The organism is Burkholderia sp. Bp9031 (assembly GCF_003857965.1).
Taxonomy (GTDB): Bacteria; Pseudomonadota; Gammaproteobacteria; order Burkholderiales; family Burkholderiaceae; genus Burkholderia; species Burkholderia ambifaria_A.
In genome coordinates, this window is the sequence record NZ_QTPW01000003.1 from 284,938 (window position 1) to 342,291 (window position 57,354).

The window sequence follows — 57,354 nt, forward strand, 5'->3', positions numbered from 1 at the left end:
TGAAGAACCGCCGCAAGAACGGCGATCACTACTGGGTGCGCTCGAATACGGTGCCGGTGATGCGCAACGGGCAGCCGACGGGCTACATGTCGGTACGCACGAAGGCATCGCGCGACGAGATCGCGGCCGCCGATGCGCTGTACTGCGCGTTCCGCGAAGGCAAGGCGGGTAACCGCCGTTTCCACAAGGGGTTGATTGTCAGGACCGGGCTGCTGCGCGTCGTGTCGCTGTTCCAGACGATGTCGGTGCGCGCGCGGCTGCATTCGACGCTGTGCGTGCTGGCGCCGGCCGTCGTCGGCGCGGGCTGGGCGTGCGGGCTGGCCGGCGGCGGGTTTGCGGCGTTCGCTGCCGCGACGGCCGGCGTGTCGGTGGCGGCCGGGCTGTGGCTCGATGCGCAGATCGCGCGTCCGCTGACGCAATTGCGCGACCAGGCGTTGCGCGTCGCGACCGGCGAAAGCCGCACCGGCGTCGCGATGAACCGGGTGGACGAGATCGGCATGACGTTGCGCACGATCAACCAGCTCGGGTTGATGTTCCGCTGGCTCGTCGATGACGTCAGCGAGCAGGTGCACAACGTGCAGCGCGCGAGCAACGAGATCGCGCAAGGCAACAACGACCTGAGCGCGCGCACCGAACAGGCATCGACCAGCGTGCAGCAGACGGCCGCGTCGATGGCCGAGATGACGGCCACGGTGTCGAGCAATGCGGAGACGGCGCTGCAGGCGAACCAGTTGTCGGTGTCCGCGAGCGACGCGGCCGAGCGCGGCGGGCAGGCGGTGAGCGAGGTTGTCACGACGATGAACGACATCACGGCGAGTTCGCGCAAGATTGCCGACATCATCGGCGTGATCGACGGGATCGCGTTCCAGACCAACATCCTCGCGTTGAATGCGGCGGTCGAAGCGGCGCGCGCGGGCGATCAGGGGCGCGGTTTCGCGGTGGTCGCGGGCGAGGTGCGGGCGCTCGCGCAGCGCAGCGCGAACGCGGCGAAGGAGATCAAGACGCTGATCGGCGCGAGCGTCGAACGGGTCGAATCGGGCGCACGGATCGTCGACGGTGCCGGCAAGACGATGGAGGACATCGTCACGCAGGTAAAGCGCGTGTCGGACCTGATCGCGGAGATCAGCTCGTCGACGGCGGAGCAGAGCACCGGTGTCGCACAAGTCGATCAGGCGGTCGTGCACCTGGACAACATCACGCAGCAGAACGCGGCGCTGGTCGAGCAGAGTGCGGCGGCATCGGAAAGCCTGAAGCAGCAGGCGACGCGGTTGGTGGATGCGGTGAACGTGTTTCGGTGAAGGGCGGGAACGGGTGAGGTAGAGGAGGGCGGCCCGCATTGTGCGGGCCGGCGAGGGGATGGCTGCTACGTCATTGCGCCTTGGGTATGGGATTCAGGTTCGGGCAACAGTGGTCCGGGCATCCCGGACTGACGTTCACTTCGACGCGTCGCCCCGATTGGCCGAATTCGTCCGGCTTGAAGATCTTCCCCGCCAAGGCATTTTTCTCGCCACGGATCGAATACTGATTCAGGACCGCCATCACGTTTTCCGCTCGTTGCGTTGCAAGCTGTTGCGCGCCGCGTTCGGCTTGTTCGGCCAGTCCGATAAGCCACACCGTATCAATGATCGGAAAGCGCTTGTGCATATCGTTCGACCATGCCGACAGCCGCGACAGTTCGGTCGAAGAAATCGCGCTTGAATTTGCGTCGAAAACAATAGCGATGTAATGGGCCGGCATGTTCGACGCGCCGTCGCATGCGAATGCCACGCGTGCGCAGCTCAATGCGAGCGCGGCGGCTGTTAGGAGCTTGGTCACCGTTGACAACGTACTCCGCGTTACGTCACTGCGCCTTCGGCACCGGGTTTAGGTTCGGGCAACAGTGATTAGGGCACCCTGGGCCGAACGTGATTTCGACACGCCGCCCTGTATCGTCAAATTCGCTCGCGGGAAACGGTAACTTGTAGATGCGCGCGATCATGGAGTTGCGTTCGCCTCGAATCGCAAATTGATCTAACGCGGCCTTAACATTCGCAGCACGTTGGTGCGCAAGAGCTGCCGGCTTTCTCTCTGTTGGTTCCGCTAGTCCAACGATCGACACCACATCGACAATGGGGAAGCGATCGCGCATGTCGTTTGACCATACGGAGAGCTTCGCCAATTCGGCGGTAGATATGTCGCTTGAGTTGTTGTCGAATCGAACATCAAAATCCCAACCGGGCATGTTCGACGGACCATCACATGCGGACGCCGTATGTGCGCAGCTCAATGCGAGCGTGATGGCAGTTATGAACTTAGTCAATGTCAATGACGTACCCCGCGATGCTGTCGGCGTTGTTGATTGCCAAGTCAGGGTTTGATCGGCCCCAACCGGGGAGCAACGGTGTAATCGTGTATTGGTCATCGGTTGACGACATCGTGTCGTGAAAATGAGTGGCTTCGTGAATGATAGTTGACACGTGCGAATCAGCGTTCGCCGTCCATGGGCGCATCGTGCAGAATCGTTCACTGATGGCGATGGTATGTGTTGCCGTGTCCGGCGCGCATACGTGGGCGGCTTCGTTTGTCGTTCCTCGTGGGTGAGGGGTGCAACCCGTCGCAAGATCGCCAGCGCTGCCGCTTCGAACTACGTTGTTTTCGTCGAATGCGCGAACCACGGTAAGCACTTTCGTCAGGCCGGTGAGTAGGTGCATACGCGTGCGCTCGTCGTTTCGACCGAACCACTTGAATACCCGATCCTTATCAACCTTCGACCACTTTTGCAAATCAGCAATGCGGGTCGTCAATCGGTCAACCGCTCGTCCTTGCGCCACTGCAAAAACCTTGCGGAATTCCGAGTTGGTCATGTTTTCGCAGATCGGTCGCAAGTCAACATCCGCGAATGTCTGCGATCCTGCGACGGTATTTGTTGTCGTCTCGGCGACAGTCGTTTGGTTTGCCATCGTTTCAGTCCTCGACTACAAGCGTCAATGTCTGTGCGCAGTCGGTCCGCACGCGCACGGTACAGCCGCGCCGATCACTAACGCCAGATGCAAGCACGTTACCGGATCGATCCTTGATCCAATAGCGCACGTTGCTTAACGGCTGTTTTGTCCTCACGTCGCGGATCACAAATTGATCGTCATGAATGTCCGACGCCGGCGCGTATCGCGTCGGTGCGAGGCCCGAATATCTGGGGAAGGGATTCGCCGAGCAATGGCCGCCGCCCCCTCCGATGAAAAACGTACAGTCGCTTCCCGCGACTAAATGGTTTTGCCCGCATGGACAAAGTACCGCGTCACCTTCCACCGCTACGGCACGTCCGCGTCCGACGACGGATGTTGCGCTTCCTGCTATCGGAAACGTGCCCTCGCAATTTCCACATGTCGCTTTGTCACCGTCCAAGGCAATGTGCTTGTTGTTCACGAATATGCTTGCGGTGCCCGCGATGACGATTCCACCTGTTGTCGTTGCGTCGCCGTTCCTGATCGCTCGTCGGCTCATGATCATGTTCTCGATCGAAGTTGGAAAGTACCCAAGCGACTGACTCCGGGTCATAAACCGCGCATTGATCGATCACGGCATCTTCAATGGCGATGGTCGGCGGCCTGCACGCCAATGACTCGACTCAGATATCTTGTGCATGGATGAGTCATAGACAGTGGCCGGCAAGATTAACTTTGTATATAGGATGATTATGATTTTTAATTCGGATTCCAACTTAAGAAGAAGCTTTGATGCGATCAGCGAGATCGAGGAGAGGAGGCGAGCGGAGGGTAGTGGCGTCGGAGACACCCGGAGCAATAGGTGATGTGGCGGTGGAGGCGACGAACGTGTTTTTCGCTGAATATGCAAGGAGACGGCACATGCGCGACCGGGAGGTCGTCGGCTCATGCGTCGTGGCGGTGACCGATGACGGGCGTCGAGTCAGTACCGGCTGCATCGGCGCCGGTGCGCGCAGGGTCTTCGCGTACCGGGCCGTGCGGTGAAGTGCTCATGTGCGGGCAAACCGGATCGAGGCGGAACGAGAAATGAGACTTGAACGACGTTCGCGTGCGCGATGTCGTTCGGCAGAAGGGAGCATCGCAGTTACGCACTCGGAATGTGCCGACGTCGGCTCGGATGCGTAGAGATGACGCGGGCACGGCGGAGAGGGGCACCGGCCCGCGTCGTGACCGCCCGGTTCCGGCCGGGCGGTCAGGGCCTGTCACCAAAGCGGCGCCAGGCTCCGAACCGTCAGACGGCCAGGCAGAGGTACTTGATCACGACGTAATCGTCGATGCCGTAGTGCGAGCCTTCGCGGCCGAGGCCCGACTGCTTGACGCCACCGAACGGCGCGACTTCGTTCGAGATCAGGCCCGTGTTCACGCCGACCATCCCGTATTCGAGCGCTTCGGCCACCTTCCACACGCGGCCGATGTCGCGGCTGTAAAAGTATGCGGCGAGACCGAACTCGGTGTCGTTCGCGAGACGGATCACTTCGTCGTCGCTGCCGAACTTGAACAGCGGCGCGAGCGGCCCAAACGTCTCTTCCTTCGCGACCTTCATCGCCGGCGTGACGCCCGTCAGCACGGTCGGCTCGAAGAAGCCGTGGCCGAGCGCATGGCGCTTGCCGCCCGTCACGACGGTCGCACCCTTCGCGAGCGCGTCCTCGATGTGCGCCTCGACTTTCAGCACGGCCGCTTCGTTGATCAGCGGACCCTGCGTCACGCCCGGCTCCGTGCCGCGGCCGACCTTCAGCTGGCCGACGGCTGCCGCGAGCTTCTGCGCGAACTGGTCGTACACGGCTTCGTGCACGTAGAAGCGGTTCGTGCACACGCACGTCTGGCCGCTGTTGCGGTACTTCGACGCGATCGCGCCCTGCACGGCCGCATCGAGATCGGCATCGTCGAACACGATGAACGGTGCGTTGCCGCCGAGTTCCAGCGACACCTTCTTGACCGTCGCCGCGCATTGCGACATCAGCAAGCGGCCGATCGGCGTCGAGCCGGTAAACGACAGCTTGCGCACGATCGGGTTTGACGTCAGTTCGCCGCCGATCGCCTTCGGGTCGCCCGTGACGACGCTGAACACGCCGGCCGGCACGCCCGCGCGCTCGGCCAGCACGGCCATCGCGAGTGCCGAGAACGGCGTCGCTTCGGCCGGCTTCACGACGATCGGGCAGCCTGCGGCGAGCGCCGGGCCGACCTTGCGCGTGATCATCGCCGCCGGGAAGTTCCACGGCGTGATCGCCGCACACACGCCGATCGCTTCCTTCGTCACGACGATGCGCTTGTCGCTCGCCGGCGTCGGGATCGTGTCGCCGTACACGCGCTTGCCTTCCTCGGCGAACCACTCGAGGAACGACGCCGCGTAGCCGATCTCGCCCTTTGCTTCGGCCAGCGACTTGCCCTGCTCGGTCGTGAGGATCAGCGCGAGGTCGTCGGCGTTTTCCATCATCAGGTCGTGCCACTTGCGCAGGATGACCGCGCGTTCCTTCGCGGTCTTCTTGCGCCATGCCGGCCATGCGGCGTTCGCGGCTTCGATCGCATGACGCGTCTCGGCCGTGCCCATCGCCGGCACGGTGCCGAGCAGGCCGCCGGTTGCCGGGTTGCGGACGTCGAACGACTCGCCGTTCGCCGCGCCTTGCCATTCGCCGTTGACGTACGCCTGCTGGCGGAACAGCGACGGATCTTTCAGTGCCAGGGTTTCCTGAACAGTGCTCATGTGAATCACCTGCTTTGAAAAGGACGGATGAAACGGCCGCCGCCGTCATGAAGACGGCGGCGGCGCATTCAGTGGAAGGTGACGGGAACTCAGGCCGGCACGCCGACCGTTTCCTTCAGCACTTCCTCGAGGATCACGAGCGCTTCGTCGAATACGGCTTGCGGGATCGTCAGCGGGAACAGGAAGCGCACGACGTTCGAGTACACGCCGCACACGAGCAGCAGCAGCCCGCGCTCGAGCGCACGCGCCTGCACGCGCTTCGTGAAGTCAGCATCCGGTTCGCCCGAACCCGGCTTCAGGAATTCGACCGCGATCATCGCCCCCGGGCCGCGCACGTCGGCGATCTGCGGCACGTCGGCCTGCAGCGAGTTCAGCTTCGCCTTCAGCACGTCGCCGAGTTGCGTCGCGCGCTCGCACAGCTTCTCTTCGTCGATGATCTCGAGCACCGCGTGTGCCGACGCGACGGCCAGCGGGTTGCCCGCGTAGGTGCCGCCGAGGCCGCCGGGGGCTGCTGCGTCCATCACGTCCGCGCGGCCGACGACGCCCGACAGCGGCATGCCGCCTGCCAGGCTCTTCGCCATCGTGATCAGGTCGGCCAGCACGTCGTAGTGCTGCATCGCGAACAGCTTGCCGGTACGCGCGAAGCCCGTCTGCACTTCGTCGGCGATCAGCAGGATGCCGTGCTCGTTACAGATCTTGCGCAGCGCGCGCACGAATTCCGCCGGCGCCGGGTTGAAGCCGCCTTCGCCCTGGACCGGTTCGAAGATGATCGCAGCGACGCGCTTCGGATCGATGTCGGCCTTGAACAGCATCTCGATCGCCTTGATCGAGTCGGCCGTCGTCACGCCGTGCAGCGCGTTCGGGTACGGCGCATGGAACACGTCGCCCGGGAACGGGCCGAAGTTCAGCTTGTACGGGGCGACCTTGCCGGTCAGCGCCATGCCCATCATCGTGCGGCCGTGGAAGCCGCCCGAGAACGCGATGACGCCCGGACGGCCGGTCGCGGCACGCGCGATCTTGATCGCGTTTTCGACGGCTTCGGCGCCGGTCGTGAAGAACGCGGTCTTCTTCGGGAAGTCGCCCGGCGCGCGCGCGTTGATCTTTTCCGCCAGCTCGACGTACGACGCGTACGGGACGATCTGGTAAGCGGTGTGCGTGAAGCTGTTCAGTTGGTCCGCGATCGCCTTGACGATCTTCGGGTGACGGTGGCCCGTGTTCAGCACCGCGATGCCGGCGGCGAAATCGATGAAGCGGCGGCCTTCGACATCCCACAGCTCCGCGTTCTCGGCGCGGGCTGCGTAGAAATCGCACATCACGCCGACGCCGCGCGGGGTGGCGGCGTTCTTGCGGGCCTGCAGGTCGGCATTCTTCACGGTCATCTCCTTGATGTTCTGTCCGGTGGGATAAAAATCGGCCGCATTGGCAGCCCATGGAGGCGACTATAATCACATTTGGCTCTGGCAATCAGAGCCATTTCAATAAATATTCAGGAGCCAATCATGCGCGCAAGCGTGTTGTCGGACTGGCTGGCGCAGCGCCTCGTGCGCGGCGGCGAACAGCCGATCTACCGGCAGCTGCACCGGCTGCTGCAGCAGGCGATCCTGTCGCGCGAACTGCCGGCCGGCACGCGCGTACCGTCGTCGCGGCTGCTCGCGGCCGAGCTCGGGATCGCCCGCAACACGGTCACGCAGGTTTACGAACAGCTTGCGCTAGAGGGCTATGTGAACTCGGCGACGGGGCGCGGCACGTTCGTCGCCGACAGCGCACCGGACGAGATCGTCGGCGCGCCGACCGACCCGGCGGCCGGCCCGGCGGTCGTGCCGTCGCCCGCGCGGCGGCTGTCCGCGCGCGGCACGCGGCTCGTCGAAGGCGCGGGCGTGTCGAAGCGTCAGGGCGGCGCGTTCATGCCCGGCGTGCCCGATGTGTCGCGCTTTCCGGCGCGCGTGTGGACGCGGCTGCACAACAAGTACTGGCGGCGCCTGCGCCCGGACCTGCTGACCTACGCGCCGGGCGGCGGGCTCGCGCTGTTGCGCGAGGCGCTGGCCGACTACCTGCGCACGTCGCGCTCGGTGCGCTGCACGCCCGAGCAGATCGTGATCACGACCGGGATCCACCAGTCGATCGACCTTGCGGTGCGGCTCCTGACCGATCCGGGCGACGCGATCTGGACCGAGGATCCGTGCTACTGGGGCGTGCGCAGCGTGCTGAACGTGTCGGGGCTGACCACGCGGCCGATTCCGGTCGACGACGAAGGGATCGCGCCGTCGGCCGCCGATCTCGCCGAGCCGCCGAAGCTGATGCTCGTCACACCGTCGCACCAGTATCCGCTCGGGATGGTGATGAGCCTCGCGCGGCGCCGGATGCTGCTCGAATATGCGCGCCAGCACGGCTGCTGGATCATCGAGGACGACTACGACAGCGAATTCCGCTACGGCAGCCGGCCGCTCGCGTCGCTGCAGGGGCTCGACACGGCCGGGCAGGTGATCTACGTCGGCAGCTTCGGCAAGACGCTGTTTCCGGGGCTGCGGGTCGGGTATCTGGTCGCGCCGGAACCGCTCGCGGAGAGTTTCGCGACCGCGAGCGCCGAGCTGTATCGCGAAGGGCAGTTGCTGCAGCAGGCCGTGCTCGCCGAATTCATCGCGGAAGGGCACTTCGTGTCGCATATCCGCAAGATGCGCACGCTGTACGGGCAGCGCCGCGAGGTCCTGCTCGATGCGGTTGCGCGCCGCTATGGTGACACGCTGCAGGCGCTCGGCAGCGATGCGGGGCTGCATCTCGTCACGCGGCTGCCGGACGGTGTCGACGATCGCGCGGTCGCGCAGGCCGCGCTCGAACGCAACATCGTCGTGCGCCCGCTGTCCGGCTATTACGCGGAGCGCGAACGCGCGGCATCGGGCTTGCTGCTCGGCTATGCGTGCGTGCCGGAGGACGAGATCGCGACGGCGTTCGCGACGCTCGCGGAAGCGATCGACGAGCGCGCGTTCGACAAGGTCGTGGCGACGGTTTGACGGGAAGGGGGCGACGGCGTGACCGCGATGCGATGCGCGCGGTCGACAGGGGAAAGGATGATCGGCTCCCTCCGCGATGCGGAGCCAGGCATTCGCGTGCGTTACAGCCGGATCAACGCCGCACCCGCGACCACCAGCGCGCACGCGACGAGCCGCTGCGCGCCGGGCCGCTCGCGCATCACGAACCAGCCGATCGCGACCGCGAAGATCGAGCTCGTCTCGCGCAGCGCCGACACGGTCGCGACCGGCAGGTGCCGGTACGCGAGGATCACGATCCCGTATGCGGCGAGCGAGATCGTGCCGGCGATCGCACCCTGCGTGAGCGCCGCGCGCGATCCGAGCACCGCGCGCGGGCCGCCGCGCACCGCGCAGACGAGCACGAGCTGTGGCGCGCTCCACAGCAGGTACACCCACGCGATGTAGCCGAGCGCGCTGCCGGACACGCGCGAGCCGATCCCGTCGCAGATCGAATACGCGGCAATGAACACGCCGGTGAGCAGCGCATACGGCACGCCTTCCGCGGAGAACCGGAAGCCGCGCCGCAGCGCGAGCGACATGATCCCGAACGACACCAGCGCGATGCCCGCGAAGCCGAACGGCGTCGGCTGCTCGTGCAGCATCGCCAGCGCGAGCACCGATACGAGCAGCGGCGATATCCCGCGCGCGATCGGATAGATCTGTCCGAACTCGCCGCTGCGGTATGCGCGCGCGAGCGTGAAGCAGTATGCGACCTCGAGCACGGCCGACGCGGCGATGTACGGCCACGCGGCGGGCACCGGCGCGGGCAGCAGCGCGGCGCCCGCCGCGCCGAACGCGAGATACGGCAGCGACATCGTGCCGAGCTGGACGAGCCGGTCCTCGCTGACATGCAGGAACGCGTTCCAGATCGCGTGCAGCAGGGCGGAGCACAGCACGAGGCCGATGAAGAGATGGTCCATCAATGAAGGTGCGGGCGAAGGCGGGAGCGGGCAAGCGCCGTCAATTATGTGGGTATCGGGCAGATTCGCGCGGAATTGTCGATAATGGAACGTTGTTATTCACCGGATGCCGACGATGACCGAAGCCACCCCCACCCCGCCCGCCGTTCCGCGCCTCACGAGCCTGTCGCACGGGGGCGGCTGCGGCTGCAAGATCGCGCCGGGCGTGCTGTCCGAGCTGCTGAAGCGGGCGACGCCGCCGGCGCTGTTCCCGGATCTGCTGGTCGGCACCGAGACCTCCGATGACGCGGCCGTCTATCGGCTCAACGATGAGCAGGCGATCGTCGCGACGACGGACTTCTTCATGCCGATCGTCGACGATCCGTTCGACTTCGGCCGCATCGCGGCAACCAATGCGCTGTCGGACGTCTACGCGATGGGCGGCAAGCCGATTCTCGCGCTCGCGCTGGTCGGGATGCCGATCAACGTGTTGCCGCACGAGACGATCGCGGCCGTGCTGCGCGGCGGCGAATCGGTGTGCGCGGATGCGGGCATTCCGGTTGCGGGCGGCCATTCGATCGATTCGGTCGAGCCGATCTACGGGCTCGCGGCGATCGGCGTCGTGCATCCGTCGCGCGTGAAGCGCAACGCAGCCGCGCGTGCGGGCGACGTGCTGGTGCTCGGCAAGCCGCTCGGCGTGGGCGTGCTGTCGGCCGCGCTGAAGAAGAACCAGCTCGACGATGCGGGCTACGCGCAGATGATCGCGACGACCACCAAGCTGAACCGGCCGGGCGCCGAGCTTGCCGCGCTGCCGGGCGTGCATGCGCTGACCGACGTCACGGGCTTCGGGCTGCTTGGCCATACGCTCGAGCTCGCACGCGGCGCGAACCTCACCGCACGCGTGCATTACGCATCGCTGCCGTGGCTCGCGGGCGTCGAGGCGTTCGTCGCCGACGGCGTGTTTACCGGCGCATCGGGGCGCAACTGGGCCGCGTACGGCACCGACGTGCGGCTCGCCGATAACCTGCCACCTGTCGCGCAGGCGCTGCTGACCGATCCGCAGACGTCCGGCGGCCTGCTGGTCGCGTGCGCGCCGGAAGCGGTCGACGAAGTCCTCGCGTGCTTCCGCGCCGACGGTTTCGACCGCGCGGCCGTGATCGGCGAGATGGTGGACGGGCCTTCGCGCGTCGACGTCGCCTGACGCGGCTTTCTCACGCCGGATCGCTGTCGGTGGCCAAAGTCGATGCCTTTCCCCGAAGGCATCGACGACCGATGAACGATTGCCTGTTCGTGCCGCTGATCGCGAACCAGGCGATGCGCGTCGTGTCCATATCGAGTCATTCACGTCGACGGTGCGTGTGCCGACATCGGCGTGTATGTCGGTCGATCCAATAGTATTCCTGATGTTATTGCGCGACGCGCATGTCGATGCCGTCGTGCATTCATGCGTGCCACAGGCACACTCGAACACCGCTCCGGCCGTTTCGTAGTCGGGTTCCGCATCCAGTACGTGCGTTCTATACTCCCTCGCGCAGTCTCCGAGAGCCGTTCTCACCCAACATCACCGAAACAAGGAACGCCGATGCTGACTCGCTCCATTCTTTCCGCAGCCGCATTCTCGCTTGCCGCCTGTGCGACCGCGCCGTCGATCGCGCAGGACAACCAGGGCAGCAATGCGGGCAATGCGGCATTTGCCGAGACCGGTGCACCGGGCCGCCCGGTCAAGGTCATGATCGTCACGATGTTCGGTCCGGAAGGCCAGGCGTGGCTCGACCGGCTCGGCCCGTGGCGCGACATCACCGTGCCCGGCCTGTCGCCCGACTATCCGGCCGTTCACTGCAACAAGCAGGACGTGTGCGTGGTGACGACCGGCATGGGCTACGCGAACGCGTCGGCGACGATCATGGCACTCACGTTCTCGCAGCGCTTCGACCTGCGCCGCACGTACTTCCTCGTGTCCGGCATCGCGGGCGTCGACCCCGCGCAAGGCACGGTCGGTTCCGCCGCATGGTCGAAATACCTGGTCGACTTCAGCCTGCAGTGGGAGCTCGATGCGCGCGAGATTCCGGCCGGCTGGAACACCGGCTATCTCGGCATCAATACGAAGAGCCCGAACGACAAGCCGCCGCTCGACTATCGCACCGAAGTGTTCCAGCTCAATCCGCAACTGACCGATGCCGCATATGCGCTGTCGCGCAACGTCGTGCTTGCCGACAGTGCGCAGGCCCAGGCCGCACGCGCGAAGTTCACGTATGCGCCGGCGAACCGGCCGCCGACGGTGATCCAGTGCGACACGTCGTCGGGCAATACATGGTTCTCGGGTACGCTGATCGGCGAGCGTGCGCGCCAGTGGACCAAGATCCTGACTGACGGCAAGGGCACCTACTGCATGACCGCGCAGGAAGACAACGCGACGTATGAAGCGCTCAAGCGCGCGGCGAGCGTGAAGCGGGTCGACCTGTCGCGCGTCGCGGTGCTGCGCACGGGTTCCGATTTCGATCGGCCGTATGCGGGGCAGACGAGTGCCGACAACCTGCTGAACTACGCGGATCAGGGTGGCTTCGCCCCGGCAACCGAAAACCTCTATCGCGCAGGCAACCCGCTGGTGCAGGACATCGTGACGCACTGGGGGGAATGGCGCGACGGGGTGCCGCGCCGGTAACGGTGTGGCGACGCGCCGAAGTTATTCCGTCATCCACGCATAGCGGGGCTCCGGGCGCGTCGATATTGCCCGGAGCGATCGGATTGAGGCTTGTGGGAACCGTGCTGAGGATCACCGCCCGGGTTGGGCCAGCTTGAGTTCGATGCGCGTGTATTCGGGGCCCAATAACTGCATGGTCGCCGTTTCGCCGTGCTCGTCCGTCATACCGATGTATTGCGTTGCACTGGTGCTGACCCGGTAGCAGGTGTGCATCAACGGCTTCCGGTCTCGATCACGAAAAAGCAATGTCTGATTGCGTGTGCGTGCAGTCCAGCGTTCCATCGTCACAAAACGTGCCGGTGCGGGCTCTCGGATGTCGCCGCACGAAAAGTGGATCGAGTCGGGCTCAGGCCCGGGCGTTGCTGGTGTCAGTGCATGACTCGCGACACCCGGTGTACCTGCCGAGCTGCAGAGATATTGACAGCCTGCTGGCGGGCATTTCGGGACGAACTGGATCCAAAGCTGCTTTTTGTCGTCGGAATCGAGCCTGCCGTTCCTGCCCGATACGATTCGCTCGTCGACATAAATGTCATCGGGCGACATACCGAGTTGCACGAGAAAGGATTTCATCTGCGCACCGCGTTGTCGCGCGAGCTCCTTGGGCCGGTTTTCCCAATCGTAGGCGGCCGCGTCGATCGAGGCCGTCGCCCCTTCGCGAGTCCATTCTCGGGCGGTCAGGTAGTGCCTGGCGACGGCGAGCCTGTCGCTATTGGCGATCTCGGCCGAATTCAGTGGCAGTTCCATGCTGTCGGTCAACAAGACCTTGCACGCATCGGCCTGGATCGGAAGTGACAGGAAGGCGCCGAGTATGACGGCGAGGGCATGTTTCATCGGTCGCTCCAGTTCACCGCGCCAGAATGAACCACGCGATGTTGTCTGCGTTGCCGATCGCCATGCCCGGATAGCGTTTGGCGAACTGGGCGCAGGCCCGGCGACCGTATGCCGCCGGGTGATCCCCGGCGTCGAAGGTGTCCGCAAAATGGGCGCATTCATGAACAATCGTTAGTTGCTGCGAGGAGAGGTTTCCAGCCGATCGCTCTGGTAGCGAGCAGAACGGGAGACTGATGGCGATCGTATGAGTTGCCGTGTCGGGGCGACAGACATGCGCAACCTCGATGTCGACATTTTCCATGTTCGGCAGACATTCTGTTGCTCGGTCGGCATCGGAACCGACGCGGACGAAGTTCCTTGGGCCGAGGCGAGCCATTACTCTGGCAAGGGCGTCGAGCCCCGTCGTGAGTTTGCGTCGTGTATCCATGTTTGCCGAGCCGAACCACTCGATGACTCGAGCTTCGGTGGCTGGATTCCATCGCATCAGTTCCCGGCGCCGTTGCAGTGTGATCTCGACGGCTTCGTCCCGCAATTCAAGCAACCGTTTCCTGAACGCAGAATCCGTCATGTTCGGGCAGATTGGCGGTTCGTCGAGCGATACATCGAGCTGTGGCGACGCATTCATAGGCACGCTCCATAGGGACATCCTTTGGAGTGCCGATGCTAAGTGCCCGAAGCGGCCCGATGATGCGCCCAATTGCGGTGGACGGAACGAACAAATATTGGGAAGTGTGAAGGAGAGGTGGGAAAGGCCGCGGTTTTTCGTGGCGCACACGTGTTCTTGCGCCTGCTCAACCGGCGTGAACGATCGAGATTGAAACAGCTTGGGCACGGTGGCCAATGGAACATCGGGAATGATGGCGAGCGCAACGCGGCTGAGTTATTGGCCGGTGTCAATCGATGTGACCGTCCCTGATGGGACTCGTCCACTGGATTTACTTCGGAGAACGTTGCCAATTGTGCCGCTACGCCCATTGCTGCAACTAACGCACGATATGCCGTACTGGCCGGCGGCATCGCCCCTGGTACAGGGCATCGTCACGTACTGGAGCGAATGGCGCGACGGGGTGCCGCGCCGTTGATGGCCGGACGATCCCGTCGACGGGTCAACGCACGGGTCAGTGCGATTGCGGCATGGAACGGAACGGCGTCCAGACGGGCGTCGTGTCGTCCCAATGATCGAGCGGCGAAGGAAGTTGATCGTTCATCACAGGCTCCTGCAACTAACTGACTAATAGAGTGTTCGACAGCGGTATCGCGACGCCGCGCACCGGATCATCCGATGCGCGGCGTTGCACGTTTACCGGCCTCCGCCTGCGAGCTGGTTGCTCTCCGGCATCGAGCGATACGGGCCTTGCGCGAGTTCGAGCCCTTGCGGATACGAATTTGCCTTGCGCAGCCAGGCCAGCGTGCCGTCGCGACGGGCCTGCTCGACTTCCGCGCGGACTTCGGCGCGGGTGCGCGGGCCGTTGCTGTGCTGCGTGTACCACGACGTGTTGCCGTATTCGCCCGCGTGCGGAGCGTTCGTATCGGCGAAGGCCGGTGCGGACACGGCGAGTGCGAGGGCGACGGCGGAGAGAAGATGGCGGCGGTTCATGACGTAACTCCTGTGTTGGTCGGAGTCGGCGCATGAGCGCGTGCTCCGGTCCCGTCAAACGGGGGCTGTTCGATGCGCAACGAGGTGCGCGACAGGGTTTACTCTAGGTGTCTGTTCCGTCGCGATAAATGCGGCTGACGCGAATTGAATAGTCGCGATCGAGGAACAATCGCCCTCCGTAACGTCGGCAGGGGTATTCGAGATTCGCGCAAAGCCGCCTGCGGCGGGGCTCGCGGCGATGCGGGGCGACGCGCGACGATGCGCACGGACGATTGCCGCGCGTGGTGAAAAGGTGTGATGCGGATTCAGGAAAGACGCTGTGCGTGCAGGCGCAGGCGGTGTGCCGGCGCGGCACGAAGGCGGGACGGCGCGCGGGCCGGACAGCCCGCGCGCCGCGGTTCAGACGCGGTTCAGAGGATCAAGCGACCCACTCGTTGATGACCGGCGTGTCGAGGGCCGGTGCGCGCTCGGCTTCCTCGAACGTGCGCTTGCTGCACGTCGCGTCGAGGCTGCCCTTGCCGCTCAGCAGCGGGCAGCGGTCGAACACTTCGGCGATCCAGTCGACGAATACGCGCACCTTCGGCGACAGGTGCCGGCTGTGCGGATACACGACCGAGATCGGCATCGGCAGCGGCTTCAGGCCGGGCAGTACTTCCTTGAGCCTGCCGTCGCGCAGGTGCGGCAGCACCATGAACAGCGGCGGCTGGATCAGCCCGAAGCCTTCGAGCCCGCACGTCACGTACGCATCGGCGTCGTTGACCGACACGATCGCGTTCATCTTGACCTCGACTTCCTTGCCGTCGGTCAGGAACGTCCAGTCGATCGTGCGGCCCGTCCGGCTCGAGAAGTAGTTGACGGCCTTGTGCTCGCTCAGGTCCTCGATCGTGTGCGGTTCGCCGTACTTCTCCAGATACGCGGGTGCCGCTACCGACACGCACTCGAACAGGCCGACGCGGCGCGCGACGAGCGACGAATCCTGCAGCGCGCCGACGCGGATCACGCAGTCGACGCCTTCCTGCAGCAGGTCGACAGGCCGGTCGGACAGGCCGAGCTGCAGGTCGATGTCCGGATAGCGCGTGTGGAACTCGCACAGCGACGGAATCACGAGCAGCCGCCCGATCGAGCCCGGCATGTCGATACGCAACTTTCCGTGCGGCTTCCGGTTGTTGTTCTGGAAGCTTGCTTCGGTTTCCTCGACATCGGCGAGGATCCGCACGCACCGTTCATAGTACGCGGCGCCGTCGGGCGTGAGCGACAGCCGGCGCGTGGTCCGGTGCATCAGGCGCACGCCGAGGAATGCTTCGAGATTCTGGATGATCGTCGTGACGGACGCCCGCGGCAGGCTGAGCGTTTCCGCTGCCTTGGTGAAGCTGCTTGTATCGACGACGCGAGTAAACACCTGCATGGCCTGAAGCCGGTCCATCACAACCTCCGCAATCTAATGAGCCGCCGGAACAAAGAGGCTGCGTCGCTTTGTAGGCGACGCAGCCTGCGATTGTTCGGGGGCGTTGAATTGTGTTGCCGGATTATAGGCATTTATCCCAATGTCTGCCGGACCCAGAATTCGTTCCATCTCGAAATGGATGCTGCATCGTCATGGACGCTTCTGAATTCAGCAAATTCCTGAAAGCCGCATTGCCCGCCGAAGCCAGAGCAGGCGCGGCACTGACGGTCGCGGAGGTGGAAATCCCCGGCTACGCGCAGGACATCGTGCTGCGCCTCTATCGGCGCGCGGACAAGACCGGATTGCCTGTAGTGCTTTATTTCCACGGTGGCGGCTTCGTGCGGGGTACGCTCGACGACGCCGACTTCGCCGCGCGTTTTTTAGCAGAACGCTTACCAGCTCTCGTAGTGTCGGTCGATTATTCGCTCGCGCCGGCCTTTCCTTTTCCGGCGGCGCCGGAGGATGCGTATCGCGCGGCCGTATGGGCCGCGACGCGCGCCCGCGCGTTCGGTGGCAATCCGAAGAAGATCGGTGTCGCGGGGCACGATGCGGGCGGCCAGCTCGCGAACTGCCTCGCGTTCATCGCGCGCGATCGCGGCGAAGTGTCGATTGCCGCGCAGGCGCTGTTCGGGCCGATGCTCGACCCGAGCATGACGCGCATCGGCGACGCCGACCGCCTGTCCTCCGACATCACCGCGCGCGAATGCGCGGCCTGTTATCGCGCGTATCTGCCGCAGGCGGCGCAACGCATGCATCCGTATGCGGCGCCGCTCGAATCGGTGCGCCTCGCGGGCCTGCCGCCGACGCTCGTCGTCACCGCGCAGAACGACGTGCTGCACGTCGAAGCGGAGAAATATGCGGGCTGCCTGATCTCGTCGGGCGTGCTCACGCAGGTGATCCGCTACCCGGACGTCACGCACGCGGCGCTCGCGACGCACGAGGCCGCGCTCGAGGAAGCCGTGCGCTTCCTCCAGTGCCGCTTCCAGGCGCGCCAGCCGAACCGTTCCGAATAACCAGACCAATCCACGCTTACTGGAGATCCACATGGCCATCCTACGCACCTCCCGTTCCCGAATCGCGACCGCGGCGATCGTCACGCTCGCCGTCGTCGGTCTCGGCACGTTCGGCGCGATGCGCGTGAACGCGAACGCACCCGAAAAGGCGGCGGCGCCGCTGCCCGAAGTCGACGTCGCGACCGTCGTGCCGCAGACCGTCACCGACTGGCAAGGCTATTCGGGCCGCCTCGAGGCGGTCGAGAAAGTCGACGTGCGCCCGCAGGTGTCCGGCACGATCGTCGCGGTGAACTTCAAGGACGGCGCGCTCGTGAAGAAAGGCGACGTGCTGTTCGTGATCGATCCGCGTCCGTATCAGGCCGAAGCCGACCGCGCGGCCGCGCAGCTTGCCGCCGCGCAGGCACGCAACGGCTACGCGCAGAGCGACTGGCAGCGCGCGCAGCGGCTGATCGGCGACAACGCGATCGCGAAGCGCGACTACGACGAGAAGCAGAACGCCGCGCGCGAGGCGAATGCGAACCTGAAGGCAGCCGATGCCGCGCTGGAAACGGCGCGCATCAACCTCGGCTATACGCGGATCACCGCGCCGGTATCGGGCCGCGTGTCGCGTGCGGAAATCACGTTGGGCAACGTCGTGTCGGCCGGCGCATCGGCCGCACCGCTGACGACACTGGTGTCGGTGTCGCCGATCTACGCGTCGTTCGACGCGGACGAGCAGACCTACCTGCAATACATCAACGGCGCACGCAACGGCCGCAAGGTGCCGGTCGAGCTCGGCCTTGCGAACGAATCCGGCTACTCGCGCAGCGGCGAGATCGATTCGGTCGACAACCGGCTCGACACGTCGTCCGGCACGATCCGCGTGCGTGCGCGTTTCGACAACGCGGACGGCACGCTCGTCCCGGGCCTCTACGCACGCGTGAAGGTGGGCGGCAGCGCACCGCACCAGGCACTGCTCGTCGACGACGCGGCGATCAACACCGACCAGGACAAGAAGTTCGTGTTCGTGGTCGACCAGCAGGGCCGCGTGTCGTATCGCGAAGTGCAGCAGGGCATGCAGCACGGCAACCGGCGCGTGATCGTGAGCGGGCTTTCCGCCGGCGATCGCGTGATCGTGAACGGCACGCAGCGCGTGCGCCCCGGTGAACAGGTGAAGCCGCACATGGTCCCGATGACGGGCGGCGATACACCGTCCGCGCCGCTCGCGAGCACCGCGAAGCCGGCCGCACCGGCGAAGGCGGATTCGTAAGCGGCCAGCCGCTTCGCATCCGCGTTCAACCAGACAGAGCAACCCATGAACATTTCCAAATTCTTTATCGACCGGCCGATCTTCGCAGGAGTCCTATCGGTGATCATCCTGCTCGGCGGGGTGATCGCGATGTTCCTGCTGCCGATCTCCGAGTATCCGGAAGTCGTGCCGCCTTCCGTGATCGTGAAGGCGCAGTACCCGGGCGCGAACCCGAAAGTGATCGCCGAGACGGTCGCGTCGCCGCTCGAGGAGCAGATCAACGGCGTCGAGGACATGCTCTACATGCAGTCGCAAGCGAACAGCGACGGCAACATGACGATCACCGTCACGTTCAAGCTCGGCACCGATCCGGACAAGGCCACGCAGCTCGTGCAGAACCGCGTGAACCAGGCGCTGCCGCGCCTGCCGGAAGACGTGCAGCGGCTCGGCATCACGACGGTGAAGAGCTCGCCGACGCTGACGATGGTGGTCCACCTGATCTCGCCGGACAACCGCTACGACATGACCTATCTGCGCAACTACGCGCTGATCAACGTGAAGGATCGCCTGTCGCGGATCCAGGGCGTCGGCCAGGTGCAGCTGTGGGGTTCGGGCGACTACGCGATGCGCGTGTGGCTCGATCCGCAGAAGGTCGCGCAGCGCGGGCTATCGGCCGAGGACGTCGTGCAGGCGATCCGCGAGCAGAACGTGCAGGTCGCGGCCGGCGTGATCGGTGCATCGCCGTCGCTGCCCGGCACGCCGCTGCAGCTGTCGGTGAACGCGCGCGGCCGTCTGCAGACGGAAGACGAGTTCGGCGACATCGTCGTGAAGACGACGCCGGACGGCGGCGTCACGCACCTGCGCGACATCGCGCGGATCCAGCTCGACGCGTCCGAATACGGGCTGCGCTCGCTGCTCGACAACAAGCCGGCCGTCGCGATGGCGATCAACCAGTCGCCGGGCGCGAACTCGCTGCAGATCTCCGACGAAGTGCGCAAGACGATGGCCGAGCTGAAGCAGGACATGCCGGCGGGCGTCGACTACAAGATCGTCTATGACCCGACGCAGTTCGTGCGTTCGTCGATCAAGGCTGTGGCGCACACGTTGCTCGAAGCGATCGCGCTGGTCGTGATCGTCGTGATCGTGTTCCTGCAGACCTGGCGCGCATCGCTGATTCCGCTGATCGCGGTGCCGGTGTCGATCATCGGCACGTTCTCGCTGCTGCTCGGCTTCGGCTATTCGATCAACGCGTTGTCGCTGTTCGGGATGGTGCTCGCGATCGGTATCGTGGTCGACGATGCGATCGTGGTGGTCGAGAACGTCGAGCGCAACATCGAAAGCGGGATGAACGCGCGGCAGGCGACCTACAAGGCGATGCAGGAGGTGAGCGGGCCGATCATCGCGATCGCGCTGACGCTCGTCGCCGTGTTCGTGCCGCTCGCGTTCATGTCGGGCCTGACCGGCCAGTTCTACAAGCAGTTCGCGATGACCATCGCGATCTCGACGGTGATCTCGGCGTTCAACTCGCTCACGCTGTCGCCGGCGCTGGCCGCGATCCTGCTGAAGGGGCATGGCGACAAGGAAGACTGGCTCACGCGCGTGATGAACCGCGTGCTCGGCGGCTTCTTCAAGCGCTTCAACAAGGTGTTCCATCGCGGCGCGGAGAACTACGGCCGCGGCGTGCGCGGCGTGCTGTCGCGCAAGACGCTGATGCTCGGCGTGTACCTCGTGCTGGTGGGCGCGACCGTGCTCGTGTCGAAGGTCGTGCCGGGCGGCTTCGTGCCCGCGCAGGACAAGGAATACCTGATCGCGTTCGCGCAGTTGCCGAACGGCGCGTCGCTCGACCGCACCGAGAAGGTGATTCGCGACATGGGCTCGATCGCGCTGAAGCAGCCGGGCGTGGAGAGCGCGGTGGCGTTCCCGGGGCTGTCGGTGAACGGCTTCACCAACAGCTCGAGCGCGGGCATCGTGTTCGTCACGCTGAAGCCGTTCTCGGAACGGCACGGCAAGGCGCTGTCGGCCGGTGCGATCGCCGGTGCGCTGAACCAGAAATACGGTGCGATCAAGGACTCGTTCGTCGCGGTGTTCCCGCCGCCGCCGGTGCTCGGCCTCGGCACGCTCGGCGGGTTCAAGATGCAGATCGAGGATCGCGGCGCGGTCGGCTACGCGAAGCTGTCGGATGCGACCAACGACTTCATCAAGCGTGCGCAGCAGGCGCCGGAACTCGGTCCGCTGTTCACGAGCTACCAGATCAACGTGCCGCAGCTGAACGTCGATCTCGACCGCGTGAAGGCGAAGCAGCTCGGCGTGCCGGTCACCGACGTGTTCAACACGATGCAGGTGTATCTCGGTTCGCTGTACGTGAACGACTTCAATCGCTTCGGACGCGTGTACCAGGTGCGCGTGCAGGCCGATGCGCCGTTCCGTCAGCGCGCGGACGACATCCTGCAGCTGAAGACGCGCAACGACAAGGGCGAAATGGTGCCGCTGTCGTCGCTCGTCACCGTGACGCCGACGTTCGGTCCGGAAATGGTCGTGCGCTACAACGGCTACACGGCGGCCGACATCAACGGCGGCCCGGCGCCGGGCTTCTCGTCGGGGCAGGCGCAGGCCGCGATCGAACGCATCGCGCATGAAACGCTGCCGCGTGGCGTGCGGTTCGAATGGACCGACCTCACGTACCAGCAGATCCTCGCGGGCGATTCGGCGATGTGGGTGTTCCCGATCAGCGTGCTGCTCGTGTTCCTCGTGCTCGCCGCGCTGTACGAAAGCCTGACGCTGCCGCTGGCGGTGATCCTGATCGTGCCGATGAGCATTCTGTCGGCGCTCACGGGCGTGTGGCTTACGCAGGGCGACAACAACATCTTCACGCAGATCGGCTTGATGGTGCTGGTGGGGCTGTCGGCGAAGAACGCGATCCTGATCGTCGAATTCGCACGTGAACTGGAGCATGACGGCAGGACGCCGCTCGAGGCCGCGATCGAGGCGAGCCGCCTGCGGTTGCGCCCGATCCTGATGACGTCGATCGCATTCATCATGGGCGTCGTGCCGCTCGTCACGTCGACGGGCGCGGGCTCCGAGATGCGGCATGCGATGGGTATCGCGGTGTTCTTCGGGATGCTCGGCGTGACGCTGTTCGGGCTGATGCTGACGCCGGTGTTCTATGTCGTGCTGCGCACGCTGGCGGGCGGCAAGATCCACGTCGCCGGCAAGGACTCGGCCGGCTATGGCGTGTCGCCTTCGGGTGCGCCGGCTACGGGCGTGCCGGCTTCGGATGCTTGAGGAAAACAAGATGGACAACATGTACAACTCGATTGGCCTGATGCGCTTCGCGAAGGTGGCGGCCGCGAGCACCCTGCTCGCGACGCTGCTCGCCGCGTGCGCGGTGGGGCCCGACTACAAGCGCCCGGATGTGTCGACGCCCGCGGCGTTCAAGGAAGCGCCGACGCTCGCGGCCGGCGAACAGGCCGGCACGTGGAAGACCGCCGAACCGGCCGACGGCGAGCATCGCGGCGAATGGTGGAAGGCGTTCGGCGATCCGGTGCTCGACGCGCTCGAGTCGCAGGCGCTCGCCGCCAACCAGAACCTGAAGGCCGCGGCCGCGCGCGTCGAGGAAGCGCGTGCGGCGACCCGCACCGCGCGCTCGCAGTGGTTCCCGCAGGTCGGCGCCGGGTTCGGGCCGACGCGCGAGGGGCTGTCGTCGGCGTCGCAGTTCCAGCCGCAGGGCACGGGCCCGACCACCGCGACGCTGTGGCGCGCACAGGGCACGGTGTCCTACGAGGCCGACCTGTTCGGCCGCGTGAGCCGCAACGTCGAGGCGTCGCGTGCCGACCAGGCGCAGAGCGAAGCGCTGTTCCGCTCGGTGCAGCTCGCGCTGCAGGCGGACGTCGCGCAGAACTACTTCGAATTGCGCCAGCTCGACTCGGATCAGGACCTGTACCGTCGCACGGTCGAACTGCGTGACCAGGCGCTGAAGCTCGTGCAGCGCCGCTTCAACGAAGGCGACATCAGCGAACTCGACGTGTCGCGTGCGAAGAACGAGTTGGCGACCGCGCAGGCCGATGCGGTCGGCGTCGCGCGCCGCCGCGCGGCGTCCGAGCATGCGCTCGCGATCCTGCTCGGCAAGGCGCCTGCGGACTTCGCGTTCAAGGAGACGCCGATCGTGCCGGTCGCGGTGAAGATCCCCGCGGGCCTGCCGTCCGCGCTGCTCGAACGGCGCCCGGACGTGTCGGCGGCCGAGCGTGCGATGGCGGCCGCGAATGCGCGGATCGGTCTCGCGAAGTCGGCGTACTTCCCCAAGCTCGATATCACGGGTGCGTTCGGGTATGAGGCGTCGACGCTCGGCAACCTGTTCCTGTGGTCGAGCCGCACGTTCCTGCTCGGGCCGTTCGCCGGTACCGCGCTGACGCTGCCGCTGTTCGACGGCGGACGGCGTGCGGCCGGCGTGCAGCAGGCGCGCGCGCAGTACGACGAGCAGGTCGCGAACTACCGGCAGCAGGTGCTCGTCGCGTTCCGCGAGGTCGAGGACAATCTCGCCGATCTGCGTCTGCTCGACGACCAGATTCGCGCACAGGATGCGGCGGTCAATGCGTCGCGCCGGGCGGCGACGTTGTCGCGTACGCAGTATCAGGAAGGCGAAGTGGCCTATCTCGACGTGATCGACAGCGAGCGCTCGGTGCTGCAGTCGCAATTGCAGGCGAACCAGCTGACCGGTGCGCAGGCGGTGTCGACCGTGAACCTGATTCGTGCGCTGGGCGGCGGTTGGGGGGCGGCGCCGGTGGCGGTCGGCGATGCGGCGACGGGCCAGGCGGAGGTGGCTGCGCGCTGAGCGTGAACGGCGGCGATTCGTCGCCCCGGCCGTCGGTCGCGAATCGAAGCCCCCGGCATGCAGGCTCAGGCCTGCGTGACCGGGGGTTTTTCATGGAGCGTCGGGCTGATATCGCAACTAACGGTCAATCTCGTGCAGCACCGGCGAACGGTGCGTGCGGCGGTGCCCCGCCGCACGCACCCGTGGGAACGTCGGCGAGCGGAAACCACGCGCACCGTCGGGCGGCGCGTCTGGCACGCGATCGGATTCCAGATCGCTGGTGACGTGCCTGATCCCGCTGAGCGCGTGGTGGCTCGACGTGTCGCTGCCGCAGGCGTTCCGCTACGATGCGGTGCCGATCGTGTTCTTCCCGATCTTCACGTTCGCGTGCAACGGGTCGTTCGACAGCGTGTTCGGATTGCCGGATGCGGTGACGCGCAAGGCCGAGCCGGTCGCGTAACGGATAGGAAAACGAATCGACACGGGCCAGCCCGCATCGTTTCGTTTCGGAAGAGAGGGGGGTAACGGGCGGCGCGCATGCCGCCCGCGAGCCGCGCGTGAACCTTACGCGGCGACGAACTCGTGCACGTAACGGTTGAACACCGCGGGGCTCGCCGCGTTCATCCCGTGCGACGCACCGGCGACGGTCTGCCGTTGTGCATCGCCGATCCACTGCGACAGCGTGTCGACGTTGTTGCGGAACATCTTCGGGCTGCGCTGGCCGTCGATCAGCAGCGTGCGGCATGCGATATCCGATGCCGTGTGCTGCGAATAGGCGGGCAGCGGATCGCGCAGCTGCTTCGGCAGCGTGCTTGCGTTGTCGATCGCCATCGTGCGAAAGCGCGACGTGCTCTTCTTCCATGCGCCGGGCAGGCTCACCGAATCGACGAACATCTCGAGGCCGGTTTCGACTTCGCCTTGACCGATCAGGTTCACGGCCTTCGTGCGCAGTGCGATCGCGGCAGCCGGCAGCGCGGCTTCGCGCACGCCCGGCTGCTGCTGCAGCGGGCCGCCCGGATCGGCGAGCGTGAGCGTGTCGACGAGCTGCGGATGCTGGCGTGCGACGTTGAACGCGATGCTGCCGCCACGCGAATGGCCGACCAGATGCACGGGGCCGAGATCGAGCGCGTCGATGAATTCGGCGAGCTCGTCGACGTGGTTCTGCCAGCTGAACTCGTCCTGGATGCCCGCTTCGACGGCCGGCCAGTAGTGGCTCAGGCTTGGTGCGATGCAGCGGTAGTGCGCCGACAGCGAGGCGAGTTGCGGATCCCAGTAACGGTAGTCGCACAACGATCCGTGCACGAACACCATCGGCGCGCCGCTGCCCCGCTCGACATACGGCAGGCTGATGCCCGACGAAAGCGTCGCAAATTGCAGGTCGGGGTTCGCGAGCACCGAAGGCTCGATTCGCATGTTCATGGCTGAAAGACTCAAAGGTGCGTCAACACGACGCAACTATGCATCACGGCGACCTGCAAGGAAAACGCATAATTTTCATCGTCACGATCAATTTTATTGATGGCTCGGCTGAAAACCCTTGTCGGGGCGTGGTGATGTGTCGAATCTTTCAATCATCCGACGATTGATTTCTCGGTTGAAAACGCGTGCGAATGCCTGCGCACACGCGCATCGGGGCGCGAGGAAAAAGGGGAGAAAGGGAGAAAGAAGGGCCGCCGAACGCGGCCCGCCCGTCACCGCACCGCCAGCGCGGGCGCGGTCTGAAGCTCGACGGGAAGGTCGTTGTCGGCGGCGAACTGCATCGCGAAGTCGAACGCATCCGCACACACGTCGCGCAATTCGTCCGACACGACCAGGCATTTGACGCCGCCGTCGACGACCGGCATCGCGAGCCGCGACAGCGCGCACGGATAGCCGGGCCGCCGTTCGCCGACGAACAGCGTGATGACGCCCGCGAGCCGTTCGGGCCAGTCGCTCGGGCGGAAGGTCTTCTGCGCGCGGGTCACGCCGCGGATCAGGTGGCCGCGGGGTTGGCCCATGAGGCGGTCGTGTTCGGTGATGTCGATGCGATCCATGCTGATGTGCGTATCCTCGTTCGCGTCATTCGCCGCCGTCGGCGGCAGCGTCGCCGCGCGCGGGAATCCGCAGGTTGCGCAGCTTGTGATAGAGCGTCTTCTTCGGCATGCCGAGTGCGACGCTTGCGTCCGCAACGTTGCCGTTGTGACGCCGCAGCATGTCCTCGATCAGCATCCGCTCGAAATACGCGAGCTGCTCCGCGAGCGTGCCGCCCGTCGCGGGTGCGCCGCCCGACGACAGCAGGCTGTCGCCGGTCAGGCCGAGCACGAAGCGGTCGGCCACGTTCTGCAGTTCGCGCACGTTGCCGGGCCATGCATGCGTCATCAGTTCGGACACCTGCGCAGCCGTGACGATGGGTGCCGGCTGTCCGAAGCGCCGCGCGGCCGCGAGCACGAAATGCTCGAACAGCAGCGGCACATCCTCGCGCCGCTCGCGCAGCGGCGGCAGCTCGATCTGCGCGACGTTGAGCCGATACAGCAAGTCGGCGCGGAAGCGTCCGTCGGCCGCGAGCTCGGCGAGATCGGCCTTCGACGCGGCGACGACACGGCAGTCGACCGGAATCAGCTCGTTCGCGCCGAGCCGCTCGACCACGCGCTCCTGCAGCACGCGCAGCATCTTGATCTGCAGCGGAATCGGCATCGTCTCGATCTCGTCGAGGAACAGCGTGCCGCCGTGCGCCCATTCGATCTTGCCGATGCGCTTCTTGATCGCGCCGGTGAATGCGCCGGCCTCATGGCCGAACAGCTCGCTCTCGAAGACCTGCTCGGGCAGGCCGCCGCAGTTCAGCGCGACGAAATGCGCATCGCGCCGTCCGCCGAAGTCGTGCAGGCTGCGCGCGATCAGTTCCTTGCCGGTGCCCGTCTCGCCGGTGATCAGCACCGACACCGACGTATCGGCGAGGCGCAGGATCTTCTTGCGCACGTCGGCCATCGCGGGCGACTTGCCGAGCACGAACGCCTCGATGCCCTGCCAGTTGTTGAGCGCCGCGCGCAGCCCCTGCACCTCGAGCGTGAGCCGGCGCTTTTCGACCGCGCGCGCGACGCGGCCGGCGATCACGTCCGACGAAAACGGCTTCTCGATGAAGTCGTACGCGCCGTCCTGCATCGCGCCGACGGCCGTCGAGATGTCGGCGTGGCCGCTGATCAGCACGACCGGGATCTGCGCATCGACGGTCATCACGCGCTCGAGCAGCTGCAGCCCGTCGATGCCCGGCATCCGCACGTCCGACACGATCACGATGGGCGCGCCGGGCGCGACGTGCGCGAGCGCGTCGGCGGCCGACGCGAACGCGTCGACCGGGAACCCGGCGAGCGCGACGGCCTGCTCGACGCCGATCCGGACGTTTTCATCGTCCTCGACGACCAGCACGCGAATCTCATCTTCCATGCTCTGTCCTTTGTTGCGGCGTCGCCGCCGCGAATTCGATGGTGAACTGCGCGCCGCCTGCGTCGCGGTTCGTCGCGGCGATCTTCGCGCCGAACGCCTCGACGATGCGGGACGTGATCGCGAGGCCGAGCCCGAGGCCCTGGCCGCGCGGCTTGGTGGTGACGAACGGCTCGAACAGGTGCGGCAGCACCTCGGGCGCGATGCCGGCGCCGCTGTCGGCGATGGTGAAGCGCACGCGACCGGCTTCGTCCGCATCGTCCGAATCGTCGGATTCGTCCGCCTTGGCGGCTTCGATGACGATGCGCCGCACGGGCGCGTCGTGCACCGCGTCGAGCGCGTTGCCGAGCAGGTTCACGATCACCTGCTGCAGCTGGCTCGATTCGGCGGACACCGTCGTGCCCGGCACGATGTTCACGTCGAGCTGCACGCTTTCGTCGCGGATCCGCGCATCGTAGATGAGCCGCGCATGCGCGACGGCCTCGTTCAGCGACACGGCGACGCGCTCGACGTCGGGCTTGCGCGCGAAGGTCTTCAGCTCGCCGGTGAGCACGGCCATGCTGTCGACGAGCTTGCCGATTCGTTCGAGATTGGCGTACGCCGGTGCCGGCTGGCCGCGCTCGAAGAACGTGCGCGCGTTGTCGCACAGCGTGCGGATCGCGACGAGCGGCTGGTTCAGCTCGTGCGTGAGGCCGGCCGCCATCTGCCCGAGCACCGCGAGCTTGCCCGCATGCACGACTTCCTGCTGCGAATCGCGCAGCCGCTGCTCGGTGCGTTCGCGTTCGACGATCTCGCGCTGCATCTGCTCGTTCGCGGCCGTCAGCGCAGCGGTGCGCTGCGCGACGGTCAGCTCGAGCCGGTCGTTCGCGCGGCGCAGCGCGTCCTGCGCGTTCAGCCGCGCGACGATCGCCCGGCGGCGCTGGATCGCGTAGCCGACCAGCAGTGCGGCGATCAGAAACGCGCCGGTGACGAACACGAACGCGGTCTGTTGCTGGCGCCGCGCGCCGGCGATGTCGAGCAGCACCATCAGCGAATCGCCAGCCTGCGGTGCGGGGCGCGACATCACGAGATAGCGCGTGTTGCGGCCGGTGTGACGCGGGTCGGGGAACGTGCCGAACCACGCGGCAGCGCTGCGGTCGCCGATGTGGCGGTACGGCAGCACGTCGACCGTGCGGCCCGCGTATTGCCGCGACGCCTGGATGTCGCGCTGCTGCTGCGCGGTGATCGGGCGCAGCGCGGTGAATTTCCACGCCGGCTCGGTCGAGATCACGACCACGCCGTTGCCGTCGACTACCATCGCCGCGACGCCCGGCGCGCGCCACGCGGATTCGAGCGGGTCGACGCTGATCTTCACTGCCGCCGCGCCGATCGGCACGCCGCCGTCGCGCACCGCGCTCGCGAAGTAGACGCCCGGCACGCCGGTATTGGTGCCGATCCCGAAGAAGCGGCCGCTGCCGTGCGCGAGGGCGTCCTTGAAGTACGGCCGGTATGACACGTTCGTGCCGACGAAGCTGATCGTCTCGTTCCAGTTGCTGGCGGCGATCACTTCTCCGCGCAGGTCGATCACGTCGACGGCGCCGCTGCCTGCGTCGCGGTTCACGGCCTCGAGATACGTGTTCACCGTGTGAGCGAGCGCGGTGCGGTCCTGCGGCGCGGCCTTCAGCAGCGCGCGCACGCCATCCTGTCGCGCGACCAGGCCGGGCAGGATCTCGAAACGGCCGAGCTCGCTCTTCAGGCTCGACGCATACAAGTCGAGCCGGTGCGCGCCGGTTTCCTCGAGCGCGTCGATCGCGCGTTCCCACGCGAAATCGACCGCCGCGCCCGCCACGCCGACATACAGCACGGCGGCCGACGCCCAGCCCCACCACGGGATTCCCTTGAAGCTCTTCTGCACGTTCGCCCTCATCGAAGCCCGCAACCGGCCGTCCGCAACCGGCCGTCCGCAACCGGCCGTCCGCAACCAACCTTTCGCGACCGGCCCTCCGCAATCGCCCCGCTGGAACGACGCGCGCCGCGCGCCGGCAGAGCCGGCGGCGGCGCGTGCGAAGCAGCCTGCGCGACGGTGCGCGCGGCCGCGCATCATCCGAAGTGCGCGACCAGGATCAGCGTTACCGTGACGACGATCGCGCCGCCGATGCGCGTCGCGATCTGCGCGAACGGCATCAGCTGCATCCGGTTCGCGGCGGTCAGGATCGCGACGTCGCCGGTGCCGCCTTGCCCGCTGTGGCAGGCGTTCACGATTGCGGTGTCGATAGGGTACATCTTCAGCAGGCGGCCGACCACGAAACCGGTGCCCATCAGCGTCGCGACGGTCGACACGATCGTGACGACGTTGACGATCGTGAAGGCGGCGGTCAGCTTGTCCCACGGCGTCATGGCGACGCCGATCGCGAACAGCAGCGGATACGTGACGGCGGTCGAGAAGAACTTGTAGACGACGAATGCGCCTTCCTGCAGCGGCGGCGACACGGCGCGCGCGAGCTTCACCAGCACTGCGAGGAACAGCATCGCGACCGGCGCGGGCAGGCCGAACAGCTTGTGTGCCATCAGGCCGACGAGGTACAGCGTGATCGCCGTGATGCCGGCGCCCGCGATGTGCGTGACGTCGACGTGGCCGCGGATCTCTTCGTTTTCCGGCGTCATGTCGCCGTTTTCGCCGACCTGCAGGCGGCCGTTGCCGGTCAGGTGCGGCAGGCGCTTGCCGAGCATGTCGAGCGCGCCCGACAGGATGATCGCGGTCAGGCTGCCGAGCATCACCGGCGGCAGCACCATCGCGAACATCTCGCCTTGCGGCAGGTGCATCAGTTCCGAATAGCCGATCGACAGCGGAATCGCGCCTTCGCCGACGCCGCCCGCCATGATCGGCACGACGATGTACAGCAGCGTGTGGCGCGCGCCGAGGCCGAGCGCGGTGCCGACCGCCGTGCCGACGATCGCGGCCGCGACCGAGCCGGCGGCGAGCGGGATGAAGATCTTCACGAAGCCCTGGATCAGCACGCGCCGGTCCATGCTCAGGATGCTGCCGACGATGATCGACGCGATGAACAGGTACAGGAAGTTCGTCGACTTCGTGAACTCGACGGTGAGGTTCAGCACCGGCTTCGGCAGCACGTGGTAGTAGGTGAGCGCCGACGGCACGAAGGTCGCGAAGATCGCGGCCGCGCCGATGTTGCGCAGGAGCGGCAGGCGCTTGCCGAGTTCCGCGCATGTGAAGCCGAAGAACGCCAGCACGGCGATCGCCATCGAAATCTCGCCGGGCACCTTGCCCGTGACCGCGAAGCCGACGATCAGCCCGAACAGGATCACGTAGACCGGCAGCGGGATGATGCCGATGCGGATTTCCATCAGCTTCCACCAGCCTTCCGGCCAGAAGCGTTCGCGCGTAGCGGGACCGGCCTCGGAAATCGGCTCCGGACTGGATTGGGTATGGATAGATGTCTGCAAGACGTGTCTCCTGATGTTGGAATGCCAGCATGGCTTCGCGGCATCGTGTGCCGTCTATTACGCAACCCCCGTGCCAGAAATCCGGTCTGCCGGAATATTTTTAATTCTTTGATTCATAAGGGATTTGTGTCGTCTGATGAAATGGCTTCAGCCCAGGCTGGCCGAGATTTCGGAATCCGCCCGGCGCACAGGCCGAGATTTCGGCCGGGCGGCCGGGCGGCCGGCCCTGATCGCGTGCCATATCGCCGCGCGCGATTTTCTTCGCACAATCGCTTCGTAGACCGCCTTCCCGCCGCTCTCTATCATCGGCTGATCCTTTTCCGATGCGACGACGACTGTCCGGAGAACGCCCGCGCGTTCGCCGCGGCGTCGCTCATCCGTCGATACCGTCTTTGGACAGGAGAGTGGTCCCATGCTGCATGCCGTTTTTTCCGCCCCCTTTTCCGCCAGCCGTGTCGTAAGGCTCATCCGGCCGGCCCGGCTGCTGACGGCCGCGCTGCTCGCGGTGTTGCTCGGCGTCGCGCTGCCGGGCGGCGCGCGCGCCGACACCGCGCCGCTGAAGGTCGGCATCTCGACGAGCCCGCAGATCGAAGCGCTGAAGATCGCCGCGAAGGAGGCGAAGGCGCAGGGGCTCGACGTGCGGATCGTCGAGTTCACCGACTGGAATACGCCCAACGCGGCGCTCGCGAACAAGGACATCGACGTCAACTACTTCCAGCACATCCCGTTTCTCGAGAACGCGAAGAAGCAGGGCGGCTACGACTTCGTGTCGATCGCACCGGGCACGATCATGAAGATCGGCCTCTATTCGAAGAAGGTGAAACGTTTCGCCGAGCTGAAGGACGGCGCGCGCGTCGCGATCGCGAACGATCCGGTGAACGGCGGGCGCGGGCTGTTGCTGCTGCAGCGCGCGGGCCTCATCACGCTGAAGCCGGGTGCCGACTACCGCGCGACGACGCACGACATCGTGTCCAACCCGAAGCACCTGAAGATCATTCCGCTCGAGGCGTCGCAGCTCGCGCGCTCGCTCGACGACGTCGACCTCGCGCAGGGCTACCCGAGCTTCATCAAGCTTGCCGGCACGGCCGACCCGAACAGCGCGCTGCTGTTCGACGGCACCGAGAACAAGAATTTCGCGATCCAGTGGGTCGTGCGGCCCGAGAGCGTGAACGATCCGCGCATCCGCCAGTTCATCGCGATCTACCAGCACTCGCCCGCGGTGCGCCGTGCGCTCGACAACGCGTTCGGCTCGCTGTACGCGATCGCGTGGTGACGGAGGCGACATGACGACGGCGAACCGCAAGAAGATCCTGCTCAACGCGTTCAACATGAATTGCGTCGGGCACATCAACCACGGTCTGTGGACGCATCCGCGCGACCGCTCCGCGCACTACACCGATCTCGACTACTGGGCCGATCTCGCGAAGACGCTCGAACGCGGCAAGTTCGACGGGATCTTTCTCGCGGACATCGTTGGCGTGTACGACGTGTTCGGCGGTGGCCCGGATGCCGCGCTGCGCGAATCGGTGCAGGTGCCCGTCAACGATCCGCTGCTGCTCGTGCCCGCGATGGCGCAGGTCACGCAACATCTCGGCTTCGGCGTGACCGCGAACCTGACCTACGAACCGCCTTACCTGTTCGCGCGCCGGATGTCGACGCTCGACCACCTGACGAAGGGGCGCGTCGGCTGGAACATCGTGACCGGCTATCTCGACAGCGCCGCACGCGGAATGGGCCTCGCGCAGCAGATCGGTCACGACGACCGCTACGAACGCGCGGACGACTACATGGACGTCGTCTACAAGCTGTGGGAACGGAGCTGGGACGACGACGCGGTGATCCGCGACACGCAGGCGCGCGTGTTCGCGCAACCGGGCAAGGTGCGGCGCGTGAAGCACGACGGGCCGTTCTATTCGATCGATGCGATCCACCTGAGCGAACCGTCGCTGCAGCGCACGCCGGTGCTGTACCAGGCCGGTTCGTCCGCGCGCGGCGTCGAGTTCGCGGGGCGGCATGCGGAGTGCGTGTTCGTGAACGGGCAGAGCAAGGCTGCTGCGCGCGCGGCGGCGCTCGACATCCGCGCGGCCGCCGTGCGGCAGGGGCGCGATCCGGCGTCGATCAAGATCTTCGCGGGCGTGAGTGTCGTGACGGCGGAGACCGAGCGGCTCGCGCGCGAGAAGTTCGACGAATACCGGCGCTACGCGAGCCCCGAAGCCGGCCTCGCGCATTTCGCGAGCTCGACCGGCATCGACTTCGCGAAGTACGGCCTCGACGAACCGATCTCGTACGTGAAGACCGATTCGATCCAGTCGGCCGTCGACGCGATCTCGCGCAAGAGCACGACCGGCACGTGGACCGTGCGCCGGATGCTCGAACAGATGTCGCTCGGCGGCCGCTACGCGCCGATCGTCGGTTCGCCGTCGCAGGTCGCCGACGAACTGCAGTCGTGGATCGACGAGACGGGCATCGACGGCTTCAACCTGACGCGCACCGTGATGCCCGAGTCGTTCGAGGATTTCGTCGACTGGGTCGTGCCCGAGCTGCAGAACCGCGGCATCTACAAGGAAGACTACGATCCCGCGCCGACGCTGCGCGAGAAACTGTTCGGCGCCGGTGCACGGCTGCCGGCCTGGCATACGGGCGCGCAGCACCGGCTGCCCGCCGTGCCGGCAACGGAACCCGCGCATCCCGCGCATGCATGAACGTGACGGAGCGAAGCGATGACGCAACTGTTCGATACGCTGGGTTTCATCGAGACGTCCGCCGTGCGGGCTGGCGCCGGTGTCGGCGCAGAGGAGCATGAGTCGCATGACGTAGCGGCCGCGCCGGCCGACGGCGCCGCCGTGTCGCTCGCACACGTCGGCAAGGTATTCGCGACGCCGCGCGGCCAGGCCGCCGCGCTGCGCGACGTGACGCTCGACGTGCGGCGCGGCGAAGTGTTCGGAATCATCGGTCGCAGCGGCGCCGGCAAGTCGACGCTGCTGCGGCTCGTCAACGGCCTCGAGCGCCCGAGTTCGGGCAGCGTGCGCGTGCAGGGTATCGACGTCGGCACGCTCGACGAGGACGGGCTCGTCGCGCTGCGCCGCCGCACCGGGATGGTGTTTCAGCATTTCAACCTGCTGTCGGCGAAGACGGTGTTCGAGAACGTCGCGCTGCCGCTGAAGATCGCCGGCGTGCCGAAGGCCGAGCGCACGCGCAGGGTCGATGCGCTGCTCGATCTCGTCGGGCTCGCCGCGAAGCGCGATGCGTATCCGGCGAGCCTGTCGGGCGGCCAGAAGCAGCGCGTCGGCATCGCGCGGGCGCTGGTGCACGATCCGGAGGTGCTGCTGTGCGACGAGGCGACGTCGGCGCTCGATCCCGAGACGACCCAGTCGATCCTCGCACTGCTCGCCGACATCAACCGCCGTCTCGGGCTGACGATCGTGCTGATCACGCACGAGATGGAAGTGATCCGCGCGGTATGCGACACGGTCGCGGTGATCGAACAGGGCGAGGTCGTCGAAACGGGCCCGGTGTGGCGCGTGTTCGGCGATCCGCGCCACGGCGCGACGCGCGCGCTGCTCAGCACGCTCGTGCACGACCTGCCGGCCGAACTGGCCGCGCGCGTGCAGCCGTTGCCCGAAGAGGCCGCGCTGCCGGACGGTGCACAGGTCGTGCTCGACATCCGCTATACGGGCGAAAGCGGCGGCGAGCCGGACGTCGGCGCGCTCGCGGCGGCGCTCGGCGGCTCGGTGCGCTTCCTGCACGGCGGCATCGAGCGGATTCAGGGGCATGCGCAGGGGCGGCTCGTGATTGCTGCCGCGCCGCGCGCGGATGAACCCGGGCAGGCGCCGGCACGCGGCGGCGCGGTCGCCGCGTTGCTCGAACGCGCGCGCCGCCATGCGAATCGCGCGGAGGTGCTCGGCTATGTTTGAGCTCTGGTGGCCCGAACTGCTCGACGCGATCCGCGACACGCTGTCGATGGTCGCCGCGTCGGCCGCGGTTGCTGCGCTGATCGGCATCCCGCTCGCGGTGATCCTCGTGACGACCGCGCCCGGCGGCATCTACGCGCGGCGCGGCGTGAACGCCGTGCTCGGCGCGCTCGTCAACGTGTTCCGCTCGACCCCGTTCATCATCTTGCTCGTCGCGCTGCTGCCGTTCACACGCGTGCTGATCGGCACGACGATCGGCGTGTGGGCGGCCGTCGTGCCGCTGTCGATCGCCGCGATCCCGTTCTTCGCGCGGATTGCCGAAGTGAGCCTGCGCGAAGTCGATCGCGGGCTGATCGAGGCCGCGCTCGCGATGGGCGCGAAACGCCGCCATATCGTATGGCACGTGCTGCTGCCGGAGGCGCTGCCCGGCATGCTTGGCGGCTTCACGATCACCGTCGTCGCGCTGATCGGCTCGACCGCGATGGCGGGCGCCGTCGGTGCGGGCGGGCTCGGCGATCTCGCGATCCGCTACGGCTACCAGCGCTTCGACACCACCGTGATGGCAACCGTGATCGTGATCCTGATCGCACTCGTATCGGCCGTGCAGATCACGGGCGACCGCCTGGTCCGACGCGTGACCCGGCGTACCTGAGCGGTGCCACGAGCGCCGGCTCCCTTCCTTCAAGACCCTGAGAGAACGATACCCATGACCTTGCCCATCGGCGCACCGCGCGACTGGAACGGACAATTCGAGGAAGCGCTGTTTCTGGACGTGGCGCGACGCCATCGTCCCGGCTTTCCGGCCAAGCTCGCGACGCCGCCGCGCGAACCGCGCGGCGAAGACGAACTGGCCGCCGTCGCCGACTACTACACGAAGATGGCGTCGCACGACCTGTTCATCGTGCAGGTCGTCGCGAAGGCGATCGACACGCTGTTCCGCGACGATCCGCATTTCCAGCTGATCCTGTCGCGCCAGCTCGGCGACGACGGCGCGCATGCGGCGATCGGCCGCGAGCGCGTGACCGAACTGACGGGACGCGATCCGCTGCCGGAGGTCGAGCGGCTCGTTGGCGCGCACTGGGCACGCATCGGCGACATCGCGGTGCGCGACGTCGCGGGCTTCCTCGCGTTCGAATGGCATTACGAGCTGCACATCCTCGCGAAGCTGTGGATTCAGCGCAAGACCGGCCGCATCGCCGACGGTGCGATGCGCGAGCACGGCGAAAACCGGATCCGTCCGGACGAGGAGTGGCATCGCGTGCAGATCGTCCGGTGGTGGTTCGACACGTTGAAGGCGCTGCCGACCGCCGAGCGTGACGCGCTGATCGACCGCGTGATCGCGGCCGACGAGGAAACGCAGATACGGCTCGACGGCTACTTGCATGACGAATACGCGCATACCGCGCACGTGTTCGGTGCGGATATCGACGAATACCGCGCGATCTACGACGACTGGCGGCGCGAGATCCTGTCGCGGCTGACTGGCCGCAGGCTCCCTGCGCTGGTGCCGCTGTCCGGCGAAGTCGTTGCGCACGCAACTATTGCGCAGGAAGCCGTCGCATGAACGATCCCCGCGGCCCGGCGACGTTTGCGCCGGATCCCGATGCACGTGCGATCGACGCCGATGCACTGACGCATGCGCTCGACGCGCTGCGCGCGACGGCGGCCGCGCGCGACCGCGCGGGCGGTCACGCGGCCGACGCGAAGCAGCGGCTCGCCGATGCGGGCCTGCTGACGCTCGCGGTGCCGCGCGAATTCGGCGGACAGGAAGCCGCATGGCCGGCGATCTACGACACGATCCGGCGGATCGCGCGCGTCGACAGCGCGCTCGCGCATCTGGTCGGGTTTCAGGTCCTGCAGGTCGTGAGCGTCGACGTATGGGGCAGCGCGGCGCAGCGCGAACGCTATCTGCGCGGCACGGTCGAGCATCGCTGGTGGTGGGGCAATGCGGTCAATCCGCTCGACACGCGGCTGGTGGCGACCGCGACGCCGGACGGCGGCTATCGACTCGACGGCGTGAAGGGCTTCTGCTCGGGCACGCGTGGTTCGCAGCGGATGACCGTGTCCGCGCACGATCCGGAAACGGGGCGCGCCGTGTTCGGCGTGGTGCCGACCGATCGTGACGGAATGACGGTCGACGAGGACTGGGATCCGATCGGCCAGCGCCAGACCGACAGCGGCAGCGTGCGCTTCGACGGCGTGACGCTCGCGCCGGACGATGTACTGCACCGGTCGGAGACGCCGCCGACGCCGCGCGCGACGCTGCGCACGCTGGTGTCGCAGCTCGTGCTGACGAACCTGTTCGTCGGGCTTGCGGAGGGCGCGCTGGCCGAGGCGCGCGACTACGTGCTGAAGCACGGCCGGCCGTGGATCCACTCGGGTGTCGCGCGGGCGAGCGACGATCCGTACACGCTGCAGCGCTTCGGCGACATGCGCGTGCAGGCGGTCGCGGCGGCATCGCTGGCCGACCGCGCGGCCGTCGAGTTGCAGCGCGCATGGACGCGGCGCGAAGCGTTGACGGCCGGCGAACGGGCCGAGGTGGCGCTCGCCGTGTCGGACGCGAAGATCGTCGCGCAGCGCGCGGCGCTCGCCAACGGCGAGGCGCTGTTCGATGCGTGCGGCGCCCGCGCGACGGCTGCATCGCTCGGCCTCGATCGCTTCTGGCGGAATGCACGCACGCATACGCTGCACGATCCGCTCGACTATCGGCTGCGCGACGTCGGCCGGTTTGCGCTGACCGGGGAGTTGCCGCCGGCGTCGCTCTATACGTGACGGTGGCCCAGGACGATCATCCAGTCGTCACGCCATCGGCGCCGCCGCGCCGGTGGCCGGCTTTCCGCGTCAGGAGGCTGCTCCCTGACGCGTCGCCGCTGCGGGTGGATTACCTGCGGTAGCCGACACCGGCAGCGAAGGCGACCATGGATGCGCTGCTCGCCACCGGCCGGTCGGCACGATGGCTGGTGGGGGCCCGAGCGCCGGAAGCATCGGTTCTTCGTTCGCCGTGCATTACTGCGCTGGCGACGCGTCCGCCAGTGCCCGCATCGCGTCCGCCGTCTCCGGATTCGCCGGGAAAAACGCCTCGATCGCGAGCTCCGACAGCGTGACGTCGACCGGCGTGCCGAACACCGTCGTCGTGCTGAAGAACGTCAGCTCGCCGGCCGCTGTGCGCAGCCGCAGCGGCACCGCGATGTCCGCATAGTCGGTGCGTGCAAGCGTGTCGTCGGGCTGCCCGGCCGGCGCTGGATACGCGGCGAGTTCGTCGCGCAATGCGTGCAGCGTGCGGTCGCCGCTCGCGTCGATCTGCCGTTGCAGCCGATGCAGGATGTGCGCGCGCCATTCGTGCCAGTTGACGATCTGCGACGCGAGGCCGTCCGGATGCAGGCTCAGGCGCAGCACGTTGACGGGTGGCTGCAGCAGCGCCGGATCGGCCTGCGCGACCAGTGCGCCGAGCATCCGGTTCGCGGCGAGCAGCGTCCAGTGGCGATCCACGGCGAGCGCCGGGTAGGGCTCGTGGCCGCGCAGCACGGCCTCGACCGCGTGGCGCGCCGCATCGAGCTGCGGATCGGAGAACGGCCGCTCGCGAAACAGCGGCGCATAGCCGGCCGCGACGAGCAGCGCATTGCGCTCGCGCAGCGGCACGTCGAGGCGCTCCGCGAGATGCAGCACCATGTCGCGGCTCGGCTGTGCGCGGCCCGATTCGACGAAGCTCAGGTGCCGCGCGGACACCTCCGCTTCCAGCGCAAGCGCCATCTGGCTCAGGCGCCGGCGTTGACGCCAGGTGCGCAGCAGCGGGCCGATGCCGGCCGCGCGGCCGGCGGACGGGGGGAGCGAATGGAGGGCGGCGGTCGAGTTCATGGTCACGATGATAGGCAATCCCGCGCGCGCCGGGCATTACCTGCGAGGTAAGCATTCCGCACCGGCGCGCGTCGCCGAATCCGCCGGCCGCCCCCGAGGCGTCCTTCCACCCCCGCATTTCGTTCCCGGACGCTCTCCGGCGCTGCGTTACCATAGCCTCCGTGCCATCTGAGAGGCGGCGCCGGACCCGCGGCCACGAAGCCCCGGGCCGGACGCCGCGCACATTCACGACAAGGCAATCCAGGGGAATCCAACAATGAAAAGACTCGCCGTCCGACTCGCCTGCGTGGCGATGCTCGCACTCGTCGCGACCAGCGGCCATGCGCAAACCGAAGCCGCACAGGTCGAAATGAGGGCCGCCGCCGCGGCCGCCAACAAGGCCGTCGTGAACGGGCCGACCGATATCGACGTGAAGCACGAAGCCGTGCTGAAGCTGAAGGAAGGCGAATCGTTCGTACCGGCGGCCGAAGCCGGCCGCTACCTGCGCTCGATGGGCAACTCGATCGACGAGTCGAAGCTGGTCGGCCTCGTGCTGCCCGAGGATCCGGACGCCGACTGGATTTCGGTCGTGTCGTTCGAGCCGAGCGGCTACATCCGCGACGACGACGCGAAGGACTGGAAACCCGACGAATTGCTGAAGAGCCTGCAGGCCGGCACCGAGGAAGGCAACCCGGCGCGCAAGGAACGCGGCCTGCCCGAAACCGAGGTGGTCGGCTGGGCGAAGGCGCCTGCGTACGACGCCGCGACACACCGGCTCGTGTGGTCCGCGATCATCCGCGACAAGGGCGCGGCCGCGAACGCAGAGATCGACGGCGTGAACTACCGGACGCTCGTGCTCGGCCGCGACGGCTACCTGTCGCTGACGATGGCGTCGACGCTCGCCGATCTGCCGAAGTACAAGGCCTCGGCCGATGACCTGCTCGCGAACATCCGCTTCAACGACGGCAAGCGCTACGCCGATTTCAACAAGTCGACCGACCACGTCGCCGAGTACGGCCTCGCGGCGCTGATCGTCGGCGTCGGCGCGAAGAAGCTCGGCCTGCTCGCGGTGATCGGCGCGTTCGCCGTGAAGTTCTTCAAGATCGGCGCGGTCGCGCTGCTCGCAGCCGGCGCGGGGCTGAAGCGCTTCTTCGGGCGCAAACCGAAGGCAGCCGCGGTACCGGTCGTCGCCGATGCGTCCGGCGCGCCGGAGACGGAGCGCAAGGAATGACGAAGCTGCTGCTACTGATCTTCGGCGGCCTGAAGCTCGGCAAGGTGCTCGTGTCGGCGGGCACCATGCTCGCGTCGATCGCGGTCTACGCGCTGTTCTACGGCTGGCGCTTCGCGGCCGGCTTCGTCGCGCTGCTGTTCGTGCACGAAGCCGGCCACTACCTGGCCGCGCAGCGGCGCGGGCTCGACGTCGGGCTGCCGACGTTCATCCCGTTCGTCGGCGCATGGATCCAGCTGAAGGAGATGCCGCACGACGCGGAAACCGAGGCATACGTCGGGCTGGCCGGGCCGTTCGTCGGCACGCTCGGCGCGCTGGCCTGCTACGCGGCCGCGCGGCACTACGACAGCAACCTGCTGCTCGCGCTGTCTTATACGGGCTTCTTCCTGAACCTGTTCAACATGATTCCGCTGTCGCCATTCGACGGCGGGCGCATCACCGCGGTGCTGTCGCCGCGCATCTGGTTCGCCGGCGTGCCCGTGCTGATCGCGCTGTTCGTCTACCGCCCGAGCCCGCTGCTGATCGTGATGGCGATTCTCGCGCTGCCGCAGCTGAAACGCGCGTGGCGCTACGATCCCGCCGCGCCGGAGAACCGCGTGTACTACGCGACGTCGGTCGAGACGAAGACGACCTACGCGCTCTGCTACGTCGGCCTGCTCGCGTTTCTCGCGCTGATGACGTCCGGCGTGCACGACATGCTGCGTGTCGCGCATTCCGCGGCCTGATGTAAAAACGGCGGCGCGCTTGCGCGCCGCCGCCGTCGTCTTCCTTCCATTCCCGCCGATGCTCAGGCGTCGCGATGACGCAGCTCGACGCGCTTGATGTCCTTCACGATTACGAGATAGCTGAACACGGTGACGAGCGCGTTCAGCCCGACGAACACGAGCGCGCCGTTGAACGAGCCGCTCGTGCCGACCAGGTAGCCGATCGCGATCGGCGCGACGATGCCGGCCGTGTTGCCGAACATGTTGAACAGGCTGCCCGACAGGCCGATCGCTTCCTTCGGCGCGGTGTCCGCGACGACGGCCCAGCCGAGCGAGCCGATGCCCTTGCCGAAGAACGACACGGCCATCAGCACGATCACCAGCACTTCGCTGTCGACGTAGTTGCAGCCGATGATGACCATCGACAGCAGCATCCCGCCGACGATCGGGATCTTGCGTGCGAGCGTCAGCGACACGCCGCGACGGATCAGCGTGTCCGACAGCATCCCGCCGAGCACGCCGCCGAGGAAGCCGCAGATCGCCGGCAGCGACGTCATGAAGCCGGCCTTCAGCAGCGACATCCCGCGTGCCTGCACGAGGTAGATCGGGAACCACGTGAGAAAGAAGTACGTGAGCACGTTCACGCAGTACTGGCCGAGATAGACGCCGAGCAGCATCCGGTTCGACAGCAACTGGCGCACGTAGTACCAGCCCGCGACGCGGCTGCCCTCGGATGCCGTGCCGGTGCCGCGCGCCGCGGCCGGCCGGCTCGTCGTGCGCACGAGGCCGCCGCCCTGCTCGATATGCTCGAGTTCCGCGCGGTTCACGCCGGGATGGTCGGCCGGGTCCTTCATCACGCGCAGCCACAGGAACGCGAGCGCGATGCCGGCGAGGCCGAGCCACAGGTACACGTGGTGCCAGCCGTACGCATGCGTGAGCCAAGCCATCAGCGGCGAGAACACCACCGCCGCGAAATACTGCGCGGCGTTGAAGATCGCCGACGCCGTGCCGCGCTCGGCAGTCGGGAACCAGCTCGCGACGACCTTCGCGTTCGCGGGAAACGCCGGTGCTTCGGCGATGCCGACCGCGAAGCGCATCACGAACAGCGCAGTCACCGCGAACGCGGCGCTGCCGCCGAGGCCGATCGTGCTTTGCAGCAGCGTGAACGCCGACCACAGAAAGATGCTCGTCGCATACACGCGGCGCGCGCCGAACCGGTCGAGCAGCCAGCCGCTCGGCAACTGCGCGAGCACGTACGCCCAGCTGAACGCCGAGAAGATGTAGCCCATCGTCACCGGATCGATGCCGAAGGCCTTGCGGATCGGCGTGCCGGTGATCGATAGCGTCGCGCGGTCCGCATAGTTGAGCGTCGTGACGACGAACAGCATCGCCAGGATCCAGTAGCGCACGGCGGTGCGGCGCGCACTGCCGGCGAGATCGATCGGAAGATCGCGGGGAGGGAGGGGATTGTTCACTTTAAATATACGTCGTCGTATGACATGGTGGGAAGTTTATTGACAATGCCCGAATTCAGAAACTTCGGGTTTTCCCTTTGCAGATCGTCGTCACAGTGTGGGAAAGTCATGCTGCGCTGGCCGGACAAGGCTTTCGCGTGTATCGTCGGCGCCTTCGCAGGCGGCGAGAATGATGCAATGCTGTCGGCAGACATCGTATCTGTTGAGATACAATGGACGAACCATTCCCGAAGAACCACGGAGCACATACCCCATGCAACTGACTGGAGAAATGCTGATCGGCGCCGAAGCGGTGGCCGGCTCGGCAGGTACCTTGCGCGCGTTCGACCCGACGAAGGGCGCACCGATCGATGCGCCGGCATTCGGCGTCGCGACGCAGGCCGACGTCGAGCGCGCGTGCGAGCTCGCGCGCGACGCCTTCGACGCGTACCGCGCGCAGCCGCTCGCGGCCCGCGCGGCGTTTCTCGAGGCGATCGCCGACGAAATCGTCGCGCTCGGCGACGCGCTGATCGAACGCGCGCACGCCGAAACGGGCCTGCCCGTCGCGCGGCTGCAGGGCGAGCGCGGCCGCACCGTCGGCCAGCTTCGCTTGTTCGCGCGCGTCGTGCGCGACGGGCGCTTCCTCGCCGCGTCTATCGATCCCGCGCAGCCCGCGCGCACGCCGCTGCCGCGCGCGGATCTGCGGTTGCAGAAGGTCGGGCTCGGGCCCGTCGTCGTGTTCGGTGCGAGCAACTTCCCGCTCGCGTTCTCGGTGGCCGGCGGCGATACCGCGTCGGCACTGGCGGCCGGCTGCCCGGTGATCGTGAAGGCTCACGAGGCGCACCTCGGCACGTCCGAGCTGGTCGGTCGCGCGATTCGCGCGGCGGTGGCCAAATGCGGGATGCCGGCCGGCGTGTTCTCGCTGCTGGTCGGCCCCGGCCGCGTGATCGGCGCGGCGCTCGTCAGCCATCCGGCGATCCAGGCCGTCGGCTTCACCGGGTCGCGGCAGGGCGGCATGGCGCTCGTGCAGCTCGCGAACGCGCGCCCGCAGCCGATTCCCGTCTATGCGGAAATGAGCAGCATCAACCCGGTCGTGCTGTTCCCGGCCGCGCTGGCCGCGCGCGGCGACGCGATCGCGACCGGCTTCGTCGATTCGCTCACGCTCGGCGTCGGCCAGTTCTGTACGAACCCGGGCCTCGTGCTGGCGATCGACGGCCCCGACCTCGACCGCTTCGAGTCGGTCGCCGCGCAGGCGCTCGCGAAGAAGCCGGCCGGCGTGATGCTGACGCGCGGCATCGCCGACGCGTATCGCAACGGTCGCGGCAAGCTGGCCGAACTGCCGGGCGTGCGTGAAATCGGCGCGGGCGAGGCGGCGCAGACCGAATGCCAGGCAGGCGGCGCGCTGTACGAAGTCGCCGCGCAGGCGTTCCTGGCCGAACCGGCGTTCAGCCACGAGGTGTTCGGGCCGGCATCGCTGATCGTGCGCTGCCGCGATCTCGACGAAGTCGCGCGCGTGCTCGACGCGCTGGAAGGCCAGCTGACGGCCACGCTGCAGATGGACGCCGACGACAAGCCGCTCGCGCGCCGCCTGCTGCCGATCCTCGAACGCAAGGCCGGGCGTCTGCTCGTCAACGGCTACCCGACCGGCGTCGAGGTGTGCGACGCGATGGTGCACGGCGGGCCGTTCCCGGCGACGTCGAACCCGGCCGTCACGTCGGTCGGCGCGACCGCGATCGAGCGTTTCCTGCGGCCCGTGTGCTACCAGGACTTCCCGGACGACCTGCTGCCCGAAGGGTTGCAGGAAAGCAACCCGCTCGAGATTCCGCGGCTGCGGGACGGGAAGGCGGAGTGAGGATGCGGCGGCTCGGTGCACAAGCCCGGCCGCTTGCTGAATGAAAGCGGAGGTGGCCGGCTGGCTGCCTCCGCTTTTTTCGTGACGGCTTCCGCGTCGCCGGAATTTCTCCTACAGTAGCGAAGCCTCGGGCCGCCCGGCCCGCAGGCGAGCCTGAGAGACCGGTAAAAAGACCAACAAGGAGCCATCCGATGAACATCAGCAAGCGCGGCGATCACCTGTTCGCCGCCGGATTGTGGAAGGCGATCGGCGACGTCGCGCATGCCGTGCGCAGCCGGATCGGCCAGTACAGCGAAGGCCGCGTGCTCGCGAATGCGCTGCTGGAATTCCAGCGCGACCTGGGCGGCAGCGAATTCGACGTGACCATCAACCAGGGGCGGCCCGTCACGGGCTCCGACGCGCATTCGCTCATGTTCGGCCTCGCCGTGCGGCGCTTCAGGCAGGACATGGAAGCGCTGGTGTTCGCGCTCGAGCATCGCCGCAGCATTGACGAGCGCGACCAGAACCTGCGCACGGAAGCGCTGATGCAGGCCAACAGCCAGCTCCTGACCGCGAAGCAGTCCGCGACGATCACGGTCGGCCGGTTCTTCGATGCGGTCGTCGACCGCGACGTGCTGGGACAGATTCTGGGCGGCGAGTCGAACGCCCGCACGCGTGCGGGTGCGCAGGGACAGATCGAGGCGACCCGGATCAAGCTCGGCAACGTGCGTCACCGGATCATCGGCGTCATCGCGCAGATGTGAATGGCGTGCTGCGCGGCGGGGCGTGTCGCGCGGCTGTCGTCACAAACGACTGCGGCCGGCAAAAGCCGGCCGCGACGCAAAACAGGCAACCAGGCCGGCCGCGGCGCCGCAGAGCGCACCACGTCGGCCGCACCCGCTTACTGCGGGCCCATCTTCTTGATCAGCACGTCCAGCTCGGCCACTTCGGCGTCGGTCAGGTCGACGAGCGGTGCGCGCACCGGGCCCGCATCGTGGCCGACGAGCTTCGCGCCCGCCTTCACGATGCTGACCGCGTAGCCCGCGCGACGGTTGCGGATCTTCAGGTACGGCAGGAAGAACTCGTCGATCAGGCGGCCGACCGTTGCGTGGTCGTCCTTGGCGATCGCTTCGTAGAATTCCATCGCCGTCTTCGGGATGAAGTTGAACACGGCCGACGAGTACACCGGCACGCCGAGCGCCTTGTACGCGGCTGCATAGACTTCGGCCGTCGGCAGGCCGCCGAGGTACGCGAAGCGGTCGCCGAGGCGGCGGCGGATCGTGACCATGCTCTCGATTTCGCCGACGCCGTCCTTGAAGCCGATCAGGTTCGGGCAACGATCGGCGAGGCGCTCGAGCATGTCGGCGTTCAGCTTCGAATTCGCACGGTTGTACACCACGACGCCGATCTTCAGCGCGCGGCACACCTGCTCGACGTGCTCGGCGATGCCTTCCTGGCTGGCTTCGGTCAGGTAGTGCGGCATCAGCAGCACGCCGCTCGCGCCGAGGCGCTCGGCTTCCTGCGCATATTCGATCGCGACGCGCGTCGCGCCGCCGGCGCCGGCCAGGATCGGAACCTTGCCCTTGCAGGTTTCCGTCGCGACGCGGATCACGTCCGAATACTCGCGCTGCGTGAGCGAGAAGAATTCGCCGGTGCCACCGGCCGCGAACAGCGCGGTCGCGCCGTACGGCGCCAGCCATTCCAGACGCTCGGCATAGGTCGTCGGGCGGAAGCTGCCGTCAGCGTCGAAATCCGTCAGCGGAAACGACAGCAGGCCGTGGGAGATGATCTGTTTGAGTTCTTGCGGTGAAGTCATGGTTGGGTCGTCCGTCTAGCGCGAGTGCTGGGTTCGTCGGGCACGGCATCCGAGTCATATTGGCGATGTCGTTGTATGTCATCGTACAACGCAAGCAAGGGCGGCGCAAGCGGTTTGCTGGCTGGCAAAGGGTAGGGTCTTTCCGGATAAGGGTTTACGCAGCATCACGGATGGGTGTTCAATGTCGTATGATGACTAACGATTTGACGGTAGCCCTCCCAGGAATTCCGATGACTGCTTCCCCTCTCTATATTCGCGTGCATCCGGACGACAATGTCGCGATCGTCGTCAACGACGGCGGCCTGCCCGAAGGCGCGACGTTCGCCGACGGCCTGACGTTGCGCGAAGGCGTGCCGCAAGGTCACAAGGTCGCGCTGACCGACCTCGCGGCCGGCGACCCGATCGTCCGCTACAACGTCGTGATCGGCTACGCGCTCACGGAGCTGCGCCGCGGCAGCTGGGTCAACGAGCGCACGATGCGCATGCCCGAGCCGCCGGGGCTCGACGACCTGCCGCTCGCCACGCGCGCCGCGCCGCCGCTGGCGCCGCTCGAAGGCTATACGTTCGAGGGCTTCCGCAATCCCGACGGCTCGGTCGGCACGCGCAACATCCTCGCGATCACGACGACCGTGCAGTGCGTGTCCGGCGTCGTCGAGCATGCGGTGAAGCGGATCAAGGAAGAACTGCTGCCGCGTTATCCGAACGTCGACGACGTGGTCGGGCTCGAGCATACGTATGGCTGCGGCGTCGCGATCGATGCGCCCGATGCCGACATCCCGATCCGAACGCTGCGCAACATCAGCCTGAACCCGAACTTCGGCGGCGAGGTGATGACGGTGAGCCTCGGCTGCGAGAAGCTGCAGCCCGAGCGCCTGCTGCCGCCCGGCGCGATTCCGGTGGCGGCCGACGGCGCGACGGACAACGGCGGTGTCGTGTGCCTGCAGGACGCCGCGCACGTCGGCTTCAACTCGATGATCGACTCGATCATGACGATGGCCGAATCGCACCTCGAGCGGCTGAATCGCCGCCGTCGCGAGACCTGCCCGGCGTCGGATCTCGTCGTCGGTGTGCAGTGCGGCGGCAGCGACGCGTTCTCGGGGCTCACCGCGAACCCGGCGGTCGGCTTCGCGGCCGACCTGCTCGTGCGCGCGGGCGCGACGATCATGTTCTCGGAAGTGACCGAAGTGCGCGACGGCGTCGCGCAGCTCACGTCGCGCGCCGCGAATGAGGACGTCGCCCGCGAGATCATCCGCGAGATGGACTGGTACGACCGCTATCTGCAGCGCGGCCGCGTCGATCGCAGCGCGAACACGACACCCGGCAACAAGAAGGGCGGCCTGTCGAACATCGTCGAGAAGGCGATGGGCTCGATCGTGAAGTCGGGCAGCGCGCCGATCGCCGGCGTCGTGCGTCCCGGCGATCGCGCGCGGCAGAAGGGGCTGCTGTACGCGGCGACGCCCGCGAGCGACTTCATCTGCGGCACGCTGCAACTCGCGGCGGGGATGAACCTGCATATTTTCACGACGGGCCGCGGCACGCCGTACGGTCTCGCGCAGGTGCCGGTGATCAAGGTCGCGACGCGCAGCGATCTGGCGCGCCGCTGGCACGACCTGATGGATCTCGACGCGGGGCAGATCGCGACCGGCGCGGCCTCGATCGAGGACGTGGGCTGGGAGCTGTTCCGGCTGATGCTCGACGTCGCGAGCGGCAAGCGCCGCACGTGGGCCGAGCAATGGAAGCTCGCGAATGCGCTGGTGCTGTTCAATCCGGCGCCGGTGACCTGAAGCGCGGTTGCCGTGGCAGACGATGCGGGCGCCTTCGGGCGCCCGTTTTCATTTTCATTGCGACGAAGCAAACGTCGGCTGCATGTCCAATCCACGATGAGGAAAACCATGCTTCATCGCAGGTCGCGCGCGGAGCGCGGAGCGGCCCTCACGCTCGAAGCGGCCGGCGCGATTTCCTTACCCCGCACGTAATCGACCGCCCGCGCGAGGCCGGCGACGATGACTGCACGCGAATACGCAACACGCCACGTTCGCGCCATCGTCCCCTCATCGACACAAGGAGCCTCGCCATGAACACCGCCCAATCCGCGTCGTCCGTTTACACCGATCTGATCGACCGCTACTTCGATGCATGGAACGAACCCGACGTCGCGCGGCGCCGCGCGCTGATCGATGCGACCTACGCGAGCGACGCGGCCTATCGCGATCCACTGATGACCGGCGACGGCCACGCGGGCATCGACGCGATGATCGCAGCCGTGCAGGAGCGCTTCCCCGCGTTCCGCTTCCGCCGCACGACCGACGTCGACGCATTCGGCCAGCACCTGCGCTTCTCGTGGGCGCTCGTGTCGTCCGACGGTGCGGCGGTCGTGAAGGGTTCGGACTTCGGCATCGTCGACGCGTCGGGCCGCCTCGCATCGGTCACGGGTTTCATCGACGAAATGCCGGTCGCGGCGTCGTGATGCATGCACAAAGGCCACCGGGATCGGGTAACGTTATGCGGTTCGTTCCTGATCCCGGAGACTAGCCGACATGCTGAAGAATCTCGACCCGTTGCTGCACGCCGACATCCTGCACACGCTGCGCGCGATGGGTCACGGTGATGAAATCGCCATCTGCGACGCGAATTTCCCGGCGGAATCCGTCGCGGAGCACACGGTGGTCGGCCGCGCATTGCGGATCGACGGCGCCGATTCGGCGCGCGTCGTGCGGGCGGTGCTGTCCGTGCTGCCGCTCGACTCGTTCGTCGACACGCCCGCGTGGCGGATGGAAGTCGTCGGCGACGCGGCCGCGGTGCCGCCCGTGCAGCGCGAGGTGCAGACCGAGATCGACCGTGCGGAAGGGCGCGCGGTGCCGCTCGCGGGCATCGAACGGTTCGCGTTCTACGAGCGCGCGCAGCAGACGTACGCGGTGATCGTCACCGGCGAGCTGCGCGGCTACGGCTGCTTCATCTTCAAGAAAGGCGTGTTGTTGAGCGACGCGGGCTAAACGCCTTTCACGTCCCGCCGCCTTCGGGCCGCGCGGCGGCCGCCGTGTAAAGATTTGCTACAACCTTTTTCTTGGACACGGCCGAAACTCTGTCTATGCTGGCCCATTTGCCGCGGGCCCCCGCAGGGCCGCGCGGCGCCGAATCGCACGGGCGCGCTCCGTGCGGACGGCCGAATTGCATACGAGGAGAGAGGCATGACGCGTTCCGTCGATTCCGGCGTCATTTTTTTCGCACGCCTGGCGCTGGCGGCGTTGTTCTTGTGGGGTGGCGTGATGAAACTGCTCGGCTACAGCGATTTCATCGGCTATCTGCACGGGCTGAACGTGCCCTATCCGCAGGTGATGGGGCCGGTCGTCGTCACGATCGAAGCGCTCGGCGGCCTGCTGCTGATCGTCGGCTACAAGGTGAGGCCGCTCGCGTTGCTGATGGCGTTCTATACGATCGCGACTGCAATGATCGGACACAATTTCTGGGACGCGACGGATGCCGCGATCCAGCATGACATGGTGATCCACTTCTGGAAGAACGTCGCGATCGCCGGCGGTTTCCTGCTGCTGTACGTCACGGGCGCCGGTGGTGCGAGCATCGATGCGCTGCGCCGCCCGAGTTCGTCGTACGGCGCGCTGCGCTGAACCGAGCCGGATCAAACCGAACCGGGCAACGCGCGTACGTCGTTGCGCTGAAGCAAGACAAAAGGGCCGAATCCCGCACGCCGCGGGATTCGGCCCTTCGTTCATCCAGCCGGCGCGTGCGCGCCGACGTTCAGTGTGCGTCCTTCAGGTCCTTCGCATCCTTCGAGAACTGCACGGCGATCGCGCCGAGCACGCAGATCGCCGCGACGTACGCGACCGGTGCGAGCGGATTCGACTTCATCATCAGCGACACGATCACCGGCGTGAGGCCGCCGAAGATCGCATACGCGACGTTGTACGAGAACGAGATGCCCGAGAAGCGCACGACGGCCGGGAAGCTCCTGACCATCACGAACGGCACCGCGCCGATCGTGCCGACCGTGAAGCCGGCGATCCCGTAGTACAGCGGCAGCGTCGACGCGTCGGCCGCGACCTGCACGAACAGCAGGTAGTAGCACGCGGCCAGCACGAGGCCGCCGATGCCGAGCACGCGCTTCGCGCCGATCCAGCCCGCGAGCGAGCCGGCGGTGATGCAGCCGGCCGTCAGGCACAGCGTCGCGATGCTGTTCGCGAACAGCGTGGTCGCGGGCGTCAGGTGGAACTGCTTCTGCAGCAGCGCGGGCGTCATCAGGATCACGACGACGATCGCCGCCGACAGCATCCACGTGAGCAGCATCGACACGATCACCGCGCGGCCGTGGTCGCGCAGCACGGCCTTCAGCGGAATCTCTGCCGCCAGCGCCTTCTTCGCCTTCATCTCGGCGAACACCGGCGTCTCGTGCAGCCAGCGGCGCAGATACACGGAGAACAGGCCGAACACGCCGCCGAGCAGGAACGGAATGCGCCACGCGAACGCGATGACCTCGGCGCCCGAGTAACGGCTGTTGATGCCCGCCGCGACCAGCGAGCCGAGCAGGATGCCGGCCGTGAGGCCCGCGGTCAGCGTGCCGCACGCATAGCCGATGTGGCGCGACGGCACGTGCTCGGACACGAACACCCATGCGCCCGGCACTTCGCCGCCGACCGCCGCGCCCTGCAGCACGCGGAACAGCAGCAGCAACACCGGCGCGAGGATGCCGATCGAGTCGAAGGTCGGCAGCAGGCCCATCAGCAGCGTCGGCACCGACATCATCAGCACGCTCAGCGTGAACATCCGCTTGCGGCCGAACAGGTCGCCGAAGTGCGCCATGATCACGCCGCCGAGCGGGCGCGCGAGATAGCCGGCCGCGAAGATGCCGAACGTCTGTAGCTGGCGCAGCCAGTCGGGAATGTCGTGCGGGAAGAACAGTTGCCCGATTGCGGGCGCGAAGAACACGAAGATGATGAAGTCGTAGAACTCGAGGGCGCCGCCGAGTGCGGCAAGGCCGAGGGTTTTGTAGTCGCTGCGCGTGAGTGCGCGTTCGGCGGCGCGAGGCACGCCGCTCAATTCGGAAGCTTGCATGGTCAGGACGATCGGTTTTCGAATGTTGTTGTCGGTGCTGCGTCTCCAGAGCCCGCTATCGGCATGGACTGGCAAGGCGCGGCCTGCGTCGTCGAGCGTGTGCCGAGCGCCGGATAGGGCGCGTGACAGGCGCCGTCGCACCGGGATGGGGCACGACGGAGACGAAGCGTCAAAGCGGGTGGGAGGATTCTACAGGAGCGCGAAATGCGCGAGCGCGGGGCTGCACCGAGGAACGCTTCGGACTTCGTCGAGCGTGAAATGCACACGGCGCGGCAGGCGGGTGAACCGCTTGCCGCGCCGTGTGTGTCAGGGGCTGCGCGATCAGTTGCCGGCGATCGTGTCGACCGGCTTGAACGCGCCGCGCTCGACCTTGTAGATCGTCACCGGCGCATCCTTCAGGTCGCCCTTCGTGTCGTACGCGATGCTCGGCGCCGATACGCCCTTGATCGACACCTTGCCCAGATACGGCGTATAGACCTTCGGGTCGGTCGAGTTCGCGTCCTTCATCGCGGTGAGCAATGCGATCGTGCCGTCGTACGAATAGGGCGAATAGGTGATCACGTCTTCGTTGAAGCGTGCCTTGTAGCGCGACGCGTAGCCGGCGAAGCCGGGCATCTTTTCTTTCGGCAGCCCGCCCATGTAGACGATCGCGCCTTCCGCCGCTTCACCGCCGACCTTCAGGAACGTTGGCGAGCGCGACATCTCGCCGGTCACGAATGCCGACTTCATCCCGAGCTGGCGCATCTTGCGGATCATCGGCGAAGACTGTGCATCGCCGCCGCCGTAGAAGATCGCGTCCGGGTTCATCCCCTTGAGGTTGGTCAGGATTGCGGAGAAGTCGAGCGCCTTGTCGTTCGTGAAGTCGCGCTTGACGATCGTGCCGCCCGCCGCCTGCACGGCCTTCGCGAATTCGTCGGCGATGCCCTGGCCATAGGCCGTGCGGTCGTCGATGATTGCGATGCGCTTGAAGTGCAGCGTCTTCACCGCATACGTGCCGACGATGCGGCCGGCCTGCGCGTCGCTCGTCAGCAGCCGGTAGGTTGTCTTGTAGCCGCGCGCCGTGTATTGCGGCGACGTCGCCATCGAGATCTGCGGCAACCCCGCGCGATCGTACAGGTCGGACGCCGGAATGCTCGTGCCCGAGTTGAAGTGGCCGATGACCCCGCGGACGTTGTCGTCGATCAGCCGCTGCGCGACCGTCGTGCCGGTGCGCGGGTCGGCCTGGTCGTCCTGCGAGTCGAGCTGGAACGTGACCGGCTTGCCGCCGATCGTCGGATGCGTCGCGTTGAAATCCGCGATCGCGAGCTGCACACCTTTCTGCATGTCCGTGCCGTAGTTCGACTGCGGCCCCGTCAGCGGTGCGGCGAAACCGATCTTGACGACGTCGGCGGCGATGGCGTGTGCGCCCGACAGTGCGCAGGCAGCAGCCAGCGCGACGTGCGATACCTTCAGCTTCACTTTCACTTCCCCTTGATGGCGTGGTTGGGCCGCAGCCGGCCAGCGGGCCGCTGCGGTAAACCGGGCGAGACGTATCGGTTTGCACGCCGATGCGAGGGCGGTGCAGGCTCGCCGCGCGCCGGTGGCTGTGCCGGAATCGGCTTGCGCGGCGACGACGGGATGTCATCTCGTAACCGTTGAATGAAGTCTAGGTAGCGAAAATGCACGCGTCTTGCGCGTTCGGTGCGTGGCCGGCGACGATTTCGGCATATCGTCGATAACCCTGATATATGCCGAAATCGTCATGCCTAGTGCGCAATCGCGCCAAGACGCGACACGCCGGCATTTTTAGGATGACGGTCCGGGCGCGTGTTGTCCCGGCGCCAGCGGGGCGCGCTGCCATCGCCGCCGGCGCTGCTCGATGCGCGGCGACATGCAGCCTGCCGACGCGAAATCGTCAGTGCCGGTACGCGAGCGGCGAGATGGTTGTGCACACAACTACAAGCGCACTGCGCGCCAACGTATGCAATCGCTCGATCACCGCCGATCGGCGGCGCGTTGCACGGGCCGCCGTGCGCCGAGTCGCCGGCCCGCTTGCCCGAGATCGCCGCGACGCGTTCGAAAGGGCGCTCCTATAATCGACGCCATCAGCCACTCCCTTCGCAGACGCCGGGATGACGTCCTTCCTTGCCGCACCACCCATGAGCCTGTCCGATACGTTGCGCTACCAGCCCGACAACACCGATCTCGGCGCGATGCTCGCGCACTTCCGCCTGCTCGAGCCGGTGTTCGACGCGCTGCCCGACGTCGCATTTTTCGTGAAGGATGCGAACGGCCGCTACGCGCTCGTCAACCGCACGCTGGCGATGCGCTGCGGCTACAAGGACAAGCGCGACCTGCTCGGCAAGACGACCGACGAAGTGTTTCCGCGCCGCTTCGGCCGCACCTATTTCGAGCAGGACATGGCGACGATCAACGCCGGCCAGCAACTGATGGACCAGCTCGAGCTGCATCTGTATCCGGGCCGCCAGCCGGGCTGGTGCCTGACCTGCAAGGAGCCGCTGCGCGACGCGGCCGGCAAGGTGGTCGGCCTCGCGGGCATCTCGCGCGACCTGAAGGCGCACGAGGGTTCGCATCCGGCCTACAGCAAGCTCGCCGACGTGGTCCAGCATATCCAGGATCACTACGTGCAGCCGCTGAACCTGAAGCAACTCGCGCAGATGGCCGGGATGTCGGTCGCGCAGCTCGAACGCTACTTCCACAAGGTGTTTCACCTGACGCCGCGCCAGGTGCTGCTGAAAACGCGGCTCGACGCGGCCACGGCGCTGCTCGTCACGCACGACAAGGTGACCGACGTCGCGGCGCTATGCGGGTATACGGATCACAGCGCGTTCACGCGCCAGTTCAAGGCGACGGTCGGCGTGACGCCGACCGAATACCGGCTGATGCTGCAGGACCGGGCGGGGTGAGGTGACGCGCCGGCCGGGCCGACGGGTCGGGATGATCGGGGTGGTACGGGGGCGGGGAACGGGAAAGCGGCGGCTCAGCGGTAGCCGAGCCCTTTCAGGACGGCCGTGCCGTCTTCGGTCAGCCGGAAGCTCGGTGCCGTGTCGGCGTCGAGCTTGACCATCTCGACGAGGCCGGCTTCCTGCAGCGCCGGCAAGTCGGCTTTGGCATTCGCGCCGATCGGTGCGTGCAGCAGCACGAGCAGCGTCGCGATCTCGTGATGGCTGAGCAGGCGGCGCAGCATCGTCTTCTTTGCAGGGGGGGCGGCCGGGCGGCCCGCGGGTGCATCTACGGCGCTCATCGCTGTCCTCCTTTTCGGGATATCCATCGGGTTACTGGTTGCGGATGGTGCCGAGGAAGACTTAAGCGATTCTTAAAACCGCGGTGACCGCTTGGATGGTGCGGTGCGGCAAACATTACCGGATGTAACCCCCGCCGAGCGGCCGTTCCGGGACGCGGGCGGTCAGCCTTGCCGGACGGGGCGCCGTCGCGACATTCACCACGATGGTGCGTCCGCCCGGCGGGGGCGGTGAGGTTGCTCCATTCAATCCGACCCCGAAATGGAACGCCGGTGCGCCCTTATTTCCTGCGCTGGGCCTGCGCGGCGAGCCGCACGGCCGCGTTCGTCGCGCCGTAGCCGTCGTAGCCGCCGCGCCGCTCGACGATCTCGAGCGAGAAGCGGTTGTCGACCAGTTCCGTATACGCGTGCAGGAATTCGCCGCCGTTTTCGTCGCGGTCGTACAGCAGATGGTGGGCGCTCAGCGTGTCGATCAGCTCGTCCGGCAGCGCGTAGCGCGCGGCGAGATCGTCGTAGTAGTTCGGCGGGATCCGCAGGAACGGCACGCCGTCGGCTGCGAACGCGGCGACCGTCTTCACGATGTCGTCGGTCCGGAACGCGACGTGGTTCAGCCCCGTGCCGTGATAGCGGTCGAGCGATTCGGCGACGGCCGTATGGCGGTCGACCGACGCATTCAGCGCGATCCGCACCGAGCCGTCCGCGCTACGCACCGCACGGCTGCGCATCAGGCCGTACGGATCGGGCACGAGCCAGCTGCGCTCGGCCTCGAAGCCGAATGCCGTCTTGAAGAAGAGAATCCACGTATCGAGCGCGTCGGCCGGCAGCGCGAGGCAGACGTGGTCGATGCCCGTCAGCGGGCCGACCTCGCTGGGGCCATCGATGTCGGTCAGCACGAAATCCGATTCATACAGCGTCGGCGCGTTCGGCGCCTCGTCGACGAAGTATTCGAGGCTGCCGTCCGGCGCCTGCACGCTCGGCAGCACGCGCTCTTTCGGCCCGACGCGCCCGGAAAACGGCGCGTAGCCGAAGCCGGCCGCGCGTTCGAACGCCACCTTCGCATCGTCGACGCGGAACGCCGACGCACACAGCGACAACCCGTGCTGCTGGAAGAACGCATCGGCGAACGAGTCGCGCTCGGCGTTCAGCACGATCGATGCGGCGCCGTGCTGGAACAGCGTCACGTCCTTCGAGCGGTGGCGGCCCGCGAGCCGGAACCGCATCCGGCCGAGCCATTCGCCGACGGTGGCCGCCGCCTGTGCGTCGACCGCGAATTCGATGAACTGGAACCCGACGTGCGCGGGCGGCGCCGGCGGCGCGAACAGCGGCTGGTCGGCGGCCGGCGTGCGGCCGTCCTGCGCGAGCCGTGCGCGCGTCAGTTCTTCCAGATAGAGCAGCGAGCGGTGGCCGTCGGCGGCCGTGATCGCGGTCGGCGCGGCGCGGAAGCCGTCGTTGAAGATCTCCAGCGACAGCGGCCCCGTATAGCCGGACTCGATCACGCGGGCCGTGAAGCGCGCGAGGTCGAAGTCGCCCTGGCCGGGGAACGAGCGGTAGTGGCGGCTCCATTCGAGCACGTCCATCGCGAGCTTCGGCGCATCGGCGATCTGCACGAACGCGATCCGGTCGCCGGGGATGTCGGCGATCGCGTCCGGCGAATCGTCGAGCGACAGCGTATGGAAGCTGTCGAGCGCGAGGCCGAGGTGCGGGCTGTTCACCGCGTTCACGAGCTGCCATGCGTGGCTGTACCGGTTCACGACGCGGCCCCACGCGAGCGCCTCGTACGCGGCGACCACGCCGGCCTGCCGCGCGGCTTCGGCGAGCGCGCCGAGCTGGTCGACCAGCAGCGCGTCGTCCGCGATCGTGTCGGGCGACACGTTGCTGCACACCAGGATGCGGTCGGTGCCGAGCGCGTGCATCACGTCGAACTTGCGCCGGATGCGGTCGAGGTTGCGGGCGAGCTGGGCCGGGCTCACGCCCTCGAAGTCGCGAAACGGCTGGAACAGCACGATGTCGAGGCCGAGATCGGCGGCCATGCGCCGCACGTCGGCGGGCGACCCGTCGAAGTAGACGAGGTCGTTCTCGAAGATTTCGACACCGTCGAAGCCGGCGGCCTGGATGGCGGCGAGCTTCTCGGCGAGGGTGCCGGACAGTGACACGGTGGCGATCGAGCGCTGCATGGGCGAATCCTGCGGGTGAGCGGGGTGTGGCGTCGGCCGATCGAACCCGAATGAACCAGTCGTTGAATTCAGGGCGAGCGCCATATCCCGAATTTACTAGGGAGGTGAGGCGAATTATACAAACTAACTAGATGGTACAAATTAGCGAAAACCCGAAAAGACATTGCGCTTGCGCAAGTGCACACTAGCGCCAAATCTTGACGTCTGGGGGCGAAGTCGACTAGCGATTCGCCCCCGTTTTTGGAGCGCAACCGACATGAGCATGCACAAGGTACTGGTGCTGAACGGCCCGAACCTGAATCTGCTGGGGACCCGCGAGCCCCATATCTATGGCGCGGAAACCCTTGCCGACCTCGAGCAGCGTTGCCGCACGGCGGCCGACGGGCTCGGGCTGGAGATCGACTTCCGCCAGTCGAACGCCGAGCACCAGTTGATCGACTGGCTGCATGCCGCGCGTCACGACACGCACGGCATCGTGATCAACCCGGCTGCCTACACGCACACGTCGGTCGCGCTGGCCGACGCGCTTTCCGCGATCGCGAAGCCGGTGATCGAGGTACATATTTCCAACGTGCATCGCCGCGAGGCCTTCCGTCACCACTCGTATGTGTCGGCGGTGGCCGAAGCCGTGATCTGCGGCTGCGGCACCGAAGGCTACGTATTCGCGCTGCAGCGCCTGTCGACCCTTTTTGCCCAGGGAGCCGCACGATGAGCCGCCCGTCTTTTCTGATCGGCCTGATCGGCCAGGGCATCGGCGGTTCGCTGTCGCCCGCGATGCATGAGGAAGAAGGTTTCCGCCAGGGGTTCGGCTACGTGTACCGGCGCATCGATCTCGACGCGCTCGGCCTGAGCGTCGACGCGCTGCCGCAACTGCTCGAGGCCGCGCAGCGGATGGGCTACAACGGGCTCAACATCACGCATCCGTGCAAGCAGCGCGTGATCGAGCACCTCGACGCGCTGTCGGATGATGCGCGCGCGCTCGGTGCGGTGAACACGGTGCTGTTCAAGGACGGCAAGCGGATCGGCCATAACACCGACTGGTCGGGTTTCGCGAAGTCGTTCCGCCGCGGGCTGCCCGACGCATCGCTCGAGCGTGTCGTCCAGCTCGGCGCGGGCGGCGCGGGCGCGGCCGTCGCGCATGCGGCGCTGCAGATGGGTGCCGCCGAACTGACGATTTTCGACGTCGACGGTACGCGTGCCGCCGCGCTCGCGGGCGAACTGCAGCAGCGCTTCCCGGCCGCGCGGGTCACGCCGGGCGGCGATCTCGCGGCCGCGATGCAAGCCGCGACGGGCCTCATCCATGCCACGCCGACCGGCATGGCCAAGCACCCGGGCCTGCCGCTGCCGGCCGAACTGCTTCACGCGAGGATGTGGGTGGCCGACATCGTGTATTTCCCGCTCGAAACCGAACTGATCCGCGCGGCGCGCGCGGCCGGCTGCGCGACGCTGCCGGGCGGCGGGATGGCCGTGTACCAGGCCGTCGATGCATTTGAAATCTTTACCGGACGTACGCCGGACGACGAGCGGATGTTCGAACACTTTCAGTCGCTCGTCGCGCGCTGACCCTTCTACCTACTAGACGTAAAGAGAGACCAGGAGACGACCATGCAGCACACCACCCACACGAACGCCGCGCCTGCGCAGGCGGCCGGCACGGTCCGGCGGACAGCGGCGCGCTACAAGATCCTCGCGCTGCTCGCGATCGGCACGATGATCAACTATCTCGACCGTACCGTGCTGGGGGTGGCTGCGCCGCAGCTCACCAAGGAGCTCGGCATCAACGCCGCGGTGATGGGCATCATGTTCTCCGCGTTCTCGTGGACCTACGTCGCAATGCAGGTGCCGGGCGGCCTGTTTCTCGACCGCTTCGGCAGCAAGATCACCTATTACTGGTCGATGACGTTGTGGTCGCTGTGCACGTTCCTGCAGGGCTTCGTGCCCGGCGTCGGGACGCTGCTCGCATGCCGGCTCGGTCTCGGCGTGACGGAAGCGCCGTGTTTTCCGA

The 57,354-nt window shown here is 66.8% G+C and carries 49 protein-coding genes and 1 pseudogene (2 of these 50 cut by a window edge); 27 read left to right on the plus strand and 23 right to left on the minus strand.

What is annotated here, in order from left to right:
* Positions 1-1,298, plus strand: the 3' portion of a protein-coding gene (locus DIE15_RS06405; protein ID WP_124832686.1) for a PAS domain-containing methyl-accepting chemotaxis protein. The gene continues 247 nt to the left of window position 1, outside the view; 1,298 of the gene's 1,545 nt are visible here — the last part of the coding sequence; the start codon falls outside the window, past its left edge; its stop codon occupies positions 1,296-1,298.
* A 70-nt stretch (positions 1,299-1,368) separates the two neighbouring features.
* Here the strand turns inward: DIE15_RS06405 and DIE15_RS06410 are convergent, their stop codons facing one another.
* From DIE15_RS06410 to DIE15_RS06435, 6 genes are all read right to left on the minus strand, one after another.
* A complete protein-coding gene (locus tag DIE15_RS06410; RefSeq protein WP_124832687.1) occupies positions 1,369-1,815 on the minus strand; it encodes a hypothetical protein in 447 nt (148 codons plus the stop codon).
* A gap of 25 nt (positions 1,816-1,840) precedes the next feature.
* Complete coding sequence (locus DIE15_RS06415) at positions 1,841-2,221, minus strand: hypothetical protein (RefSeq protein WP_124832688.1); 381 nt, start codon at positions 2,219-2,221, stop codon at positions 1,841-1,843.
* A gap of 70 nt (positions 2,222-2,291) precedes the next feature.
* Positions 2,292-2,939 (minus strand): M35 family metallo-endopeptidase, encoded by a 648-nt coding sequence (locus DIE15_RS06420; RefSeq protein WP_124832689.1) that lies wholly within the window; start codon positions 2,937-2,939, stop codon positions 2,292-2,294.
* Between the two features lie 4 nt (positions 2,940-2,943).
* Positions 2,944-3,534: a PAAR domain-containing protein gene (locus tag DIE15_RS06425; protein ID WP_311771960.1), complete on the minus strand. Its 591-nt coding sequence runs from the start codon at positions 3,532-3,534 to the stop codon at positions 2,944-2,946.
* Positions 3,535-4,212: 678 nt separating this feature from the next.
* A complete protein-coding gene (gabD, locus tag DIE15_RS06430) occupies positions 4,213-5,682 on the minus strand; it encodes an NADP-dependent succinate-semialdehyde dehydrogenase (RefSeq protein WP_057925668.1) in 1,470 nt (489 codons plus the stop codon).
* A gap of 89 nt (positions 5,683-5,771) precedes the next feature.
* Positions 5,772-7,055, minus strand: a complete 1,284-nt coding sequence (locus tag DIE15_RS06435) for a 4-aminobutyrate--2-oxoglutarate transaminase (protein ID WP_124832691.1) — start codon at positions 7,053-7,055, stop codon at positions 5,772-5,774.
* Between the two features lie 126 nt (positions 7,056-7,181).
* Here DIE15_RS06435 and DIE15_RS06440 point away from each other — a divergent pair, with 126 nt between their 5' ends.
* Positions 7,182-8,690: a PLP-dependent aminotransferase family protein gene (locus tag DIE15_RS06440; protein WP_057925670.1), complete on the plus strand. Its 1,509-nt coding sequence runs from the start codon at positions 7,182-7,184 to the stop codon at positions 8,688-8,690.
* A gap of 101 nt (positions 8,691-8,791) precedes the next feature.
* On the opposite strand, the gene DIE15_RS06445 is transcribed toward DIE15_RS06440, so the two are convergent.
* A complete protein-coding gene (locus DIE15_RS06445) occupies positions 8,792-9,628 on the minus strand; it encodes a DMT family transporter (RefSeq protein WP_124832692.1) in 837 nt (278 codons plus the stop codon).
* A gap of 115 nt (positions 9,629-9,743) precedes the next feature.
* On the opposite strand from DIE15_RS06445, the gene selD reads away from it, so the two are divergent.
* The gene (gene selD / locus DIE15_RS06450; protein WP_124832693.1) at positions 9,744-10,808 is read left to right on the plus strand and encodes a selenide, water dikinase SelD; all 1,065 of its coding nucleotides are present in this window, start codon (positions 9,744-9,746) and stop codon (positions 10,806-10,808) included.
* Between the two features lie 381 nt (positions 10,809-11,189).
* Positions 11,190-12,269 (plus strand): purine nucleoside permease, encoded by a 1,080-nt coding sequence (locus tag DIE15_RS06455; protein WP_124832694.1) that lies wholly within the window; start codon positions 11,190-11,192, stop codon positions 12,267-12,269.
* Positions 12,270-12,380: 111 nt separating this feature from the next.
* Here the strand turns inward: DIE15_RS06455 and DIE15_RS06460 are convergent, their stop codons facing one another.
* The 4 genes from DIE15_RS06460 to ceoR form a co-directional block, all read right to left on the minus strand.
* Positions 12,381-13,139: a hypothetical protein gene (locus tag DIE15_RS06460; protein ID WP_124832695.1), complete on the minus strand. Its 759-nt coding sequence runs from the start codon at positions 13,137-13,139 to the stop codon at positions 12,381-12,383.
* A 13-nt stretch (positions 13,140-13,152) separates the two neighbouring features.
* Positions 13,153-13,764, minus strand: coding sequence for a M35 family metallo-endopeptidase (locus DIE15_RS06465; RefSeq protein ID WP_244104918.1), 612 nt, complete (start codon positions 13,762-13,764; stop codon positions 13,153-13,155).
* A gap of 675 nt (positions 13,765-14,439) precedes the next feature.
* The gene (locus DIE15_RS06470; protein WP_057925674.1) at positions 14,440-14,736 is read right to left on the minus strand and encodes a DUF4148 domain-containing protein; all 297 of its coding nucleotides are present in this window, start codon (positions 14,734-14,736) and stop codon (positions 14,440-14,442) included.
* A gap of 418 nt (positions 14,737-15,154) precedes the next feature.
* Positions 15,155-16,159 carry a putative multidrug efflux transcriptional regulator CeoR gene (ceoR, locus tag DIE15_RS06475; protein ID WP_057925675.1) on the minus strand — a complete coding sequence of 335 codons (1,005 nt, stop codon included), beginning with the start codon at positions 16,157-16,159 and terminating at the stop codon, positions 15,155-15,157.
* 173 nt (positions 16,160-16,332) lie between these two features.
* Here ceoR and DIE15_RS06480 point away from each other — a divergent pair, with 173 nt between their 5' ends.
* The 5 genes and pseudogenes from DIE15_RS06480 to DIE15_RS06500 all read left to right on the plus strand — a co-directional run.
* A complete protein-coding gene (locus DIE15_RS06480) occupies positions 16,333-17,193 on the plus strand; it encodes an alpha/beta hydrolase (RefSeq protein WP_057925676.1) in 861 nt (286 codons plus the stop codon).
* A 31-nt stretch (positions 17,194-17,224) separates the two neighbouring features.
* On the plus strand, positions 17,225-18,442 hold the full coding sequence (gene ceoA, locus DIE15_RS06485; RefSeq protein ID WP_124832696.1) for a multidrug efflux RND transporter periplasmic adaptor subunit CeoA: 1,218 nt from the start codon (positions 17,225-17,227) through the stop codon (positions 18,440-18,442).
* Positions 18,443-18,487: 45 nt separating this feature from the next.
* The gene (gene ceoB, locus DIE15_RS06490) at positions 18,488-21,703 is read left to right on the plus strand and encodes a multidrug efflux RND transporter permease subunit CeoB (protein WP_124832697.1); all 3,216 of its coding nucleotides are present in this window, start codon (positions 18,488-18,490) and stop codon (positions 21,701-21,703) included.
* A gap of 10 nt (positions 21,704-21,713) precedes the next feature.
* Positions 21,714-23,249, plus strand: a complete 1,536-nt coding sequence (gene opcM, locus DIE15_RS06495) for a multidrug efflux transporter outer membrane subunit OpcM (RefSeq protein WP_057925728.1) — start codon at positions 21,714-21,716, stop codon at positions 23,247-23,249.
* 183 nt (positions 23,250-23,432) lie between these two features.
* Positions 23,433-23,688: pseudogene (locus tag DIE15_RS06500) on the plus strand (chlorhexidine efflux transporter); the annotation flags it as partial.
* A 104-nt stretch (positions 23,689-23,792) separates the two neighbouring features.
* Here the strand turns inward: DIE15_RS06500 and DIE15_RS06505 are convergent.
* From DIE15_RS06505 to DIE15_RS06525, 5 genes are all read right to left on the minus strand, one after another.
* Positions 23,793-24,647, minus strand: a complete 855-nt coding sequence (locus DIE15_RS06505; protein ID WP_124832698.1) for an alpha/beta fold hydrolase — start codon at positions 24,645-24,647, stop codon at positions 23,793-23,795.
* A 272-nt stretch (positions 24,648-24,919) separates the two neighbouring features.
* On the minus strand, positions 24,920-25,261 hold the full coding sequence (locus DIE15_RS06510; protein ID WP_057925680.1) for a DUF3579 domain-containing protein: 342 nt from the start codon (positions 25,259-25,261) through the stop codon (positions 24,920-24,922).
* Positions 25,262-25,286: 25 nt separating this feature from the next.
* The gene (locus DIE15_RS06515) at positions 25,287-26,648 is read right to left on the minus strand and encodes a sigma-54 dependent transcriptional regulator (RefSeq protein ID WP_124832699.1); all 1,362 of its coding nucleotides are present in this window, start codon (positions 26,646-26,648) and stop codon (positions 25,287-25,289) included.
* Positions 26,638-28,551: an ATP-binding protein gene (locus tag DIE15_RS06520; protein WP_124832700.1), complete on the minus strand. Its 1,914-nt coding sequence runs from the start codon at positions 28,549-28,551 to the stop codon at positions 26,638-26,640. The genes DIE15_RS06515 and DIE15_RS06520 overlap by 11 nt, the downstream gene beginning before the upstream one ends.
* Positions 28,552-28,724: 173 nt before the next feature.
* Complete coding sequence (locus DIE15_RS06525; RefSeq protein ID WP_057925683.1) at positions 28,725-30,089, minus strand: 2-hydroxycarboxylate transporter family protein; 1,365 nt, start codon at positions 30,087-30,089, stop codon at positions 28,725-28,727.
* Between the two features lie 412 nt (positions 30,090-30,501).
* On the opposite strand from DIE15_RS06525, the gene DIE15_RS06530 reads away from it, so the two are divergent.
* The 6 genes from DIE15_RS06530 to DIE15_RS06555 are packed head-to-tail and all read left to right on the plus strand — an operon-like array spanning position 30,502 to position 36,772.
* Positions 30,502-31,362, plus strand: a complete 861-nt coding sequence (locus DIE15_RS06530) for a MetQ/NlpA family ABC transporter substrate-binding protein (protein ID WP_057925684.1) — start codon at positions 30,502-30,504, stop codon at positions 31,360-31,362.
* Between the two features lie 10 nt (positions 31,363-31,372).
* Positions 31,373-32,791, plus strand: coding sequence for an LLM class flavin-dependent oxidoreductase (locus DIE15_RS06535; RefSeq protein WP_057925685.1), 1,419 nt, complete (start codon positions 31,373-31,375; stop codon positions 32,789-32,791).
* A gap of 18 nt (positions 32,792-32,809) precedes the next feature.
* Positions 32,810-34,003: a methionine ABC transporter ATP-binding protein gene (locus DIE15_RS06540; protein WP_124832701.1), complete on the plus strand. Its 1,194-nt coding sequence runs from the start codon at positions 32,810-32,812 to the stop codon at positions 34,001-34,003.
* Complete coding sequence (locus DIE15_RS06545) at positions 33,996-34,652, plus strand: methionine ABC transporter permease (RefSeq protein WP_057925687.1); 657 nt, start codon at positions 33,996-33,998, stop codon at positions 34,650-34,652. Before DIE15_RS06540 ends, DIE15_RS06545 begins: the two co-directional genes overlap by 8 nt.
* A gap of 54 nt (positions 34,653-34,706) precedes the next feature.
* The gene (locus DIE15_RS06550; protein WP_124832702.1) at positions 34,707-35,564 is read left to right on the plus strand and encodes a hypothetical protein; all 858 of its coding nucleotides are present in this window, start codon (positions 34,707-34,709) and stop codon (positions 35,562-35,564) included.
* Complete coding sequence (locus DIE15_RS06555; RefSeq protein ID WP_057925689.1) at positions 35,561-36,772, plus strand: acyl-CoA dehydrogenase family protein; 1,212 nt, start codon at positions 35,561-35,563, stop codon at positions 36,770-36,772. The genes DIE15_RS06550 and DIE15_RS06555 overlap by 4 nt, the downstream gene beginning before the upstream one ends.
* Positions 36,773-37,006: 234 nt before the next feature.
* Here the strand turns inward: DIE15_RS06555 and DIE15_RS06560 are convergent, their stop codons facing one another.
* Complete coding sequence (locus DIE15_RS06560; protein ID WP_124832703.1) at positions 37,007-37,855, minus strand: helix-turn-helix domain-containing protein; 849 nt, start codon at positions 37,853-37,855, stop codon at positions 37,007-37,009.
* Between the two features lie 256 nt (positions 37,856-38,111).
* On the opposite strand from DIE15_RS06560, the gene DIE15_RS06565 reads away from it, so the two are divergent.
* Positions 38,112-39,065 carry a DUF2167 domain-containing protein gene (locus DIE15_RS06565; RefSeq protein WP_124832704.1) on the plus strand — a complete coding sequence of 318 codons (954 nt, stop codon included), beginning with the start codon at positions 38,112-38,114 and terminating at the stop codon, positions 39,063-39,065.
* On the plus strand, positions 39,062-39,787 hold the full coding sequence (locus tag DIE15_RS06570; protein ID WP_057925692.1) for a site-2 protease family protein: 726 nt from the start codon (positions 39,062-39,064) through the stop codon (positions 39,785-39,787). Before DIE15_RS06565 ends, DIE15_RS06570 begins: the two co-directional genes overlap by 4 nt.
* Before the next feature lie 62 nt (positions 39,788-39,849).
* On the opposite strand, the gene DIE15_RS06575 is transcribed toward DIE15_RS06570, so the two are convergent.
* Positions 39,850-41,241: an MFS transporter gene (locus DIE15_RS06575; protein ID WP_124832705.1), complete on the minus strand. Its 1,392-nt coding sequence runs from the start codon at positions 41,239-41,241 to the stop codon at positions 39,850-39,852.
* Positions 41,242-41,494: 253 nt separating this feature from the next.
* Between DIE15_RS06575 and DIE15_RS06580 the strand changes: the two genes are divergently transcribed.
* Both DIE15_RS06580 and DIE15_RS06585 read left to right on the plus strand, forming a co-directional pair.
* Positions 41,495-43,072, plus strand: a complete 1,578-nt coding sequence (locus DIE15_RS06580) for an aldehyde dehydrogenase (NADP(+)) (protein ID WP_124832706.1) — start codon at positions 41,495-41,497, stop codon at positions 43,070-43,072.
* A gap of 191 nt (positions 43,073-43,263) precedes the next feature.
* Positions 43,264-43,815 carry a hypothetical protein gene (locus DIE15_RS06585; RefSeq protein ID WP_057925695.1) on the plus strand — a complete coding sequence of 184 codons (552 nt, stop codon included), beginning with the start codon at positions 43,264-43,266 and terminating at the stop codon, positions 43,813-43,815.
* A 137-nt stretch (positions 43,816-43,952) separates the two neighbouring features.
* Here the strand turns inward: DIE15_RS06585 and kdgD are convergent, their stop codons facing one another.
* On the minus strand, positions 43,953-44,867 hold the full coding sequence (gene kdgD, locus DIE15_RS06590) for a 5-dehydro-4-deoxyglucarate dehydratase (protein WP_057925696.1): 915 nt from the start codon (positions 44,865-44,867) through the stop codon (positions 43,953-43,955).
* A gap of 230 nt (positions 44,868-45,097) precedes the next feature.
* On the opposite strand from kdgD, the gene garD reads away from it, so the two are divergent.
* The 4 genes from garD to DIE15_RS06610 all read left to right on the plus strand — a co-directional run bounded on the left by garD (position 45,098) and on the right by DIE15_RS06610 (position 48,493).
* Positions 45,098-46,651: a galactarate dehydratase gene (gene garD, locus DIE15_RS06595; RefSeq protein ID WP_124832707.1), complete on the plus strand. Its 1,554-nt coding sequence runs from the start codon at positions 45,098-45,100 to the stop codon at positions 46,649-46,651.
* 290 nt (positions 46,652-46,941) lie between these two features.
* Positions 46,942-47,334, plus strand: coding sequence for a nuclear transport factor 2 family protein (locus DIE15_RS06600; protein ID WP_124832708.1), 393 nt, complete (start codon positions 46,942-46,944; stop codon positions 47,332-47,334).
* Between the two features lie 70 nt (positions 47,335-47,404).
* Positions 47,405-47,860 carry an RbsD/FucU family protein gene (locus DIE15_RS06605; protein ID WP_057925699.1) on the plus strand — a complete coding sequence of 152 codons (456 nt, stop codon included), beginning with the start codon at positions 47,405-47,407 and terminating at the stop codon, positions 47,858-47,860.
* Positions 47,861-48,055: 195 nt separating this feature from the next.
* Positions 48,056-48,493, plus strand: coding sequence for a DoxX family protein (locus DIE15_RS06610; RefSeq protein WP_057925700.1), 438 nt, complete (start codon positions 48,056-48,058; stop codon positions 48,491-48,493).
* Between the two features lie 130 nt (positions 48,494-48,623).
* Here the strand turns inward: DIE15_RS06610 and DIE15_RS06615 are convergent, their stop codons facing one another.
* The gene (locus DIE15_RS06615) at positions 48,624-49,934 is read right to left on the minus strand and encodes an MFS transporter (RefSeq protein WP_057925701.1); all 1,311 of its coding nucleotides are present in this window, start codon (positions 49,932-49,934) and stop codon (positions 48,624-48,626) included.
* A gap of 321 nt (positions 49,935-50,255) precedes the next feature.
* A complete protein-coding gene (locus DIE15_RS06620; protein ID WP_124832709.1) occupies positions 50,256-51,392 on the minus strand; it encodes a branched-chain amino acid ABC transporter substrate-binding protein in 1,137 nt (378 codons plus the stop codon).
* Positions 51,393-52,045: 653 nt separating this feature from the next.
* Between DIE15_RS06620 and DIE15_RS06630 the strand changes: the two genes are divergently transcribed.
* A complete protein-coding gene (locus DIE15_RS06630) occupies positions 52,046-52,840 on the plus strand; it encodes an AraC family transcriptional regulator (RefSeq protein ID WP_057925703.1) in 795 nt (264 codons plus the stop codon).
* 74 nt (positions 52,841-52,914) lie between these two features.
* Here the strand turns inward: DIE15_RS06630 and DIE15_RS06635 are convergent, their stop codons facing one another.
* Together DIE15_RS06635 and DIE15_RS06640 are read right to left on the minus strand one after the other, a co-directional pair.
* Positions 52,915-53,178, minus strand: a complete 264-nt coding sequence (locus DIE15_RS06635) for a hypothetical protein (RefSeq protein ID WP_057925704.1) — start codon at positions 53,176-53,178, stop codon at positions 52,915-52,917.
* Positions 53,179-53,456: 278 nt separating this feature from the next.
* Positions 53,457-55,349, minus strand: coding sequence for a bifunctional sugar phosphate isomerase/epimerase/4-hydroxyphenylpyruvate dioxygenase family protein (locus tag DIE15_RS06640; RefSeq protein WP_124832710.1), 1,893 nt, complete (start codon positions 55,347-55,349; stop codon positions 53,457-53,459).
* 256 nt (positions 55,350-55,605) lie between these two features.
* On the opposite strand from DIE15_RS06640, the gene aroQ reads away from it, so the two are divergent.
* The 3 genes in view from aroQ to DIE15_RS06655 are tightly spaced (at most 42 nt apart) and all read left to right on the plus strand, a layout consistent with a single transcriptional unit that may run on beyond the window.
* Complete coding sequence (gene aroQ / locus DIE15_RS06645; RefSeq protein ID WP_057925706.1) at positions 55,606-56,061, plus strand: type II 3-dehydroquinate dehydratase; 456 nt, start codon at positions 55,606-55,608, stop codon at positions 56,059-56,061.
* Positions 56,058-56,912, plus strand: a complete 855-nt coding sequence (locus DIE15_RS06650) for a shikimate dehydrogenase (protein WP_124832711.1) — start codon at positions 56,058-56,060, stop codon at positions 56,910-56,912. The genes aroQ and DIE15_RS06650 overlap by 4 nt, the downstream gene beginning before the upstream one ends.
* 42 nt (positions 56,913-56,954) lie before the next feature.
* Positions 56,955-57,354, plus strand: the 5' end (the start) of a protein-coding gene (locus DIE15_RS06655; protein ID WP_124832712.1) for an MFS transporter. The gene runs 944 nt beyond the window's last position; 400 of the gene's 1,344 nt are visible here — the first part of the coding sequence; it begins with the start codon at positions 56,955-56,957; its stop codon lies off the right edge, out of view.

Coding starts and splice junctions, on each gene's coding strand:
- DIE15_RS06605 (WP_057925699.1), top strand. CDS start 47,405: ATGCTGAAGAATCTCGACCCGTTGCTGCACGCCGACATCCTGCACACG.
- DIE15_RS06520 (WP_124832700.1), bottom strand. CDS start 28,551: ATGAGGGCGAACGTGCAGAAGAGCTTCAAGGGAATCCCGTGGTGGGGC.
- DIE15_RS06460 (WP_124832695.1), bottom strand. CDS start 13,139: ATGAAACATGCCCTCGCCGTCATACTCGGCGCCTTCCTGTCACTTCCG.
- aroQ (WP_057925706.1), top strand. CDS start 55,606: ATGAGCATGCACAAGGTACTGGTGCTGAACGGCCCGAACCTGAATCTG.
- DIE15_RS06445 (WP_124832692.1), bottom strand. CDS start 9,628: ATGGACCATCTCTTCATCGGCCTCGTGCTGTGCTCCGCCCTGCTGCAC.
- kdgD (WP_057925696.1), bottom strand. CDS start 44,867: ATGACTTCACCGCAAGAACTCAAACAGATCATCTCCCACGGCCTGCTG.
- DIE15_RS06505 (WP_124832698.1), bottom strand. CDS start 24,647: ATGAACATGCGAATCGAGCCTTCGGTGCTCGCGAACCCCGACCTGCAA.
- DIE15_RS06615 (WP_057925701.1), bottom strand. CDS start 49,934: ATGCAAGCTTCCGAATTGAGCGGCGTGCCTCGCGCCGCCGAACGCGCA.
- DIE15_RS06650 (WP_124832711.1), top strand. CDS start 56,058: ATGAGCCGCCCGTCTTTTCTGATCGGCCTGATCGGCCAGGGCATCGGC.
- DIE15_RS06600 (WP_124832708.1), top strand. CDS start 46,942: ATGAACACCGCCCAATCCGCGTCGTCCGTTTACACCGATCTGATCGAC.
- DIE15_RS06560 (WP_124832703.1), bottom strand. CDS start 37,855: ATGAACTCGACCGCCGCCCTCCATTCGCTCCCCCCGTCCGCCGGCCGC.
- DIE15_RS06570 (WP_057925692.1), top strand. CDS start 39,062: ATGACGAAGCTGCTGCTACTGATCTTCGGCGGCCTGAAGCTCGGCAAG.
- DIE15_RS06510 (WP_057925680.1), bottom strand. CDS start 25,261: ATGGATCGCATCGACATCACCGAACACGACCGCCTCATGGGCCAACCC.
- DIE15_RS06515 (WP_124832699.1), bottom strand. CDS start 26,648: ATGGAAGATGAGATTCGCGTGCTGGTCGTCGAGGACGATGAAAACGTC.
- DIE15_RS06425 (WP_311771960.1), bottom strand. CDS start 3,534: ATGACCCGGAGTCAGTCGCTTGGGTACTTTCCAACTTCGATCGAGAAC.
- opcM (WP_057925728.1), top strand. CDS start 21,714: ATGGACAACATGTACAACTCGATTGGCCTGATGCGCTTCGCGAAGGTG.
- DIE15_RS06480 (WP_057925676.1), top strand. CDS start 16,333: ATGGACGCTTCTGAATTCAGCAAATTCCTGAAAGCCGCATTGCCCGCC.
- gabD (WP_057925668.1), bottom strand. CDS start 5,682: ATGAGCACTGTTCAGGAAACCCTGGCACTGAAAGATCCGTCGCTGTTC.
- ceoB (WP_124832697.1), top strand. CDS start 18,488: ATGAACATTTCCAAATTCTTTATCGACCGGCCGATCTTCGCAGGAGTC.
- DIE15_RS06470 (WP_057925674.1), bottom strand. CDS start 14,736: ATGAACCGCCGCCATCTTCTCTCCGCCGTCGCCCTCGCACTCGCCGTG.
- DIE15_RS06530 (WP_057925684.1), top strand. CDS start 30,502: ATGCTGCATGCCGTTTTTTCCGCCCCCTTTTCCGCCAGCCGTGTCGTA.
- DIE15_RS06420 (WP_124832689.1), bottom strand. CDS start 2,939: ATGGCAAACCAAACGACTGTCGCCGAGACGACAACAAATACCGTCGCA.
- DIE15_RS06565 (WP_124832704.1), top strand. CDS start 38,112: ATGAAAAGACTCGCCGTCCGACTCGCCTGCGTGGCGATGCTCGCACTC.
- DIE15_RS06540 (WP_124832701.1), top strand. CDS start 32,810: ATGACGCAACTGTTCGATACGCTGGGTTTCATCGAGACGTCCGCCGTG.
- DIE15_RS06630 (WP_057925703.1), top strand. CDS start 52,046: ATGACGTCCTTCCTTGCCGCACCACCCATGAGCCTGTCCGATACGTTG.
- selD (WP_124832693.1), top strand. CDS start 9,744: ATGACCGAAGCCACCCCCACCCCGCCCGCCGTTCCGCGCCTCACGAGC.
- DIE15_RS06585 (WP_057925695.1), top strand. CDS start 43,264: ATGAACATCAGCAAGCGCGGCGATCACCTGTTCGCCGCCGGATTGTGG.
- DIE15_RS06535 (WP_057925685.1), top strand. CDS start 31,373: ATGACGACGGCGAACCGCAAGAAGATCCTGCTCAACGCGTTCAACATG.
- DIE15_RS06555 (WP_057925689.1), top strand. CDS start 35,561: ATGAACGATCCCCGCGGCCCGGCGACGTTTGCGCCGGATCCCGATGCA.
- DIE15_RS06550 (WP_124832702.1), top strand. CDS start 34,707: ATGACCTTGCCCATCGGCGCACCGCGCGACTGGAACGGACAATTCGAG.
- ceoA (WP_124832696.1), top strand. CDS start 17,225: ATGGCCATCCTACGCACCTCCCGTTCCCGAATCGCGACCGCGGCGATC.
- DIE15_RS06440 (WP_057925670.1), top strand. CDS start 7,182: ATGCGCGCAAGCGTGTTGTCGGACTGGCTGGCGCAGCGCCTCGTGCGC.
- DIE15_RS06415 (WP_124832688.1), bottom strand. CDS start 2,221: ATGCCCGGTTGGGATTTTGATGTTCGATTCGACAACAACTCAAGCGAC.
- DIE15_RS06635 (WP_057925704.1), bottom strand. CDS start 53,178: ATGAGCGCCGTAGATGCACCCGCGGGCCGCCCGGCCGCCCCCCCTGCA.
- DIE15_RS06455 (WP_124832694.1), top strand. CDS start 11,190: ATGCTGACTCGCTCCATTCTTTCCGCAGCCGCATTCTCGCTTGCCGCC.
- DIE15_RS06465 (WP_244104918.1), bottom strand. CDS start 13,764: ATGAATGCGTCGCCACAGCTCGATGTATCGCTCGACGAACCGCCAATC.
- DIE15_RS06545 (WP_057925687.1), top strand. CDS start 33,996: ATGTTTGAGCTCTGGTGGCCCGAACTGCTCGACGCGATCCGCGACACG.
- ceoR (WP_057925675.1), bottom strand. CDS start 16,159: ATGGACCGGCTTCAGGCCATGCAGGTGTTTACTCGCGTCGTCGATACA.
- DIE15_RS06640 (WP_124832710.1), bottom strand. CDS start 55,349: ATGCAGCGCTCGATCGCCACCGTGTCACTGTCCGGCACCCTCGCCGAG.
- garD (WP_124832707.1), top strand. CDS start 45,098: ATGACTGCTTCCCCTCTCTATATTCGCGTGCATCCGGACGACAATGTC.
- DIE15_RS06580 (WP_124832706.1), top strand. CDS start 41,495: ATGCAACTGACTGGAGAAATGCTGATCGGCGCCGAAGCGGTGGCCGGC.
- DIE15_RS06610 (WP_057925700.1), top strand. CDS start 48,056: ATGACGCGTTCCGTCGATTCCGGCGTCATTTTTTTCGCACGCCTGGCG.